This is a genomic window from Elusimicrobium sp. An273 (assembly GCF_002159705.1).
Classification (GTDB): Bacteria; Elusimicrobiota; Elusimicrobia; order Elusimicrobiales; family Elusimicrobiaceae; genus Avelusimicrobium; species Avelusimicrobium gallicola.
In genome coordinates, this window is the sequence record NZ_NFJD01000003.1 from 228,858 (window position 1) to 279,083 (window position 50,226).

The window sequence follows — 50,226 nt, forward strand, 5'->3', positions numbered from 1 at the left end:
AAAAATGGACGGATTTGTTTATTTACCCCGGCTATAAGTTTAAAGGCATAGACTGCCTGATTACAAACTTCCACTTTCCGGACTCTACGCCCTTGTGTATGACGTCTGCCTTTGCCGGGGAGGACTTCATCTACGAAGCGTACCTGCAAGCGGTGGAAAAGAAATACCGCTTCTACTCGTTTGGCGACAGTATGATGATTTTATGAGCAACAAAAAGCCCCGGTTTCCCGGGGCTTTTTAAATGCACTGGCTGTTATTGGCGAATCTCGTAAAACCGGCAGGAATCAAAAGAAGTTACGTACGTTCCATTCATCATTTTTTGGCAAAAACTGCCGGCTTCTCCCGTAAAATGAGCAATGTGCTCATAGCAATACGTTTTTCCTTCTTTTAAAACGGATACATCCTTGAGCGGAATTTTAATTCCGGAGCATTTATACGGCCCCGTCAAACGAGCCGCCGCCACAAAATAAGATTTAGCGGAAGAGCGGTTGTTGAGCGCAACCACAGTTTGCGTGTCTTGGCGGGCCGAATCGCTGGATTGATACGCCAGCGAACAGGGCGGCGCGGCGGGAGCGGTCGGAAGCGGAACGGAAATATCCAAGTTGCTCATTTCGTTACTGAATGAACCGGTTGCCATATAATAGGCTTTTTGTGCCGTTTCCACCGCACGGGCAATCGGGAACAAGGCGCTGATACGGCTTTTTTCAACCGCCTTCTGATACTGCGGTACGGCCACCGCCGCCAAGATACCGATGATTAATACCACTACTAAGAGCTCTATAAGCGTAAATCCGGCGTTTTTAGTGCCGGGGAAGGATTTTTGATAAATTGTTGCCATACGCAAAATTTATCAAAAAAAAAAAACGAGTCAAGGGGCGAGCCGCCCCCTCCCGACTCAATGCCCGTTCATCCGATTGGTTTAGGCCACACTGTTTCTGTACTGTTGCACACTAACAAAACGGCAGGCGAGCCGCCCCTCCCCACTCTATACCCGTTAATTCGATTCGTTTACGCCACACTGTTTCCGCCCTGTCGCGCTCTTGCCAAACAGCAGGTGAGCCGCACTGCTATACAAAGAAGTATTTCCCTTTTGTGTTGTTGCCGTTTATCCGCCTCTTTGTCCTGTTTCTAAAAAGCCTTTCAAACGAAACGGCCCTTTTATTGTGTGAGCGAAGCGCGTTGTAAAAGGGCCCGTTTGAAAGTGACTTTTAGAGGACGCCGGGGCGGCGGTCTTTTTGGTACTTTTTCTGCCGCAGAAAAAGTTCCCCTTCCAGGGGGTGGCATCCTAGGCCCGTTCGCACGATTCGTTTACGCCACCCTGTTTTCACACTCTTGCCCCTTTACAAAACAACAAAAGCTTGGCCAACCCGCGCTGGGGGCCGCCCGACAGATATGATAAAATATAAGTATGAATTCCCCCTTTCACATATTATCCAAAGATCCTCATTCCAAAGCCCGCACCGGCATTTTGTACACCAAGCACGGCGCGGTGCATACGCCGGTTTTTATGCCGGTCGCCACGCAGGCCTGCGTCAAAGCGCTTACGGACGAAGACTTAAAAAACGCCGGGGCCGAGTGTCTGCTTTCCAACACGTACCATTTGTATTTGCGCCCCACTACCCCCATCTTGCAGCAAATGGGCGGCATACACAAATTTATGCATTGGGACGGCAGTGTACTGACCGATTCGGGCGGGTTTCAGGTATACAGCCTGTCCAAATTTCGCAAAATTAAGGAAGAGGGCGTAACTTTTCAGTCCCACCACGACGGGAGCAAACATCTGTTTACGCCGGAAAACGTCATTCAGTTTGAAAGCGAAATCGGCTCGGATATTTGGACGATGCTGGACGTCTGCATTCACGCAAAAGATCCTTCCAAGCACGATGCCCGCCAAGCCCTAAACCTCACCAAACGCTGGGCCGAACGCGCCGCCAAGGCCTACGAACAGACCGTGCCCCAACAACACATTACCCAACGGGCGGACGGCTCTTTTGAAGTAGGCAATTCGCTTTTATTTGGCATTATCCAAGGGGCCATTTTCCCCGATTTGCGCAAAGAAGCTGCCCAGCATATGGCCTCTCTGCCCACGCACGGATACTGCATTGGCGGGCTGTCGCTGGGGGAAACGCTGGAACAGATGAACGAATCCGTTCTGGCGGTTACCGACAATCTGCCCGAAAACAAGCCCCGCTATTTTATGGGCTTGGGAACGCCGGTGGAAATTTTAAATTCCATTGAACGCGGGGTAGATATGTTTGACTGCGTATGGCCCACGCGCGTAGCGCGCAACGGCATGGCCATGACCAGCACCGGCCGCGTGAACATTAAAAACGCCGAATACCGCACCCAAGACATTCCGCTGGATCCGGAGTGCGACTGCTACACCTGCCGCCGCTACTCCCGCGCGTATTTATGCCATTTGTACCGCTCGGCCGAACTTACCAGCCACCGCCTGATGAGTATTCACAACATCCGCTTCCTGATTCACTTAATGGAACGCGCGCGGCAGGCTATTGCCAACGGCACCTTTTTGGCGTTTAAGGATGAAGTCATCCGCAAATACCAAAATTTTAAATAGCGCCGTCCGCGGACAGGACTTATTTTCTAATTCAAAAGCAAAAAAATCCCCGGGGAATTTCCCCGGGGATTTTATATATTGCCGTAAAATTTTATTTTTCCGGTTCCGACGGCTCTTTCTTTTTGGGCTCGTACTTAGGAAGCAGTGAAAATAACGCATACGCGCTTAACAGCTGCAGGGTGAACGCCGCCGAAACAAAAACATATTTATAAACGGTCATCGCTTCTACGCTGGGCACAGGGTTGGCTAAATAATAAAACTGCCCTACCCCCCGCAAAAGCGGCACAAACGTAAAATCCGCATTGGTCAGCAACGCAAGCAGCCCTTGCAAAGCGGCCAGCACGCTTACGTAGCGCTCGTGCAGTAAAATAAACACCACCTGCGACACATACAGTACCAAAAAGCCCGCATGCAGGCGCAGCAAAATGCCGTTGGCGGCAATATCCCGCCACACCAGAAAAAAATTAACAAACGCCCCAAACAGACAAAAGAAAAAGATAATCTTTACCCATATGTTCAGCGCGAAATAACGTTTTATCAATTTTCCCATAACTTTACCGCGAAAACGCCAGCGTTTCTTTTTGTTTGTGGCGCACAAGCGCCATTTCAATCAGTCGGTTTAAAATAGCCGTATAATCTTCCCCGCACGCTTCAAATAACTGCGGGAAAAGGCTCGTTTCACTCATTCCGGGCAAGGTATTGATTTCCGAAAAGTAGTACGCGCCGTTTTTATCCATCAAAAAGTCCACCCGCGCCAGCCCGCTGCCGCGCAGGGCACGGAAAATGCGTTCGCTGTCTTGGCGCATTTTTTGGGCCGTCTGCTCCGGCAGATCCGCCGGCACCTTGGTTTCGCAGCCGCCGGCCGTAATGTATTTGGCTTCGTAGTCAAAAAATTCGCCGGCCAAGTGGCGCAGTTCCCCGCAGGCAGAGGACTTAACCGTTTCGCCGTCGCCGTAAATGGCGCAAAAAATTTCCCGTGCGTGGTCTACTCCTTTTTCAATCATCACATCCGTATCAAACCGCAGGGCAAATTTCACCGCGTCGTTTAGCTGGGATACGTCTTTTACCTTGCGCACCCCCACCGAAGACCCCAGCCGTACCGGCTTTACAAATACCGGAAGCCCCGTTTGCACGGCCCAGTTTTCAAGTTCCTTTTGGTCATAAGCCTTGCCTTTGGAAACCACGCGGTACGGCAGCACCGGCGCACCGGTTTCCCGCGCGATTAACTTGGCAATTTCCTTATCCATCCCTATGGCCGAGGCCAAGACCCCGCAGCCGACATACGGCACCTGTAACGTTTCCAAAAAACCCTGCATCGTACCGTCTTCACAGTTTGTGCCGTGCAGTACCGGAAACACCACATCCGCCCGCAGGCTCCACGAACCGTCCAACGCCGCCAAGTGTACCCCCGGGCGCAGAACCGGCGTGATGGGCAGATCCGCTGGGGTTTGCGGGCCGCAGGAGGATTGCAAAAACCAATATCCCTCTTTGCTGATAAAAACCGGATAAACGGTATATTTGTCTTTTTGCTGCGCCAACAGCCGGCAGACCGTCTGCGCGCTGTGAACGGAAACTTCATGTTCGGTGGATTTACCGCCGTATAGAACCACTAAATTAAGTGCTAACATACCTTCTCTTATAAAAGGCCTGATGAAATTCATCAGGCCGAATGTTTAAAATTATTTATCTTCCCGAAAGATCGACCACTTCATCCTGCCGATAAAACTGTCCGTCTTTTCCAAGAAGTCCTCCCCGTCAAAAAGCGGCTCCGGCTGCGGCACCGGGTCGGCCACTTTTATTTCGGGCAAATCGGCTTCCGTCATCACCTTGGATTTTACCGCTTGGTTCATTTCAACGGGTTTTTCGGAAAGGGGTACTGCCGTTTGAGGCGTTTTTTCCAAAGCCGGGGCGGCAGGAGCGGCCGTTTGCACGGGCGCCTGCGGGGCTGCCGGCTGCGCATTTGCAACAGACGGTTTGGGAGCCGCCGGGCGTGCGGCGGCCGCTTTGCGAAGCGTTTCTTCCTTGGCGGCGCGTTCTTTTTCCTGCACCAGGCGGGCCGCTAACAGGGCCGCGCTTTGGTTGCGCAGCTGCTGGTTTTCTTTGGCCAGTTCTTTTTTCTCGCCTTCCAGCTCTTCCGTTCGTTTTTGCAAACGGGTGCTTTGCAGGGAAAGGGCGGATTTTTCACGCTCCAGCGCTTCTTTTTCCAAGTGAAGCGTTTCTACATTTTTGGATAAATTCTCTTTTTCCGAATCCAGCTGGCGGGTGCGGATGTCCAGCGTGTCTTTTTCCCGCGCCAAAAATTCCACGCGGGAGGCCAGCTGTTCTTTTTCGCGGGTCAAATGCTCGCTGCGCTCTGCCATTTGCGCGCTTTCCTGCTCCAGTTGCTGCGCCCGCGCAGAAAGGGATTCTTTCTCGCGCGCCAAATGTTCGGTATGGGCCGTCATTTCCGCTTTTTCGCGCGACAGCGTTTCGTTGGCGCTTTGCAGGGCGGCGTTATGTTCCGAAAGCGTTTCATTGTGGTGCGTCAGTTCTTCGTTTTGCTGGCCCAAAACCTCAATTTTGTGCTTCAGCTGTTCAATGACGGCATCGTTATTATTGATTTTTTCAACCAATTCTTTGAAATTCTTTTCCAGCAAATCTTTTTCCTGCCGTACGGCATCCAGCGAGGCCTGCGCCTGTTCCAACTCGGCGGCCAAACCGTCGCGCTGGCCTTCCAAGGCGCGCAGCCGCTCGGAAAATACCGCCAGCTGTTTTTGCGCCCGTTTGGAATTGTTGTCTGCCAGCTGGGCCATTTCGTTTTTAAGCGCCACCAATTCTTTTTCTTTCGCTTCCAGGCGGGCCAACGCCTCTTCTTTTTCGGCGGCGGCTTTATGCAGTTTCACATTTTCGGCCTTCAGCGATTCTATTTCCTCCACTTGCTTCATGCACGTGTCGGACATGGCCTGCAGTTGGTTTTCCAAGCTGGAAACTTTTTGCTGGTATTCCTGCTTAATGGAAATAATGCGCCCTTCAAAATCAAACGATTTAAAACGTTCTTCAGCAGCGGTCAGCTGGTCGCGCAGGGAAAGGATTTCCTTGGCCTGCTCCGCCGATTTTTTAAGCGCTTCCATTTTTTCCTGCTGGGCTTTTTTAATTTCCCGGTCTAAAGCGCTGTTGACGGCTTTTAACTGTGAAGCTTTTTGCCGCAGGCTGGTAATAATGCGTTCTTTTTCTTCCCGTTCGGCATGCGTGCGGCCGGTATGGGGAGCGTTGGCCTGGTAATGATAAATGGCGGTATGAGATTCGTCCCCCGCTTGAAACGCAGGCGGAACCGGGTCAAAACTGCGCTGCACGTCCGGCTCGCGGTAAGCAAAACGTTCCTGCTGGGCGCGGGAAAGGTTTTCCACGCTGGCTTTTAAGTTGGCAATGGTGCGGGAAAGATGTTCCAAAAAAGCGTCTTTGTCTTTTTGGCGCTCCATGGCTTCGCGGGTGCGGGCCAATTCAGAAAGGATCAGCTGGTTTTGCGTGGCGGAAGCTTCAAAGCGTTCTTCCAGTTCCACAATTTTCTTTTCCAGTTTTTCAAAGGAACGCTCGTACTGGGCCGGCTTGGCGGGGACGGATCCCTCGCGGGGAGAGTAGCCTTTGTCGGCCGAAGAGGCCGCCGCAAAGGTTTGTTCTTTAAATTTTTCCAAAAATTGGGCAATATCCCCGTGTCCGTCGTATTGATTGTTGTCTAACGCCATGCTGGTTCCCCGTCTAAAAAATCTCTACATTTAATTTAACCACAAACGCCCCGCTACTGTCAACCCCGTTTTCTGACGGCAAAACGCGCTTTTATCCGTGGTCGGGCACAGGCAGTTTGCCGCGCACCGCGCCCACCAAATAGAAAGACCCCGTGCAAAGTATCCGCGGGGATTTGCGGGCCAGCGCCAAGGCTTTCTTCCAATTGGGTTCAAACAGCACCTTGGCCTGCTTGGGCAAAGCCGCCAGCAAATCGGGTTCCCCCGCGCCGCGCACGCTGGGCGGCACCGTTAAAATAATCCGGCTGAAATGCGGGCACAGCAGGGAAAGCATTTTTTTGTAATCCTTGTCTTTCATAAACCCGCACAACAAAGCCGTATCGTGCGTAAAAGGCGTTTTCTGCCAAAATTCCATCAAGAGTTCCACCGCCTGCGGGTTATGCGCGCCGTCTAAAATAAACGTATTTTCGCCCAAGCGCACCATTTCAAACCGGCCGGGCAGCACGACCGTTTCCAGCCCTTTTCTGACGGCCGCTTCGGGCAGTTTAAGCCGCTTGGCCGCCTGATACACCACACAGGCGTTAATCGTTTGCCGCCTGCCCAAGGCGTGCAGCAGCCACTCCTGCCGCTCGCGCGTATGCAGCACCGTTTGGTTGTTTACAAAATCATACGCGTATTCGTAAAAAGGTTCTCCCTCGCCAACAAACACAAGCGGGGCTTTTTTTTCTTTGGCAATTTTTCGAATAACGTCGCGCGCGGCGGGATTGACCGTGCCGCTGATGACGGGCACGCCGGGTTTAATAATGCCGGCTTTTTCGTAAGCAATTTGCGAAAGGCTGGAGCCCAAATACTGCATATGATCCAATCCGATGGACGTAATCAGCGTGAGCACCGGGCGGCAGACGTTGGTAGGGTCTTTGCGGCCGCCCATGCCGGTTTCCAGCACGACGTATTCCGCCTGCTGTTTGGCAAAATAAACAAGCGCGGCCGCCGTTAAAATCTCAAAAAAATTCAGTTCTTCCTCTTCTTCCTGAAAGACCTCCAGCACCGCTTGGGAAAAGCGCTGTTTGGAAACGGGCACCCCGTTTAGCTGAATTCTCTCCGTGGCAGACACCAAATGCGGCGAAACAAAAAGCCCCGTCTTATACCCGGCACATTCCAACGTACGCGCCAACATGGTGCAGACGGATCCTTTCCCGTTTGTACCCGCCACGTGGATAATTTTGTAGCGGTTTTGCGGGTTTCCCAGGCGTTCCAACAGCCGGGCAAAACCGTCCAGTCCCGCGCCGCAGCCGATGCCGGAGCGTTTTAAAATATAGTTAAATACAATATCAAAACTCATTTTTATCGGGGTTATACCGGCGGATGTCCGCCCCCAGAGCGGTTAATTTCTGTTCCAGGTTTTCATATCCACGGTCAATATGGTACACGCGTTCCACTTCTGTTTCGCCCGGCGCGCACAAGCCGGCAATTACCAACGCCATTCCGCCGCGCAGGTCGGACGCTTGCACATGGGCGGCCGAAAGTTCCTTTACCCCCGTTACGCGCGCCACGCTTTTCTCGGTAACGATATCCGCCCCCATCCGCACCAGCTCGGGGGCGTGCATAAAGCGGTTTTCAAAAATATCTTCGTCCACTTCCGCCGTTCCGTCGCACAGGGTCATCAGCGTCATCCACGGGGCCTGCAAATCGGTTGCAAACCCGGGATACGGCGCCGTGCGCACGCGCACGGGCTTGATGGCACCTTCGTACGGAAGAACATGAATGGCGTCTTTTTGAATATCCAGCGTAAAACCGGCTTCCTGCAGGTCTTCCCATAAAATGGAATTGTGCTCCGGCACGCAGCCGCTGACGGTAACATCCCCGCGGGTGGCGCACGCCGCCAACACGTAGGAACCCGTTTCAATGCGGTCGGCCACTACCGTATGTTCCGCCCCGTGCAGGGCCGTTTTGCCGTGCACAATAAGCTGGCCTTTTTCGCCTTGGCGGATATCCGCCCCCATTTTATTTAAGAAGGCAATTACGTCGTCCACTTCCGGCTCTTTGGCCACGTTTTCCAACACCGTTTCGCCGGGGATCAGACACGCGCACATCAGCAGGTTCTGCGTGGCGCCCACACTGGGGAAACGCAGTACAATTTTGGCGGGAGTCAATTCTCGGGCCCGCAAAATCACGTTGCCCGCTTTGGTTTCGCACTCGGCGCCCAGTTTTTCAAATCCTTTCAAATGAATATCCACCGGCCGCACGCCAATGGCGCAGCCGCCGGGCAGCGGAATTTCGGCCGTTTTAAACCGGGCCAAAAGCGGCCCCGCCACCCAAAAGCTCGCGCGCATTTGCTTGACCAGTTCATACGGCAGGGTGTTTTTGAGCGTACCGTCGGCCGTGATGGTGGCGGTATTGTCCTTATACTCCACTTTTTTGCCCAAGTATTCCAAAATTTTAAGCGTGGTGCGCACGTCGCGCAAATTGGGAACGCGGTGCAAAACGCAGGGCTCGTCAGTCAATAAAGTGGCTACCAAAATGGGAAGGGCGGCGTTTTTGCTGCCGCTTATGTGAACGGTTCCGTGTAGTTTTTTTCCGCCGTGAATAATAAATCTGTCCATACGATCTCCTAAAAATAAAAAGTTATTTCCTGCGGGCAAATACAAACCGCTCTATGTTAAATATATCTTTTTTTACTTCGGCCTTCCACCCGATTTCCATCAGCCCCCGCGCCAGCGGCCACGGCTGGCCTTGGCAGAGTTCCAGCGCCAAGAGCCCCCCGGGGTTCAGGTATCCGTCCGCCGCTTCGCACAGCGGGCGCGTAACGGCGTAGCCGTCTTCCCCCCCGTCAAGCGCCAGGCGCGGCTCGTGTTTTACTTCGCGCGTCAGGCCCGCCAGCTGCGCCGTGGGAATATAGGGCGGGTTGGAAATAATCAGATCAAAGGTGCCCATGACGTTTTCCCACAAATCGCTTTGCAAAAATTGAATGCGCGTGTCCACGCGGTGCAGGCGGGCGTTTTCCTGCGCGACGCGCAGCGCCGCGGCCGAAATATCCACCGCCAAGACCGCCGCGTTTGGAAATTTATTTGCCAAAGCCACCGCAATGCAGCCGCTGCCGGTGCACATATCCAAAAACGTATACCGGCCCTGCCGCTCAAATTGTGCGGCGCAGCGCTCCACCAATTCTTCCGTTTCCGGGCGGGGCGTCAGTACGTCCGGCGTCACGCGGATGTCCAGCCCGCAAAACGGCTGCATCCCTACAATATGCGAAAGCGGCTCGCCCGCTTCTTTGCGGGCCAGCAGGCGGGAAAACAAAGCTTCTTTGTCGGCGGGGAAAGGCTCCCCCCCGTTTGCCAGCACCCACGTGCGGCTTACGCCCAGCACATGGGCCAAAAGCCACTGGGCATTGGCCTGGGGCTCATCGGAGCCTGCGGCCTCCAGCCGTTGGACGGCGCCTTGCAAAACGTGTGAAATAGTCGGCATAACGTTTCCTTGTAAAAAAGCCGGACGGCGAGATCCCGTCCGGCCTGTGGCAATAAACGGCGTTAAATTTGCAGATTTTTTAATTTTTGTTCCACGCGGTAGGCGCGCAAATCTTCCAAAATCGGCCCGATGTTGCCTTCCATAATTTCCATTAAGTTGTGGTAAGACTTGTCGGTGCGGTGGTCGGTTACGCGGCTTTGCGGGAAGTTATACGTGCGGATTTTTTCCGAACGGTCGCCCGTGCCCACCTGCGCTTTGCGTTCGTCGTAAATTTCTTTGTTGCGCTTTTCTTCTTCAATCTGGTACAGTTTGGCACGCAGCATAGCCATGGCTTTTTCGCGGTTTTTGCCCTGGTGGCGTTCTTCGCGGCAGGAAACTACGATTCCCGTCGGTTTATGGATGATGCGCACCGCCGTTTCCACCTTGTTTACGTTCTGGCCGCCCGCCCCGCCGGAACGGCAGGTTTCCATTTCCAAATCTTCCGGGCGGATTTCAATGTCAATTTCTTCGGCTTCCGGCATAATGGCTACGGTAACGGTAGAAGTATGCACGCGGCCGGCCGTTTCGGTGTCGGGCACGCGCTGCACGCGGTGGGTGCCGGCCTCGTTGCGAAGCCACGAGTACGCGCCTTCCCCTTTAATAAACATACTGACGTATTTGCACCCCTTCAGGCCGGTGGGCGTATATTCCAAAATTTCGGTCGTCCAGCCCTTGGTTTGCGCAAAATGTTGATACACGCGCAGCAGTTCCGCCGCAAACAGGGCGGCTTCGTCACCGCCGGCGCCGGGGCGAATTTCCAGATAGATGTTTTTGGAATCGTTGGGATCGGGCGGAATGACCAAAATACGCAGTTCCTTTTGCAGCTGGGGCAGCTTGGCTTCCAGTTCCGCCAGCTCATCCGCCGCCATTTTGACAAGCTCTTTATCCTCGCCGGCTTCAATCATGGCGCGGTCGTCGGCGATGGCTTTTTCGGCGGCGTTGATTTCCTGTTCTTTTTCAATAATCGGTTTTAAAAACGCATGGCGTTTGGCTTTCTCCGCCAATTCTTGGCTGGAGAGCTGACCGGAAGCAAGTTCTTCTTCCAACTGTTTAAATTCGGTTACGTATTTGGTGGTATCCATACAATTCCTTTCCGCAGACGCTCGGCCCGGGACTGCAAAGAAAAAGAGCAGACCCCCTTTCGGACAGTCTGCTCTTTTGTAAAACGGCTGCTATTTGGCTTCGGCTTCGGCCTTTTTGGCAGCGGCTTTTTTGGCCGGTTTCTTGGCGGCCGCCTTTTTGGCGACAACCGGTTTCTTGACGAGTTTGGCCTTGGCCTTTACTTCGGTTTTCGGTTTGCGAACCATCGTTTTGCCTTCGGTTTTCGCAAAGCGTTTGTTGAATTTTTCCACCATACCTTCGGTGTCCAGTAATTTTTGTTTGCCGGTGAAGAACGGGTGGCAGGCAGAGCAAATGTCAAGCTTTAAAGTTTTGGCCGTGGAGCGGGTCATAAATCTGTTTCCGCACGCGCAGACGGCTTCTACGAATTCGTAAGTAGGATGTATTTTCTCTTTCATTTTAGTCTTCCTTTAAAAATCTTATAGTTTATTTTACCATATATTGCGGGTTTTGGGAAAGCAAATTCTTTTCCCCCGCGCTAGAAAGCGTTCACTTCCATTTGTTTGAAAAAGTCTTTATTGGACTTGGTGGCGGACAGTTTTTCCAGCAACAGCGTCATCGCATCCACCGAGCTTAACGGCGCCAGCACCTTGCGCATAATCCAGACTTTGTTGAGTTCATCTTCCGAGAGGAGCAGGTTTTCCTTGCGGGTAGAGCTGCGGTTGATGTCCACCGCCGGGAAAATGCGCCGTTCGGAGAGTTTGCGATCCAAGCACAGTTCGCTGTTGCCCGTACCTTTGAACTCTTCAAAAATCACTTCGTCCATCCGGCTGCCGGTTTCAATCATCGCGGTGGCGATAATCGTCAGCGAGCCGCCTTCTTCTATATTGCGCGCGGCGCCCAAAAAGCGTTTGGGCTTTTGCAGCGAAGTCGCTTCCAAACCGCCCGTCAGCACCCGCCCGGAGGACGGCGCCACCGTGTTGTACGCACGGGCCAGACGCGTAATGGAGTCCAGCAAAATCACCACGTCTTTGCCCTGTTCGGCCAGGCGTTTGGCTTTTTCCAGCACCATTTCGGCCACTTGTACGTGGCGGTCGGCCGGTTCGTCAAACGTAGAAGCCACGACTTCGCCTTTTACGCTGCGGCTCATGTCGGTTACTTCTTCGGGGCGTTCGTCAATAAGCAAGACCATCAATACGGCGTCTTTGTAATTTTCCGCAATGGAGCGGGCAATGGCCTGCAAAATCATCGTTTTACCGCTTTTGGGCGGCGCCACAATCAGCGCGCGCTGTCCTTTGCCGATAGGGGCAATCAAATCAATCACGCGCTGGGTAAGCGAGTTTTTATCCAGTTCCAAGGTAAACCGTTCGTTGGGGTGAAGCGGCGTTAAGTTTTCAAACAGCGGGCGGTTGTACACTTTGTCCGAGTCAACGCCGTTTACTTTTTGCACCTGCAGCATGGCAAAGAAACGTTCGTTGTCTTTCGGCGGGCGGATGAGGCCTTCAATCGTATCGCCTTTGCGCAGGCCGAAGCGTTTAATCTGGGAAGGAGAAACATAAATATCTTCCGCGCCCGCCAAATAGTTGTTTTCTTCCGAGCGCAAAAAGCCAAAGCCGTCCGGCAGAATTTCCAGCACACCCCCGCCGTATACCGAGCCGTTTTGCTTGGCCTGTACGGCCACAATCCGCCCGATCAGCTCCTGCTTGCGCAGGCCGGAGATGTCTTCCAAATTATAATTGACGGCCAGCTTCGTCAGTTCCGGCATGCTTAATTTATTCAGCGCGCGGGCATCCATCGGTTTGGCGCCGTTGGGCTGGCGCGGCGCGGCGGCCGCCGTGTTTTTTTGCATCGGCCGGGCCGGGCGGGCCGGGCGTTGGGTTTTGGTTTCTTCGGCGACGGCCGGTTTGGCCGGCTTGGTTTCTTTGGCAGGTTTTGCGGTTTTTTCCTGCGGGATGATTTCTTCCATGTTTGCTCCTTACTTCAATGCGTAAATAGTGTTTAACGCCTGACACAGACGTTTGATTTTTAACCCCAAATCGGTTTTGCTGCCCCGGTTGGCCAATACGATATCGGCCCGGCGCACTTTTTCGCTTTCCGGCAGCTGCCCGGCCACCCGCCGTTTGTATTCGGCCAAGGTAAGGCCCCGGGCTTTTAAGCGGGCGGGGAGCGTACGCTCGTCGCCCAGCAGGGTAATGGTTAAATCGGTTTTCCGGTTCCAGCCCGCTTCAAACAAAAGCGGTACTTCAAACACGATGATGGGCTGCGGGGCCTGCTTGATTTGTTTGGCCGCCAGCGCCCACACCTTTGGGTGCAAATACTTTTCCAGTTTCCGGCGGGCGGATTCGTCGGCAAATACGCAGCGCGCCACTTCGGCGGGCTTGCACGAGCCAAACCAGCGGACAATTTGCTTTTGAACGGCCGGCGCTTGGTACAATTGACGCACCAGCTCGTCGGCAGAGATGACCCCGGCCCCGTTCCGGGCAAAGTACGACAGGGCCGTACTCTTGCCGCTTAAAATACTGCCGGTAAGTCCCACCACCAGCTTATCTTTAGCGCGTAAATTCATAAAGGCAGTTTTTCCAGCTCGTACCAATTTTTGCCGGCTTTTGCACTGGCCAAAAGCGGCACCCGCAAGTGCACGGCGTTTTGCATCAGCTCTTTAATGTGGGCCGCCGCTTCGGTTAACTGCTGCTGCGGCAATTCAAAAATCAGCTCGTCATGCACCTGCATGGTCATTTGGACGGGCGTCCCCCGGTAAGCGGTAAAAACGTCAATCATCGCTTTTTTGATGATATCGGCCGACCCGCCCTGCACAATCGTGTTGATGGCGGCCCGCTGGGCAAAAGAAGCCATTGCCCCTACACCCATATTAAACTCCGGCAGATACCGCACATGGCCCAGCATGGTTTTTACATATCCGTTTTGGCGGGCGGCAGCGATGTTTTTGTCAATCCATTCCCGCACCACGCGGAAATTTTTAAAATAATTGTCTATGTATTCTTTTGCTTCTCGCATGGAGATGCCGAGCGATTGGGAAAGGCCCATGGGGCCCTGTCCATAAATAATACCAAAATTAATTGCCTTTGCACTAGAGCGCATCTGGTCGGTTACCATCAGCGGCATCACGCCAAAAATCTGCGCGGCCGTTTGGGTGTGGATGTCTCCCCCGTCCCAAAACGCCTGCATCAGCACCGGATCCTGGCTTTCGTGCGCCAGTACGCGAAGGTCAATCTGCGAATAGTCTACGCTTAACAGCACATTCCCCGGCGCCGCACAAAACGCTTTGCGAAGCAGGCGGCCTTTTTCCGTACGGACGGGGATATTTTGCAAGTTGGGGCTGGAACTGGACAAACGCCCCGTTACCGTGCCCGTTTGATCCAAATACGAATGCACTTTATCGTTTTCGTCCGCCATTAAAAGCAGATTGTCCACATACGTGCTTTTGAGTTTATTATTGGCGCGGTACTCCAAAATGGCCCGGGCAATGGGATGGGTTTGGGCGATTTGCTCCAAGACCGCTTCATCCGTGGAATAGCCCGTTTTGGTTTTTTTGACGGGCGGAATTTTCATTTCTTCAAACAAAAGCGTGCCCAGCTGTTTGGTGGAGTTAATGTTGACGGGATAACCGGCGTAGCCGTCAATTTCTTTTTGCAGGCGGGCGATTTCCTGCTCCAATAGCGCCTTAAAACTTTCCAGCCAGCCTGGATCAATGCGAAACCCGGCAAACTCCATATCCGACAGCACCATCATCAGCGGCAGTTCCAGCGTGCGGTACAATTCGTACTGGCCGCTTTGCTGCAGTTTTTGGGTAAGTTGTTCCTTAAGCGGCCAAATAAAACGGTTGTATTCCCACAGCAGCGCACGGGGGTCTTCCTCGCTGACGGTAGCCGAAAAATACTCCAAACACGCACCGGAAAAACTTAAATCGCCCGACGGATCCAACAGATATTTGGCCAGGCGTCCGTCAAAACAAGAAATAAACTGCCCGTGCACGTTGATATCCAGCTCGCGCAGGGTCAGTTTTAAATCGTAACCGATTTTTTCAACGGCGTCGTTTTCTATGATTTTTTTAAGGGCGTCCAACTCCCACGGCTCCACTTCGCTAAGCGGCACCACCGCGGCCTCGCGGGCGTTTAATCCCACCGCCAAAAAATCATCCTGCGTGTGCACAAACACCGCCCCGCTTTGCCCGGCCCGGTTTAAGACGTCCTGCAGGGACATCTCCACCCGCGTTTCTTGCGCAACGACAGCGGCCGCCGGACGGGGCGCTTGGAAAAAATCCAGCAAATTTTTAAATTCGTAATGCGCAAACAACGCGGAAAGTTTTTCGGCATCCGGGGTGCGCACGCGGTAATCTTCCAGCGAAAAGGGCATTTGCAAATTAGGATCCAACACCACCAGCTGTTTGGAGAGCAAAGCCTCCCCCTCATGGGCCAGAATTTTTTTGGCCAAGGCCGGTTTTAAATCGGGGTTATCGTTTTGGGCGGCGCGGATGATGTCTTCCAAGTGGCCGAATTTGTGAATCAACTCCACCGCGCTTTTGGGGCCGACCCCCATGACGCCCGGGATATTGTCCGCCGCGTCCCCCACGATAGAAAAATAATCCGGCAGGAAAGGTACGTCTACGCCAAATTTTTCTTGCGCGGCTTCCGGCCCTTTAAAGCCGTCTTTGCCGCCGGAAGGCCAAATGTGAATCCAATCATTTAAAAATTGATATACGTCTTTGTCCGACGTTACCAGCACACTGGGCACCTGTTGCTTGGCGGCGCTTAACGCCAAAAACGCCATTAAATCATCGGCTTCAATGCCGTCTTGTGCCACCACTTTCAGCCCCAGCGTATCCACCAGTTCCCGCGCCAAATTCAGCTGGCTGACCAACGCGTCATCGGGTTTTTTGCGGTTTGCTTTGTACGAAGGCAAAAGCGCTTTGCGCCGCGCGCAGCCGCCCGGGGAATCAAAACACACCGCCACATAGGCCGGGTTTTGCTCGCGCAGCATTTTAATCAGCCACCGCACAAACCCGTACAGCGCCCCCACTTCCTGCCCCGACGAAGTGGATAACTTCGGCAAAGCATGATAGTTGCGGTGCAGAAAACCGTGTGCGTCAATTAAAAAAAACTGGGGAGAAAAATTGTTCATAAGGGAAAAAAGGCGGGGAACGAAAACGGCCCGCCCTCCTTAAAAGAGGGCGGGCGAAAAGAACTATTTCAAGGAATCTACTTGCGTGCTGATTTCTTTCGTCAACGCAGCTTCCATTTTATCCGAATAGCCGGACTTGAAATACATCACGGCATCGTTATAGGCCACTACAAACGTAGGCAGATACAAGATGCCCCATTTGTCTTTTAAAAACGTACCGTCAGCCGCGGCAACGTCCTCTTCCACGTCCAATACGTAGAAATGCACGTTCTTCTCCGAGGCGTATTTTTTCATCAGCGCCGGAAAAAGCGTCTGCTGCGCCAAGTGGCATCCCCCGCAGTAAGGAGCGGAAAACAACACCACGTACACCTCGTCTTTTTTCATAGACGCATAGGCTTTGCTGGTCAGTTTCGGCAAAGCGCCCGCCTGCTGGGCAAAGCCAAGCTGCGCGCAAGCCAATACCGCCACCGCAACAAATACAGAGAGAATAACTTTTTTCATATCGCCATCCTTATAACAAGGCGTTCAGTTTTTCCTGCAAAGCCGCCTTGGATTGCAATCCCACCGTTTGGCCGACCACTTCGCCGTCTTTAAAGAAAATAATGGTAGGAATGGAGGTAATGCGGTATTTGGAACTGGTGTCCGTGCCTTCGTCCACATTCAATTTGCAGACTTTTACTTTCCCGGCATATTCATTGGCAATTTCTTCCACCACCGGGCCCAACATACGGCACGGGCCGCACCACGTCGCCCAAAAATCCACCATCACCGGCCCTTTATGTTTAAGTACTTCCGTTTCAAAATTGGAATCGTTCAAAATAACTTCGCTCATTTTCTGACACCTCGTGCTAAAATGTAAATTATATTTTAGCAAATCTGCTATATTTTTAGACTACCAGACAAAAACCCCCTTGTCAAGGGCCAAAAGACCCAGAAAAACAAAGGACTCTTGCCTGTAAAGCCGCAAAAAAGCCCCGTTTGTTAAAACGGGGCTTTCAAGTTATAATCCGGAACCGGTAACAGAAGTACAATTCAACGTATCAAGCAATAAGCTGCTGGAAGAATTACAGGTCTGTTCTATAACCGTACAACGCTGGAAATTGGAATTTGCATCCATATTGGTAAATTCCCGCGTCTTGGAAGAGCATCCCGAGGCCCCTCCACCAGAGCTTCCGCCTGTATTTTTACAAGGCAAAATTTCCCACGAACACTGGTCATTGCAATAACGGCCCGAATAAGAGGCAAGGACGGGTTGCGTGGTGGTGGTTCCTCCGCTGCTTAAAGACGGATCTTTTAGATTGCTGGAAGACCCGCTTCCTACTACTTCCATGCCGCCGGTAACAGGGCGCGAAACCACAAGTCCGGAGCCTGGTTGCGCAAATCCCCCGCTGGAACAACGGCTGCCGCCCTCCGTAGTAAACGTTCCGGGAGTACACACACCCGTTTCATTCACACAGCTTTCCACCCAATCCCCTTTTACGCATTGGCGCTGGATCACACCGCATTTTCCACAGGCGGTATTCGTATTTTGAATGGTGCCTTCCGCGCAGACCAAATTAAAACAGTCGGAGGCCACCTTATCACACGCACTCCAGGCACCAACCGACCACTCTCCCGTGGCAGAATCACAGCTTACACTGCGCGTTTGAGTACCGCAAAAGTTACACCGCTGCGTAGTGGCAGGTTTTTCGGCCGTGCAAGAGCAGATTAAGGGAGCGCTGCACGTGCTCCAAGAACTCCACCTTCCGGTAGTCGTATCGCAGGTGCGGGTTTGCGTGCCCTTGTTTTGGCATCCGCAACTTTGCGTGGAAGAGCCTACACACGCAATGCTCAGCGATTAACCGGCGCACTCTTCCCCGCTTTGATAATCCGCCCGGGCAATCAATTCTGAACACAACGGATAGTCCTTGTTTAGTTTCAGACATTCTTCTTCATTTTCACAGCACAGCCGGCCGTCTCTATAGGACGGCATTTTTAATGTATAGCCATATTTTCCCTTGCTCTGGGCTTCGATGCCGGTAGTGCTGGCATTATAAACAAAGTTTTTCGTCTCTTTGGAAGGCACAATATCGGACAGTTTGGACAAATCCGATATATAATCCTTATCCAAGGCACAACGTTTTTCCTGCTCAATACGAACAGCCGCCATCAGTTCTTCCGCTTCCGTCGTTTTGCGCGTTTCTATCACTTTGCTAAATTTAGGAAGCACCACGGCCGCCAATACGCCAATTACTATTACAACTACCAGTAATTCGGTCAGCGTAAATGCTTTCTTTTTATGTGTAAACGCAGGAGTTCCTCTCTAGTTGATTATAATCACTGCTAGCACATAAAAAGAAAATTTTAATATAAAATTCTCTTTAAAAGCATTCTAACAAAAATTTAGAAAAAGAAAAGACTTTCCCTAAAAAGAGATTCCCAACACGCAACAGGAAAAGTATTGTAAAATGAGTGCAAGCGACAGGAGAACTGGAATGAAAGAAAAAATTATTTGTGTTTCCACCCCTTCGGGCCGGACGTATTACCGGGCGATTCCGCTGGCAAAAGAATTTTTGGATAAAGAACAAAACATCGTCAACACAACGGGCGAACTTCCTGACGGAGAAATTACAGAATTCAACGTTTCCTCCGCCACCATTAAAAACCTGCTGGGCGGAAAGCTCAACGGCAAATTTGAAGTCATTAACCTGACCAACAACACCGTTACCTACAGCGAACAATACGAAAACGGAAAGTTAGTAAGCATTACAGAACGCAATTTAAACACGCCGACGGATGTACAAACCAAGAAAGAAAAAGCCGTCCGCAATTACCCGGGAACCGTATTAAAAAGCAGTAAAAACACCAACTCCTTTTATTGCAACGGACAGGAAGTGGCGGAAGAAACCCTTGCTTCCAACGGCGCCACCCTGGAAATTTTGGGACAAATTCCCGACGGAGAAGTAAAAGAATTTAACGATAACGGCCTGGTCAAAACGGAAGCGCATTACAAAGGCAATAAATTAAACGGCACCGTTAAGCGCTACTCCGACAGCGGGGTTCTTCTGTCGCAGGAAGAATATGTAAACGGTATTTTGCAGGGGACGGCGGAGTATTTTAATCCCACTAAAAATGATATGCTCCACGCCCAGTGCACCTATAAAAATTCGTTTTTGGAAGGACGCCGCACCGTTACGCAAAAGGACGGCACCCTGCGCCAAGAAGAAACGTATAAACACGGCCGTTTAAACGGCAAACGCATTTCGTACTATCCAAACGGCTGCAAAGAAATCGAAGAAAATTATGAAGACGGAAAACGCCAGGGAGAACGGCTGCTGTATTTTCCTACCGGATCTTTATGGTACCGGGAGAATTACAACAACGGCCGTTTGGACGGCGAACGCTTTGGCTATTTTGCAAGCGGCAAAACCCGCTTGGAAGAATTCTATACCGAAGGCCTCTTGGAAGGGCGCCGCTGCATTTATGCAGAAAACGGCGAACTTCTCTCTGCGGAAGAATACCATTGGGGCTCTTTGGTGCATAATACGGACAGGACAACCAAATGAAGACCACACGCTTTTGCCCTGCTAAGGTAAATTTATTTTTAGAAGTCACCGGCAAACGCCCGGACGGATACCACGAATTGGCCACGCTGTTTGCCAAAATAAATTTTGGCGATACGCTGGTGCTGGAAGCGGAACCGGCCGAGCAAACCGAAATTTCGTTACAATTAACCGGCCCCGTCGGCCCGATGCTCCGGGCGGATGAAAGCAATCTGGCCTGCCGGGCGGCGAAGGCTTTTTTGGATTATTTCCACCTTCGGGCAAAAATCAACATGCAGCTTGAAAAACATACCCCCACCGGCGCCGGCTTGGGCGGAGGATCCTCGGATGCGGCGGGCGTGTTGCTGGCGCTGTGCGAGTTATTTAAAAAAGATAAAAATCTGTTGCTCAACACCGCTGCCAAACTGGGGGCGGATGTGCCGGTATTTATGTATGAAGAAACTTTCCTAAAAGGGGAAGGCATCGGCGAAAAATTAACGCCGGTTCCCGCCCCGGGGCCGCTTCCGTGGCTGGTACTGGTATATCCCAACACGGTCGTCCCCACCAAGGGAGTATTTGCCCGGTTAAAACTTCCTTCTCAAGAAGAAATCTTGACAAACCGCTCTAATTTAGATAAATTAATTACAGATATAAGATGTGCTTATCCGCTGGCCGGATGGAAACATTTGTTGTTCAACCGGCTGGAGGATTGCGTTGTTCCTTTTACAAACTCTGTACGAAATGTGCTGCGCGATTTGAGAAAAACAAATACAGATGCAGTTTTAATGTCCGGTTCCGGCTCCACGGTTTTTGCTTTAGTTGAAACTGAAAAGGATGCAAAAGATTTGGTAAATAAATTACAAAACGAGGAACGGATAGTTTTCTCTACGACATTTCATAGGAGCTTAAAGGATGAAAATAACGGAAATAAGGATACATCTTATGGGGGAGGATCGCCTAAAAGCGTTCGCCAGTGTAACGTTTGACGATTCCTTCGTAGTTCGCAATATGAAAGTTGTGGAAGGGACGAAAGGCGTGTTTCTCTGTATGCCTTCCCGAAAATTGCCCGACGGTACCCATAAAGATATGGTTCACCCAATTAATCAGGAATTTCGGGAATACTTGGAGCAAAATGTTTTGAAAGCCTACGAGGAAGAATTAAAAAAGAATCCTGAAGGCATCCAGAAAACAAGCGGCGATTCCAACTATAACTTAAACGCCGCAGAAAGCGGCCAAGACGCACAATAAGGGTTCAGCACAGATTTTCCGTTATTCATCTTGCTTTAGCTGTGATGAAACAATTTACTTCCGGATGGTGAAATGGTATCACTACTGGTTTTGGTCCAGTCATTCTAGGTTCGAGTCCTAGTCCGGAAACCATATAGAGGGCCTGCAAAGGCCCTCTTTTTTATGTCTAAAAATATAAAAAAGGCGTTTTCTCGTCAGAAAAGAATTATCGCGGTAAACGCGACAAGCGCGATAATAGACAGTAGCCGTGTCAGCAAAATGTCAGCATAACTAACACTCCCAGCTAAACTTTTCCCGCATTTTAAATTCTTCTTTTTTGCCTTTGTTCCAGCTCTGCACCGGGCGCAGATAGCCAACCACACGGCTGTACACCTCGCAGGGGGTGCCGTGGCACGCAGTTTGTTCGGATTTTAACTTATTGATTTTCGCTTTGATTTCTTCTTTGGTCATAAATTCCCCCAGCCTACCTAATTTTGGAAGCTAATTCGTTAGCTTCCATTTTTGGGCCGATTTTTGGAAGCTAATTATCAATTTTTAGAAAATTGATAATTGTAGAAATAATCGCCACTTAATTTCTATTTTAAGGTGCAAAATAAAAATATCCTACATGTCAGTTACCGATATTTTCTCGGCAGCTTCTGCACGCCACGCGACACGGAAGGCCATATTTTTTACAGATAGCCTCGCTCAAATAGCGGTCAAATTCTGCCTGCGGGCACCTCAAAAGTACACCCCCACCAACACACCCAGCCGCCCGCGGCCGCCATATAGGCCGACCGTGGTATTTTTAAGAAAGCCCGTCAAATCGTCCAGCCGGCGGTCCACAAACAAATATCCTTCCAAATCCGTATCCAGCCCCACGCCGGCGCCGTATCTGTCAAAGTACACCAAACGCGCGCCCAGGCCGGCTTTTAACTCCTTGCCCAACAACCCCTGCACAGCCGGCCGAAAAGTAAAACCGGCGCGCTTTACGCTGATTTCCGTAGGCCCGTCCGTGGGTTGCACCACTTCCGCGTGGCCTTCCGGTGGCAGATACCTCACTTCTGTTTTAACACTCCCGTCCGGCTGCCTTACCGTGGCTGTCAGCTTATTATCCTTAACCACAACCCGAGCGGCCTGGCTGTCCGAAAGCGTGCCGGACTGGGCCGCCAGTTTGTCTATCTGCCGCCCGCGCCACCAGTTTGAAAACAAAAGCCCCGCTATTACGAGCAGGGCTGTAATTCTAATTAACTTTTTCACTGTCTACGCCCAACGCTTTTTCGGCGCGTTTAATAATCGCCGTTTTCAAGCCATCGTAGCCAATTTGCGAAAGAGCCAACACACCCAGCCCGAAAAGCACAGCCATTTGCGGCGTGTGCGCCGTCGCGTCCGCCCCATATACGGCCAAAAATCCGCATCCAATGGAAGCCACCAGCACAACCACAGACCACACCCAGCCGGGAACGGTCAAAAACTTTTCTACCAAGTTCTTAACCCATTCAATAAGCCCCACAACGGCTACCGCCGCGAGGCAGAGTAAGACATATATGTTCATTTTTTCGCTCCTTTTTATTTATTATTTACATCCTTGCAAATAGTGACTATTTTTGCCAAAATATCTTAACAAGGAGTTGATATGACCCCAAAATCCACCACGAGAGAACTAACCGTTCAAAACATTACTTTCCGCAATATATCCGGAGAAAAAGGTTCGGAATATATTTGTATTTCGGATATTGCTAAAAAATTTACTACAAATTCTCAAGGAATTGATGTCCTTATTCATTCTTGGCTCCGAAATAAAAACACCATAGAATTTCTCGGAGTATGGGAAAGTATTAACAACATTAATTTTAATCCCCACGAATTCGAGGGGATTAAAAATGAGTCGGGAGTAAACCGGTTTAATATTAGCGTTAAACAGTGGGTTGAACGAACTAATGCCATTGGAATTTACGCCAAAACCGGACGCTACGGAAGTGGCACTTTTGCCCACTATGACATTGCTCTAGAATTTGCCAGTTGGCTCAGCCCCGAATTAAAACTTTATATCATCAAGGAATTTCAACGATTAAAATACATTGAAGCAGAAAGAGCAAAAGTAGAATGGCAAACAGGTCGTTTCCTTGCTAAAGTAAACTATCGCCTTCAAACGGATGCAATTAAAAACCATATTCTTCCATTAATTAATGTTCCCAAATGGAAAGAAGGATTCGAATATGCAAAAGAAGCCGATGTTGTAAATATGGCAATGTTTGGTAAAACTGCTGCAGACTGGAGACGAGAAAATAAAAATCGCAAAAAAACAGAAAACATTCGCGATTATGCTTCTGCTATCGAGTTAGCTATTATCAGCAATTTAGAACATAAAAACGCTGAGCTAATAAAACAGGGGCTTTCCCAGTTTGAACGCTTACGATTATTAACCGAACAAGCCAATGAAGAAAAGAGGATTCTTAACAAGAACCTTCCCGAACAAGGAATGTTTGAATTACCTGATCAAACGAAAATCAGCTAATTATTTCTGTTTCTTCTCTTCTTAATTTTCAAAGAACAATTCCCCGGCCATGTGCCGGGGTTTTTATTTACCACTCGCCGGTTTCCATAATTTTGGAAAGTTCCACCGCGCGGCCCTTTACTTGAAACGCCCACTTGCTGTCCAGCATTTCCTTGGCCGCACGCTTATAATCGCCCGCTTCCACGGCCGCTAACATCTTTTTAAAACCTACCAGCCCCAAAAGGCCCAGGTTATAGCACATCTCAATAAGCACGCCCAGGCGCGCATCATCCATTTTGGGCCACCAAATGAAAGCATTTTTAACCTGCTTTTCCGCAATTTCCAAATCTTGCTTGAGAAGTAGTTCGGCCACCTCTTTGGAAATCCCCCTGGCGTCCAAATTATGCCCATATCCAATCGTCAGCGCGCCGGCCGAACACCGGTAAGGTCTGTGGGAAAGTCCCTCATTTTTGCGAATCCTTGCCGCCAATTTTTCGTAATCCATATTAGTCCCTCCGGTTGTAATGCAGTTCGCTGATGCGCTTATGTGCGTTGGCACAACTGTCTTCTAGGCGCGCGACACGCTCCTGGAGCGTGTTATATTTGTCCTGTTTGGCTTCCAGGCGGGCGATGTCCTTGCGGATGGCCCGCAGCTCGCTCCACATTCCGCCAGCGGCAAACACAAGGGCAGCGATTTTCCACGCGGCATTAAAAAAGTCCGGCGTCATTGGTCGGCCTCCCGAAGCGGCGCGGCTAAAGCCTCTATTTCCTTTGCTTTGGCCTTTACATACTCGCTAGCCCCAGAGCCTTCCGCAAGCACCAGTTCCCTCACCGCACGAGTAAGGCCCGTTTGCGCTTCTTTGGTTCGCACCTGTTCTTCGGCCGTAGGAACTGCTGGTTCAGGATTAGCCATAATTACATAATCTTCGCCCTGCTTTTCAATGTGCGCTCCGTTTTTATTGCACCAAATAGCGGCTTGCGTATAATTTTCTTTATCTACAATTTGTCCGATTTCAAATTCCATATTTAAGCTCCTTGCCCACAGGCGTACCATTTAAAACCTGTTACAAAATTTGCATAGTTGTACAATGTAACACTTGTTGTTGTCGGATTGGATATATTCATTAAGTATATTGGAGAAGTTGTTACATTGTTCGTTATATAAATATGTTTAAAGAAATAATTCGTGCTGGCAAATGGTTTAATGAATGTGTGTACATAGGTTTGATAATCTTGTGCAACGGCAGAAACATATCCCCCCTGTTCAACCCAGCCGCTTTTGTATACGCGGTACCAGTTACCTGAGTCGTCAGAATAACTATCAATGATATAGTCTTTTACTAAAGTTTGTCCAGAAATCAAATTCCGCACCCAGTTTGCAGTCGCTACTTCATTTCCGTTTGCATCGGGGGAAGGCACTGATGCGGAAACAGAAGCATCTGTTATAGTTAAAGACTTTAACCAAGTTCCAGCAGAATTTTTTGTTCCAATAACAAGACTTTCGTTGCTTCTTCTGATGAACCCCAAATAATCAGGATAATCAGGGTGTATAAAACGAAGTTCATTTCCTACTGCATTAATTTGAAGTATCCCAGCAATAGTGTCTCCAGCTTTTTTGACGTACGTATCTGGATTAATAGCCGTGGCGCTTTGCGCGGCATCTTGAGCATATTTTTTGGCAGAATATTCCCCACTTGCAACTGGCCCATCTGTTTTAATAGCCCAATCTTTTGCTAATTGAGCCGCGTCTGCACCGGCCTGCTCAACTAGAGATACGGTTCTTTCTCCTGCCGCCTGTACCTCGAATATTTGCGTCATACCAGTGTTTTCCACCAACGTTTTTTGAGCTTCTCCTGCAGCATTGACTGCTTGTACTTGAGTGGCTCCAGTAGAATTTATAGAACTCGTTTGTTCCTGTCCAGCTGCTTCAATTTTGGCCACTTCTTCCGCGCCGCTTTGCTGGGTAAGCGTTTTTAGGGCTTCCGGCAATTGAATCACGTCTTTCGTCGGCGTTAAACCGGCAAGGGTGATACACTCCTGTATTTCGTTCTTAATCTGGTTGTAGTCCGTCGCTTTAATGCGGCTAGGGCTATCGGGTATATATACTGCGTCCACTTTATCATCAATTTTCATAGGCTACTCCTTATAGTCCAACGGCGTCGGGAATTTGGTTTGGTATTCGTAAAAATTGCGCACCGGGGCATTGTTGTTGTTACTCACGTCGCGCAAAGTATATTTGATTTGCCGCTTTTGGAAATCGTAGTTTAATCCCGTAATTTTGCACGCGCGGTAAAATGTGTTCAGACCTTCATACTTCGTGTAATCGCTCGCTTCGGGGTTAATCGTCAGCGGCATTTCCCGCTTCAAATTGACGATGTCGCCCAATTCCAAGGCCAAGTTTAATTTACCTGTGCAGGTTATAATGTTCGGGAGCTCCGAATAGATAGCCAATAACTGCGGCCCTATGGCCTGCGCCAGCTCGGGGTTATCGTAGTTGATTAACTGCGGCTTATCTATCTCTTTTTCAATGACGCCGTATTTGTCCACGGGCGTAGGGCGCGTGCCCGTATTGGCGTAAAATTCAAGCGGCGCGGCGGCAAAGGTAAGCGTCAATTTTGTAGCCAGTTCGTTAAAATTGCGCGTTACCGTGTCAATTTTTACCAGTTCCAGTTCGTCTAAAACCGCGACGGGCTGCGTGCTCGTTTGGCGCGGGCGGAAGAAAAATACATTGTTTCGGTCTATGCCAAACTCGTATCCTGTTATAAGGGCCAGGTCTTGGATAACTTCCAACACGGTTTGTCCTTCAAGGTTGATGAAGTCAATGACCATACCCGTTGCATATTTGAACACTATTAAATTTGAAATATTAAAACTTGCTGGCGGAGGCGAGCTGATTTTTAACGCGAAATATAAATAATTTTCAGAGCGACCTATGTCGCTTCCGATATCAAAATTTCCCGCCGAAGTAAAATTTTGTCCGTCGGAAGATATAAAAACTTCATTTTGATATTGCCCGCCTTCGCCCTCTAGTGTCGCAGATACCGCCCCCCAGTATCCGCCCTCATCTCCCAATTCCAAAACATTGGAAATTATTGACGGCGTGCTTAAATCGGGGCTGACGGCGTTTCCGTTACTGTCCAACATTCGCCAAACCTGGCCTAAATTGCTTATTCTTTGGTTTCGCGAGCCATACATAACTTCGCGGTCAACGTTAAAATTTGCATTGTTAAACTGAGCTACCTGTTTCCCGCCGAAAAACACTGTAATTTGATTGTTAATTTTGCGAATTTTGACGGCTATTTCTAAATAAGAAACTGGCGAATAAACGTCCGTCCTATAACTGTAACTTAAATTCGCATTCACGGCCCTTCCAACTCCTATATAAAGCCCTCTAGGAGCCTGGTTATCCACGCGCACGGCGGCGATAACAATACCGTTATTTATCCCGTGAAGCCAATTAGACGTGCCGGAGCCGACGGCGTAGGAACCGTTAAAACCAGATGTGGCACCGCTCAAGTCATCAATCCGTAAAGTGAATTCTGTTTCCCAATTTGCAGAAAAAACGCTCCGGCGTGTGTAGGTATTTTCATCCCGAGCCGTAGTATTGGCCCAGGCGTTATCGCGGACATTCAGCCAGTTTGAGATATACTCTCCTTCGTCATTTTGATAGTATCCCAAGCCAAAGCGAACATCAGCCGATAAAGGCTGACGCACCAAAGAGTTCCAAATAACGTGTTGAATATCTCTTTTATCGTCGGGCCATTTTGAAACGTCTAAAAGTCCGCCCATAATTTCTTCAACGGTCAAATTCCGTCGCCAACAATAATAATCCGCTGTAATAGTTGCAGAATAAAATTCCTCATTGATTATTTCCACAAGGGCGGGTTTTAAATATTCGCCCAGCTGTGAAACCTCATAGTCCACACCTTCCACAAGTACGGAGCCGTTAGCATAAACAGCGTTAAAGCCGCCCACGCCCGTGTTGGCCGTGCGGTAAACGGGCCCCGCGTCGTCGTCTCTGTGGTCTAACGTCAATTTTTCGCCCGTGTACGGCGTGGAAAAATCCTTCGCTTCCACGTCGTCCAACAGTTCCAACGCCGAAACGACGGATATATCCTGCTGGTACTCTTCCGGCTTATGGTTAGGCAAAGAGCGGATAACACCGTAAAACAGCGGTGTCATATTGTTGGTATCGGTGCCCGCGTATAGCTCAATGCGCGAGCCATAAATTTGATATCCCTCGGGGAAATAACTTTTAGGCGTACCCTCTACAAAATGATTTTGCGGGTCGGATATCGTTAATGTTACATTGCTAGCCGTGTATTCGTTAATTTCGCCCACGTCCAATTTGGTGGAAAGCGTGCCGCATTTAATAACCTGCTCCGTAATGTCTATCGGCGTAGTTTCAGGCGCAAAAGTATTGGCCTGCGCGTCCCACTTATTGCGGTACAGCCAAACAATGGGATTTATCCCGCGCAAATCATTGCTTTTTAATTTTGCGGCCAACGCCGCCGGAAGTGTAATCATAATTCTTCAAGCTCCAAATCCAGCGCATACAGGCCCGTTTTTCTGTCCAGTGAGAAAGAATATTCAGGGTCGGCGTAGCACTCGTATATACCGCCGATTTCATCATCGTAAAACGGGAGCATGGTCAGCTGGTTGCTCTCGTCCACGGCGGCGGTAATATCCTTAAATTGCGCCTCCGGCAAATTCTCCGTCTTTAACTTCGTCCTCAATTTGTCATAGTCGCCATAATACACGATATCGCCCGACACCAGCCGGTAGCTGCCCTGGTTGGTATCCTTTTTAAACGTCGCGTCCGTCAGCGCGAACAGGTCGCATATGTATCCAAACAGCATAAGCCGCCCAACGGTTACGGTGCCTGGGTTACCGTCCGCCGTTATGCTTATCTTCAAAGATGAAGTAGTAACCGCCTGCTGGGCCTTGAGCATAAAGGTATTATCGGTATTGCCGGACACGGTAAAAAGCGTATTGTAATTGCCCGTGCTGTCGGCGGCGGATATGGTAGCGTTGACCAGCGTAGTATCCTGCAATATCAGCGTATCTACTTTGCGGTTGGTAATATTGCCCCAGCGGTCTGTAAAGAAGAAAGTCAGTTCGTAAGGGAAACTTTGGATATTGATATTGGATAACTGCCCCGACAGGTCCGTCCCGCTCCCGTTTGAAATCATTTTGCCGTAGTCTTGTGTTAAAAAAATGAAAGGCCGCTTAATCATACCGTAAGACCCCCTTGCGCGTTACCCGCCTTAACGGCCACGTTGGCGTAGCGTAACGCTTCCGTTACGCCGTTTTGCGTAGCCTCGGTCAGCTGCTCCAAAAACGGCTGTAATCCACCGGAAGCATTGATATTGACATTTACCACCACAGAGCCGCCCAGGCCGTCGCTTTCTTCTGCAATGGCCCCTCCGATACGACGCATAGCCTGCGTGTTGTCCAAAGGCAGTACTGCTTCGTCGCTGCCGCCTTCGCCAATAACCGCGTTTACGCCGCCCGTAACGGCGCGCACAAGGCCGCCATTGGCTAATTTAACCGCTTCAATTTGTTGCACCAGAGCCGCGCCCTGCGCCAATACGGTAGCCACTGCGGCCAGGTTGGCGGGGAATGGAAGTTCTAACGCTTTTGCCGCGCCCGTAAACATGGACATTGTGGCCTGCGCAATGCTGGCTACTTTGCCGATAGTCGCTACTTTTTTATTTTCGGAAGAGGCAAGGCCGGAGAGGGCCGACCACATCGTACCGTAGACCTGTTGCCGCGCTTTGGCCTGCTTTTTGTCGTTCTCAAGTTTTTGCTGGTTATACTGCGCTTCCAAATTGCGCAGAGCTTCCTGTTTTAATGTTTCGTCAGAAATTTCCTGCTCAATGTAAGATAATTTGAGTTCGCGCAGCTCTTCCAGCCGTTCCGCTTCCGCGTCATATTGTGCGACGGCATCCGCCGCGCCGCCCAGGTCGCTGTCTCCGCCTGCGAATATTTCTGCGCCCGTTGGGCCAGGCTCGCTGTTATCGGCGTTTCTGTTCCATCCCTTTAAATCCTTTGAAGAAGAAAGCCCTAAATTGTCTAAAATTTTTTGCTGACGTTCCAATTCATTAGTAACTTCGCCCTGCGCCGACGCTTCGCCCTGCGCCTGATGTTTCTTTTGGCGCGCGGCGTTTATTTGTTGGGCCTGGATTTCCAACTGTTTATTTTGTTCTTCAGTAATTTTCTGCTCTGCGGGCCAAATTTCGGTAATTCCCCGCCGCATTCTGTTTAGCGTTGCCGTTTGCTGTTCCGCGTTGTCCGCAGCCTGCGAAATCCATTCTTCCGCGCTCTTCACGGCCTCTGCTACACCGTCGGGGATAAGGTGCAATTTGTTACCGATTTCCACGATTTTGCCAAACGCTTTTAAGGCCACATCGGCAAAATTTAATATAACGGCCCGCGCTCCGGCGGTACCTGCTTGAATAATTCCCAAAAACCAGTCGTAAGAATTGCCGCCGGCCACAAACGCCTTTTGCAGCCACAACATAGCCTCCGTCAGCCATTCCACGGCAGGGGCAAGGCCTTCGTTTAAGCCCTGACCGATTACTTCTTTAAAGCCGCCCCAGGCTTCGCGCAACGCGCCCATTTTGGCCGTAGTATCTCCTATAGCGGCCTGTGCCGACGGGCCAAATTGCTCATTAATTTGTTTTACCGCCGCTTCAAATTCCTGCCCTTCTTTTACATTCTCGCCCAATACAACGCCGTATCGCGTTAATGTAGCCGTACTTCCGGCGGCGGCGCGGGTAAGCAATTGCAAAGCGCTTTCAAACGCTATTCCTTGGTTGGCCGATAACGCAAACGCGGCGCGTATAGCCTCTTGCGCCTGCGCGCCCACCACTCCGTAGTTAGCCAATGCGCGCTGTCCCTTTATAAACAGTTCTCCGTCCAGGCCCGTAGAGCGTTCCATTTCGTCGGCAAACGCCAACGCCTGCTGCATAGCCCCGCTGGCTGTATAGCCCACATTTTGAAAGGCCGCCGCCAACATATTAACGTTGCGCGCATGCTCTTGGTATTCGCTTACGCTGGAAGAAAAGAACTCAATAATTCCTTTAGCCGCCATAAATGCAGCCGCAACCCGAGCAATGCTTGACTGTAAAAGGTTGAACGCGTTGCTCCCTTCTTTGCCGGCACTTACGCTAGCCTTGCCTACTTTTTCGGCTTTTTTAGCAACGCCTTCCATTCCTTTTTGAGCTGCTATATCGCCTTTATTGTCATAAATGGAAAAAATACTAATTATTGTTTTTTGTTCTTCTGACATTGAAAAAATCCTTACTATCAATTACAATATAGATATGACACTAAACGACATATTTAAAGCTAATTATGGTAAAGACTGGGGACAATCCTCTTTTATGGAAAAAATAGAGGCGCTTGTTTTTGGAGGTCTTTTAATCCATTTTTTAGCTGGGATTCTCTCTTTTAAGTCTTAGTTTCTACTCATATCTGTTCCCTTGTTTACCTTTAACTTAATGCCCATTTGCTTAAACGCATTTAACGGCGTTTGCGGCGTTAAATGTTTTGTCTTTATTCCCGCGTGTTTAATCGCTTCCGCTTCGGCTTTCTGCGCTTTTACGTACTCCAAAACATAAGCGTTTATTTGCGTAAGTGTTAAATCATCTATTCTTTTCCCAAAAAATTCGTTTATGATTTTGGCGATGAAGCCAAAACCTGCGTTGCTTTTGGTATTGACTGCACCGCCGTCGTAAAATTTGAAACTATTCGCTCCATATCATTGACGGCCCAAACGGCCAAAATCAAATCTGCAAATTCCGTCAGCGTGATATCATCGGCGTTTATATCTTTTGCGTTTGGCACGCAAAAGGCCAACACTTGCGGCAAATTGGCAAGCAAAAGACGGTTAAACGCGGGCAAATCGGCGGTGGCCAGCTTAATCAAATCCGGCATTTTGCCGAAAATGTTTATCAGTTCCAACGCTTTAGATAATTTGAAGGCTTCTATCACTACCGGCTGGCCGCCGATAGTGATAGTCGCTTTCTTTCGATTTATCGCGTCTGTAATATCCAATTCCTTTTTGCTTTTTTTGAATGTGAACATTAGGCCGCCTCGGGGTAAGTGTCCGTAATCTGCAAAAAGTTTGCATTTCCGTCCTCGGTCGGGCAGTTGATAATAACGCCCTCAAGGTTTGCCGTCTGCGCATCGGTGCGGGAGAAGGCCAGTTCCGTAGTGCCGCCCAGCGCAATTTTGGGGAAGTAGATTTCCCGCACGGCCTTTTCGCCTTCGTCGTTTACCGGCCCGTCGGTTTCCAGCCATACCTGGTAGTAGCGTTCCTGCGCCAGCGTAGCCTGTCCATTTTCGCCAAACTCAACGCCCAGCCCAATAGCCAGATTTTCCAAAGACATGCTGGCCAGCGGAGCCGCAAAGTTATAATTTACGGCGGTGGCAATGCGGCGGACGGGGATTAGCGACTGGTCTACCATTACGTCCGCGTATTCAAACGCGGCGGTAAGGGTGACATTCCCGTTAGTAAAGCCAACGTCCCGCGCGGCGGTTTTCTCTGCGCCCAATGGCGCAATGAGCATTTTTTTAATGCCCGAAAGAACAATGTTCTGACATTCTTTGCTAGGTGTTCCTGCCATTTTTTCGCTCCTTTTTGCGCTTTTTTAGGCGCATTTTGTGAAATAAAAATCAAACGAAACTACTTTTTCCTGCGCCTGCTCGGTGTCAAGCGGGAAATGATTAGACACACTGCCCATTACCGCGTGCGCCTCGTGTATAATAATCCCGCTTTTTGCCAAATCGGCGCAAAAGAATGTATCGTACTGCTGGAGTATATCGTATATGCGATTTCGCACGTCCTGCGCGCTCTTTATCGTTTTTGCGTATATGTTAAAAGTCAAATTTTGCGTATACGCCCACGGCTCATTAATCGGGCTGGTCGGCTCGTCCGCGCTCATAACGACGGCGGGCAGGGTTTTAACCTGCGCCATATCGGGGTATATGCGCGTGCTTACCAACGCCGCCAGTGCGCTGTCCGCTTTTAACACTTTAAGCACGATATTCTCAATCATTTGCCGCTACCGCCCGATAAAGGTTTAAAATATTCCCAAAATTTTTTATTTATTTTTTCGGGGTTATAATCGTTTTTTACCGCCCATAAAAACGGGCGTATCCCGTCGTTGTTGCGGCCTTCTAAATACTTCGCATACTCCACCGACGAGGCACCGGCTCCGCTTCCCACTTCGCTAAAAACGCGCCGGCCTTGAGCCAAAATCTTATAGCCGATACTGTCGCGCAAGCGCAATGTATGCGCATAGGGCAAAGAGCCGGCGGGGCTGTTTTGATAGTTCTTATCCTTCGGGCTCCGGCCCGCGCGGAAAGAAAGCCCGCGTTTTAATTTGGAGGCAGCATCTGCGGCTACCTTGCTATGCGCTTTCGTCATAGCTAAAACCGCGTTACGCTCTTCCTCTTGCAACTTGCGGACCAGTTCGTTAAGTCCTTTAACAGTCAATTTAATCATCCAACGCTACCCGCTCCAAGTCTAAACGTAAATATCTTTTGCGCCCGCCCATATCTTTCACTTCGCTGATGCGAAACTTCGCTCCGCGTACTTCCACGATATGCACCGTTTTTAAAATTTCAAAATCCGGCGGGAATAAATAGAGCCTGTCCGTATTGCTTCCCGTTACCAGCCGCCCGCTTCTGTCTAATGCGCCGGAGCCATTTTGAAAGGCACAGGGCACGTTTTCCGCCGCAAGTTCCTGCGTAAAAATCTGCTCGCCCGTTTCTTCGTCCACGCTTTCCACGCGGGCGTATATGTTGCAGGTATCGTTAAGCAAAGAGCCAAAACTCATAAACGCACCTTATCCAATATAGACGCAATGCCTTCGGGCAAGCCGCGCACCAGAGCCGCCTTTGTGTACGAATAATCGGATAAGTGCTCCGAAGAATATCCGCCCATAGCGTAAGGGTCTGCGTAAAGCCAGCCCAAAAGCCCTTGTGCCGCGCTTTTTAACAGCGCGGGGGCTTGCGTATAGTCATCGTATAAACCCGCGTTATAACTGATTTTAAGCGCGGCAATTTGCCCCGCAGGGCGCGGCATAACACCAGGCACAAACAAACTGCCCGCCAATATCTGCACGGTTTCTTTGCCGATTGAATACTTTATATCCGCCGCCGCCTGATAACTGCCGTCGCTTTGCAAAACTTTAATTTCTTTGACAGAATTTATCGGCGCGTATTGCGGGGAAATAATACTGATTTTTTTGTACGGCAACGTTACCGCTTCGTCGGCGATGTCGCGCTTAATGAAGGTAACGTTTAAATACGCTTCCATCAGTTCCTGCACGGCCCCTATCTGCGCCGCGGCCTGCGCGTCGTCCTTCGCTTTGGTAATTTCTTTTACCGTTTCCAAATCAAGTATGTATTCCCCCGCCATAAAAGCCCCTTATTTTTTATCAGCCTTGCGGATAGTTTTTTCTTTTACATCGTCTACAGGGACGATATACTTTTCAAACGCTTTCGCGTCAACGTCTTTAAACACGACGATGGCTCCGGCCTTGTAAGGGCCTACCGCCTCTTTGAATTTGTATTTTTTCAGTTCAAAATTTTTAGTCATAATTTTTTTCCTTTTAGGTGGGCGGAGCGGTTAAACTCCGCCCTTGCCTATGAAACACGATTAGGCGCCCACAGCGGCAGGCACGGTGGCTTTCGCCCAGACGGAGCCGACGACAGAGATATCGGCACGCATTTCAAAGCGGAAAGCCTGTTTGTTCTCCTGGAACAGGTGATGCGTGGTCTGGGACGGGCTTTCACCTTCCACAACGGTAGCCACGTCGCTGTAGCGGATAGCAAACTCGTTTTTCGGCGAGAAGATGACGTTTTTCAAATCGCCGAACACGGCACCGCGCGCACCGATAAGGTCGCTGTCCAGGGCCACGACTTCACTGCCGTCCACGCGCATTTTGCCTTCTTCGTAATAGAGCCAGGCAGGCGCATTAATGCGGGCCATGGAGGCCAGTTCGTTGTAAAGCGCATTGTCAAGGTAGAACTTGCCGCTGCGCTGCACGAACACGGGCACGGCCTGCTTCAGCAGGAGCAAGTCGGTAATGCCGGTCACGCTCGGGGACTGCACACCAGACGCGCCTAAAATACCGTCGCGGTCGTCGCCGTCGCCGTTAAAGAGCCAGTCATTAAGCGTATCAATAAGGCCGGCGCGGGCCTGTTCGGCAAACAGCGCGGGCAGGTCAATGGTCGTGTCGTCCATTAGTTCATCGGTAACGACGACGATGCAGGACAGCTTGGCCAGCTTCTGCGTGATTTCGCCAAACGTCGGATTGCTCACGGGTTTAGCCGCGCCTTCGCCAACAAAGGCCCAGGTAGAGCGGGCTACCAGGTTGGGGATAGTGCGGCTGTCGCCTTCAATACCCCAGGGCAAGCGGCGCGCCTGCGCAATCAGGTCGTCATTGGTGCCCAGTAAATCCAACACTTCGGGCAAAAAGCCCGTCGGCACCAAATAAGAGCCGGTAACGGCTCCGGCCTGCAACGCGGCTTTGACATTGCCAAAGCGCGCGGCTTTCACGTCGGTCAGAAAGTCGCGGAAACCTTTTCTTTTTTCTTCAAAGGTTTTTACCTGCGCTTTCGGTGTGAAATTAACCGCGTGCGCGTTTTTGGCGGCGGTCAGTTCATCGGACAGTTTAGCGGATTTCGCTTCCGCTTCCTGCGCTCTCTTCTCCGCCTCTTTGGCGCGCGCATCGGCTTCTGCGGCCTTCGCGCTGGCTTCTTCAGCGGCTTGCAGGACGGTGTCCAATTTTTCGGTCAAAGATTTCAGCCCGTTCTCTTCGGGCGAAACCTGTGCGGTTTTTTCTTTATCCATTCTTCGCTCCTTGCCCAAAATCGGGCTGTTTTGATTTTGCTTCAAATTTGCTTATTTTCTGTTTCATTTCAAATACGGCCAATTTTCCAAACGCCGAGCGCAAGTCCATACGCGCCGCGCTTTTCGCAGGCTCTGCGGGCGTTTTAGGCGCAAATACGGCATAGGTATCCGCCGGAACAGCCACCAGAGAGATTTCAAAGATTTTAGCCAGCGTCAAATGCGACGGATTTTGCAAATCTTCATAGAGCCAAACACCGCCGATAGATACGGTCTTTAAATGGCCTTCTTTGATTAATTGACGCGCGTGTTTAATTATCGGTAGGTCGCTGTTGGAGATTTCGGCTTCAAAGTAAAGCCCTTTTTCATCTTCAAAAATATTGGTAACCGAGCCGACCATGTGCGAAACATCATGATCGTGGTCCATAAGCAATACGGGATTGCGGCGGTATTCTTCCAGTTCGTAGACGTAGGAGCGGTTATACTCCGTCGGTATATCGCCGTATCTGTCGGCGATGTGTTTGTTGTTGGCGTAGCCGCTTATGCGTAATACGCCGTCGGTTTCCAGCTCCTTAAAGTCGGTTAATACAAACTCTTTCTTCCCTTCGTATTTTTTTATGTCCATTTTTTAATCCTCTACCACCGGCGCAATGTCGCACAGGCAATTAATATCCTGGTCTGCCGTACCAAACTGCCCAGGGGCTTCTGTTTCCTGCCCCGTTGCCGGATTTTTAAATTTTTCATTGATACCTACTATTTGCCCGTCCATTTCCAAATGCCCCTCGTGGTGGTCAATAACGCCCATTGTGGTAATCCACTCTTTGCCGGTTACAAACGGCGTGGTGCGGTATGCCTCCAGCTGCGCTTCCGAAATCGTAGCGCGCGTTTCGGTTTGGGTAATTATCCCCACGCGGTCATATATGCTGACGTGCCGCACGCTGTCGCCCGCAGGCTCTGCTATCAAATCGGCGGGCTCATATCCTTCTTCGGCGAAGAATTGCAAAATAACATTGTTAATATCGCGGTTGCTTTTGCCATTGGCAATACCCGTTTTGACGATTTTATCCAGCCGCTCCCACGTCGTACGCTCTATGCTGTCGGCCCACTTGAAAGCGTACTGTTGGGCCCATTGGGCCACGCGGTCGTAGGTATCTTTTTTGCTTAAAAACCGATAGTCTTTTTCGGGGTCCAGCAACTGCAAATAGTCCTGTTCAAACAATATTCCGGCTTTGTAAATTTCGCTTAACGCGGGCACCTTCAAAGCTAACAGTGCATTGCGCTGGGCGGTCATACCTCCCAGAGCCTCATCGTAATTAAATGTTTTATCTTCATTGGCCTTAATCCAGGCGCGCACCTGTTCGGCCTGCGTATTGAAATGGTCGGTAATGCTCTTGCGCATTACCTCGCTTTGTTCTTCAATCAGCCGCAAGCGGGCTTTTTTATGAAACCTTCTTTGCGCAGAATTGGGCCGCAGAGCGCGTTTTGCCGCGCGGGATACACCTTTATACCCCTGCGGTAATTTGCCCGCGCTAAAGCCGCCAAAAGCGTTTAATATCGGGTCTGGGGCTTCGTCCCCGCCTGGCAAGTCGCTAAAAGGCAAATCCAAGGCGCGCTTGACTTCGTTAATAGGCCATATCGTGGTTAGCTGTGCGGCGGCGGCGGCCAATACAGACCAGTCTTTCTCAAGGGCTTTTACTTTGGAAAAATCGTAGTCTAAATAAACATCTTCGTTTTTGTAAAAATCGCCGACCAAATTTTCGTTAAACGCGTCGGAGAACAGGCGCGCCATCGGCATGACGGTAGTTTCGTAAAATATTTTTTGCTGTTCTTTTGTGTTAAACTGCGGTGCGTATTCAAATAAACCCACCAGCGCGGGCGGCACGCCCATGGCGGAATAAATTTGCTGCATGGAAAACTTTTGCCCTTCGGCGTACTCCATATCCTTGTGGCTGGTCTTGTGGCTTTCGTATTTGCCGCCGCGACCTAAAATAGCCGTGCGGTGCGCTTTATCCGCTCCCTGGTGCCGGTCATTAAAAAACGCCAAAATTTCCGCCTGCTGCTGGGCCGACAGATTGACATTATCGGGGAAGGTAACTACCCCGCCCACGCTGGCTCCGTTTTTAAAAAACGCCAAATTAAACGTCTTGGCGGCCTGTATGGTTTTTGCGTCCAAGGTGCACAGCGCGGCTCGGCTTCTGCCTTCAAACAACGTATCCGCTACCCCTTCATAGACGTGCATCATATCTTCTGCGGGCACGTTATAGGAGCCGCTGGTGGTGGACACCTGATAGCGGGCCGGATAACCTGTATGGCTATCGTAAATAATTTCCACCGACGGGGCGGGGATAGGGATTAAGCGCGTGGGTTGACCGCTGTTGTTGCGCGCGTCTTTCAAAATATACACGTCGCCGTAAACTAAAAACTGCGCGCTTACGATTTGTTTAAACAAATTTTCGGTAAGGAACGGCGCGGGCTGATACAATAAATCCAAAAGCGGATTTACACCCTTGCGCTCGTAGGGGATTTCCTCCCCGTCGGCAGAGTGCAGGCGGATTTCCCCGTTGCAAAACGCCGTAGATATGGCGCGGATATTGGCTTCCAAAAAGCTATTGCGCAAACGCTCATCGTCGTATGCCGTGCCGGATACAGTAACCCAGCCGGAGGGGGAAACATCGCCGTTAATGCCTAATAATTTTCTTCCAAAGCGTTGCAGTTTTTCTTTTATCTTCATCATAATTTTAATACACCAGCGTCATAGCATTCGCCGTAGTGTCGTAAAATTGAACGCCATAGCGCACAGCAGCAATACCATCATCACGTTGCTTATTGGGCTCTATATTGTCCAAATACTGCCCGTCTAAATTCTTCTTCCACTCATAATTTTCAAACTCGTACTGCAAATTTTTACTGTCTCTGTGAATAAAAATTTTGTACTTTTTTACGGTATCTATACTGTTTAGCACGGTAGTCTTTTTAATTCCGGAGCAAATATACCCGGCATTGGCTATATCGCGGATTCTGTCCGGTTCTGCGCTATCGGCTATAATATTTAAGTCTTTGCGCACCCCTAGGGCGTCCATAAGCGCGATCAACTCTGTATTGGTTATATGCGTTTTGTAAATGAGTTCTCGCAAATAGACCTCGTTTTCTTTAAAGCTGCACTGTACCAATGCCGTGGCGTGATTAAACCCAAAATCCAATCCCAATACCGTGCCATCAAATTCTTTAGGCGCGCTTTCATCATCGTATAACTGCCACTTTTCAAATATCCGCCCTTCCGTCTGTCCCCACTCGCCCAAAACAAGCATTTTGTAAAGTCTGGGATTGGTCTCTTTCATTGCTAACAAACTGACTATATAGTCTTCACTTAAAAAGGGATTGTCTTTATAAGTGCTATTAATCAAACACACGCCCTTTTGAGGCAAGAGCTTTGTTTTTATCCACCCCCGCGCGTCGCCTGGATTTAAGCTTAAAATCGTTTGGTTCTGTTCCCATCCTATTGGCTTTGGGGCACTTAAACGGGTTAGCAAAAAGCTGTATTCATCAAAGCTAAAATCAGTGGCTTCTTCCAACCAAATAACGTTAAATTCCGTGGATTTAATCTTATCCACGTCGTCCAACCCAAAAAACAAAATATCGCTTTGTGCCGAATTTCCATCCTTAAAATCAAACACATAATAACGTTCTGTTTTATTGAAGTTTTCCCTGTCATAAACGTTAAAATCGACTAAAGCGGCAACAAATGGTTTGATTACGCTGTGTTGTAAGGTACTAGCAACTTTGCGACAAACACCAATACGCAATCCCGCATATTGCAATGCATACGCAATGAGGCATTGCCGTATAGAATAACTTTTGCTAGAGCGCACGCTTCCCACATTTACAATGGTGGGCGCCGGATTTTTGTAGTTTTTTTCAAAGACCGTCGTGCAAGTTAATTTTTTTACTTGCATAGCACTATCACTTTTTTGCTTGGACTATTTCAAAAACAAAATTGCGCGGTTCCATATCAAGCGCAACTTCTTTGCGTTCAATGTAAAAGCCCATAACGCGCCCTTTGCTTATCTCGCACTTTACGGCTGAGGAAAACTCTCCCGCGGCCAAAGCAAGGGCCTTGAGGTGGTCCAGTTCTTCCACATGCTGTTCTAGCGTGTAGTTAAATTTGGCAGCATTTCTAGCGCCCTCTTTTGAAAGAGCGTCTTGAATCTCAGGTTTTTTCAGGTTTTCTGCACCAATAGAATAGGCAGATTTAGCGGAATATCCTGCCCGACGAGCCGATTCTGTGGCATTGCCAGTATGCAAGTATTCTTTGCAAAATTTGACCTGTTTTTTTGTAAGTCTTGCAGCTTTTGTCTTCTTTGCCGCCATATATTAACCTCGGCGGGGCAACAAAAAGCCCCGCGGTCGCGGGGCTTCGTCAGATGTGTACCAAAAAAATGGGTTGGACACCACGGACTTTCGTCCGTTATCCAACCCACAGTAAGAGTATAGCCTATTATTTAGCGTTTTTCAAGTAGGGGTATATAATAAAAATCCCCGCCGCAGCGGGGAAAAGTACAGTGAAATTTATTTCATTTTTGTAGGAGTCGCCACATTCAATTGAGGTGTTAATGAATTTTCTCCTTTTAAAGAGGCCGTTGCATGAGTTTCAGTTGAGGATTTTTCCCTTTCCCCCGTCCAACAAAATCCTCCCATAATAACAGCTATCAAGAATACAAAAAAACAAATACCACACAGCTTTTTAAAACCCCGTTGAGGGTCGCTGGCTTGAATAAAATCATGAAAAACATGCAAAAAGGCAAACAAACATAAGCAAAACACGCTAATAAAAAGGGACGCATGATAGACACCCTTTATTTGCAAGGCTACTGAAGCTGAAACGGAAATAAAAGTAAATAAGGTAACAAAAATCCCCAAGAGTTCAATATTATTTTTAGTTTGTCGTGATAAATTCCGTTCTATTTGCTTGATTCTATTGGACAGGTACACTTGTTTTATGTTAGCTTCCTCTGCTAATTTTTGTCTTTCATCCGAGATTGCAGCCAGTTGTTCTACTTGCTCTTTGAAATGCTGATAGTCATCTGAAATTTCTTGTATCCTGTTTTTCCAAAAGAGGAACTCTTCTGGCAATGAAGGAGAAGGAATGACCGGGGGCATAGAAGATGTAGATGACTCAATCTGTCCATCCTTATTTTCCATTGGAGCCATAAATAACCTCTTCTATCTGAGATATAGATAATAAACTTCTTGCCGTCTGAAAGAAAAACAGCATGGTGTTCTCTGTAAAGTTGTTCTCCTGTTTCCCGGTATTTAAATCACGGGTGATTGAAAAGCTGTCTATATTCTTTCCATCTTTATTTATAGTCTTCCTTACAAATTGGAAATTATCAAAAAAGGAAAGACAATCTTTTTCTCGTTTGGCATAAAATCCAAGAGAATTTAATTTTTCCTGTTTATCTTGCAGATGTGGAACAAAAAATTTTTTAGATAATTCTTCATAACCATTTTCAGAAATATCCTGATACCGTCCTACTGCTCCTATACGATTAATAGGAAAAAGAGAAGATAAAGCGGTGAATAAAGGAACCAACGAATCAAAAAAAGAATCTGGAAGGTCTTTCCCAGTTAAATTAAACTGTTGCAATATACAATCCACTCTATTTGCAGTGATAGTCACTTTCCATCCAGCTGATAAAGAAGCCGTAATAAAGGGGAAAGGTGCTGGCATTCCGTCAGGGAGAGAAACCATATTATTAACTTGCAGTTTGGCTGGAGCCACTTGCTGTTTAATTTTTGTTGCCAAATCAAAGACTCTAGCCTCTGTTATAAAATTCGCTGGGAAAAAAACGATTGTAAAGTCTTGCGGAAGAATTGTTCTCATATTTTTCCTATTTTACACAATTTTCAATATTTTTATTTTTATAAAAACTATGTATGGATTCAATAGACACCTCATTGGTGGACGCCTCCAAAGGACTTAATCCCCTGCGGGCATCTTTCCACGGGGCTTCCTGGTGACTGCGTAAAATTAACCACGTATCTTCTTTATTGCCATAATTATCTAGCACCTTTTGAATCGACTCTTTCTGTGCAGCTGTCAGTCTGTCTGCATTTCCTTCGGGCAAAGAATATATCTTAGTTTGCCTCCTATGCAAGTTATACAAATTTCTTACTACCGGTCCATTAATCCAAGCTTCGATGCGATCGTCAAACAAAGGTCTCCCTTCATTCCAGGCCAAATGCCAAGCTTGACAATAATAAACCAACTTTTGCAACTTAATTCCAGAAATAGGGTTTATTCTTTGCAATATATATTGTGCTACATCAAAGACGCTTGCCATATTAACCTCCTAAATATGACGACAACAAAACCCGTTTACTTTTATCTTAAAGCAAGCGGGAGGAAACATTCTTGTAAGTAATTCTTTTCAAATCGGTACAGCGAAACACGCGAAAAACGAATTTTGCGTGACATTTACTATATATATTGTATTGGTTATAAGGGCTAAAATCAAGCCTTTTGAGGTATTAAACAAGGACTTGGAAGGGTATTTGAGGTATTAAAAAGGAAATTGGAAGGACCCAATGCACAACCGTAGAAAACTACAATTTTAATGAAAGACAATTCCTTTTATTTTTTATTATAACATTTTATTGTTAGTTTTGTCAATAAAGTTAGTTTACTCAAACGTTATTTCAAAAAAGCGGGATTCATTGGGGCGTCCAAAAAACTGATACACCTCATTGGGCAAATTCCACCCGTCCACCAAGCGGATGTTTACGATTCTCCGCGTAATGGTGCGGGAAGAATAACCCCTATGGAAAACGACCAAATCGCTCTTTTTCAAGCGAGATAAGCGTTTGCTCCACCCTTCAGTAAACCGGCGATATTCGCACGTTTTCCGCCCGGATTCTATTTCATCAAACCAATGGTAAGTGAGGGGCAAGTGGAGTTTATTCATTTATGCTAACCTCTAACAAAGCGTCCAAAGCGGCTTCGGCCATTTTTTCATATTTTTCCCAAATCGGGCAACCTTCACAGATTGGGCCTTCATTAGGGCAATCATCGCTATTACATCTTACTTCATACTTGTCATAAAGAGCCTTTGCCATGCGCTCAATGGCTTCGGTGCGAGGTAATCCCTTATTGCATTTAATCCCTTCTAGCTGGTCGCAACCACAATCCAAAATACAATGTCCACTGTTTTTCATCAAAGGACAATTTCTTAAATGTGAGCCAATTTGTAAACAAATAATTCTTTCCTCTTTTGGTGTGTTTTCATTTTCCATTTTCGCCTCCACAAATCTCGTTCCGAATGCCTTGCGGATCAACCAATCTCTAAATTTTAGTTTCATATTCGCTCCCCCCAGGAGCAGCAAGGCTATTTGCTACTCCGTTTTTGGCTATTTTGCGCTGCAAACCGCTTTTCCCGTTCGGCCAGCCACAGGGTAAACTCGCGGCATGTATCGCATCCCTCGGCATTATTGCACTTCGCAAACTCGTTGCAAAACGGGGCGGATCCCGGCGCGGGTTCATCCACTCCGTCCCCTGCTTCCATTGTGGGCGCCACGGCTTGCTCCTTGCTTTTCGGCTGCTGCAACGGCACAAACATTTTGCAGGCCGTGTTTTCGGCCGCCACCACACAACTATGACCCGCGCCAAACCGGCACGGTGCCAAACTGTCTGTTCCCGCAAACAATGCACACGCATTGCATTTCCGTTTTTTCTTTGCCATAATTCCTCCGTATTGCCCCGTTCACGCGCCGACCGCACACACACCCTTGTCAGCGCAAAAATCACAAATAAAGCCGTTTTTAAGTTCTTTTCCGTCCGCTCTAAAAAACACCTCACCGCAATGGCTGCAGCGCCTAAAAGCGGGGTCTAATTTTTCCCGCGGGGGTTTTGCTCCCGCGCCTATTTTTTTACGCACCTCAAAGCCTCCTCAAATTCGTATTCCGTGTAAAACTCCATTAAAAAAGCCCTCCCGTTTCCGCAGCAGCCCCCGTGTTTTGGTGGCATTTCTCAAACTTAAATCCTCCGTGCAATGCACACTGGCGGCACTTATCCGAATAGGCGCTAAACGCCGCACAATGGGTGCGCCCCTCCTCGCACAACCGTTCTTCCGGCGAAAGTTTACGCGTCATCTCCCCTCCCACACCACCTGCATGCCGGCCATCTTGGCCACCTGCAGTTCCATTTCCACGCCGCGGGATTGCGTCGTATCGCCAAACACATACACCACATCGGCATCCAACATCATTCGCAAAGCCCTCTTAAAGTAAAACTCATAGGCCTTGTCCGTCCCGTGCGTGACGCTTATGTCCGCCGGATTCTTTACGCTGTACCCGGCCGCGCGGAACGCTTCTGCCCGCAGGTTGAATGCGGCGCGGTTGTAGTCGGGCAAGCCGGTCATCGGGCCGGATAAATACACCGTCTGAGTCAGGGCGATATTTTTGGTGTTTACTTTGAACATATTTCCTCCTAAAACATTCGGTTCGTCAGTTCCCCCCAGCTAAACCAGCGCCGGGTAGGGTTTTTGATAAGTGCTTTCTGAACGGTGTCCAACGTTATGCCAGGGGGCAATTTCGCGCCCCGGTTGGAAAAGTCCGGGTTAGATACCGGCCCCGTAAACAGGGCCACCAGTCGCCCACGCTTGCCGTTTTCTTTGCAGCCCAAGCACACCAGGCTGTTGCACACGTGGATCATCGGTTTGTTGTCGCCCATATCCACAAATACGGCAAAAGAAGCCCGCCCATATTCGCCGCACACCGGGCAAAGCATATTGCTGGGCGTCTTAAAGCTGCTCTGCAGGGCGCTGTCCGGGCCGTAAAAATTTGCCATTTTTCAGTTCCTCGCTTTCAACTTCCTGGCGAATGCTGTTTATCTGGCAGGCCAGGTAGTACAGGGAATACAAGCCTTTCGCCCGCCGCACATAGCGCGCCACACAGGCTTTGGCTTGTTCCAAATCCCGGCAGTTGGCCAGGATCGTTTCAAAATGCGGGATGTCCATACGCACCGCCGCATTCAAAATTTCGTTTTTGTTCGGTTTTTTTAGCCCCGGATGGTTGGTTCCCTGCAGATAATACAGGGCCAATTTTTCCAGGTCTGTTTTGGGATTTTGAAAATCAATTTGGGTACTCCAACTTTTGCATAAAAAATATTCTTTATTCTTTAAACTATACATGGATACGGGAACCTTATTATTGTCGCCGCTACATTTTTCGTAGCAAACTGCTACATTTTTTGTAGCGGAGCCCGCTACGCTTTCCGTAGCAGGTGCTACGCTTTTCGTAGCAGTTTTCCACAGTTTTTCCGCAGTTTCGCCCGGCTCTTTTTTGTCCGCCGCTTGGTATTTTTTCCAGTTCACTATTTTGATGATCAGGCAGGGTTTGCGTTGCGTTTTTATGGCTCCGGCCCGTTCTAGGCAGTCCAACACCTGCTTTATGCTGTTTTGATTGCTTACTGTCAGACAACCTGCCAAATCGCGGTAAGTGGTGCGTATTTCGCCGCTTTTGTAATCGGCCATCAGCAAAAAATCAATAAACGTGCACACCGCCGAAGGCTTCAGCCGGCGTACAGCGCTGTTCAAAAATCTTCTATGCAGTTTCACGTATCCCTTATTTTCCATATCCAAAATCCCGCACGTTTTTCAGTTGCGACAGTTCCAGTTTTAACCCGTCAAAATCGGCCCAAATTTTCTTTATTTCCGTATGCACGATGTTCGCGTCGTCCTTTATCCACCCCGCCCGTTTTAAAGCGTCAAAAACGGGTTTTTCCAGGTTGTCCAAGTCGGGCTTTGTTGTCTTGTAAATTTCGTACATACGGCAGGCGGGCCTGCGGTAGCAGTAGGTCAGTTTTGCCCCCACCGCTCCTTCCAGCGGGCGCGGGGGCCGCTTTTTTACGGCCTCCGCCACCACGCAGGCTTTAAACTCCGGCTCCGGCTGATAGGCCCTGCGCGCTTTAAAGTTAAAGCGATGTCTTTGCTGGGCCTGCGGTCTAAACGGCACCCACAGCCGATAAATGCCGTCATTAATAGGGAAGGTCATCTTCTCCCTCTTGCGGCTCTGCAGCCCCCAGGTTTGGATCAAACTCTTGGGCTTGCGCCTCTTGGGCTTGCGCCTCTTGGCTTTGCGTCTGCTCCGTCTCTTCCTGCACTGGCGCGCCCTCTCCTTGCTGCGGGAAAAGCTCACGCTGTTTTTCTTTGGCCGTCAGCGGGCGCTGATCCAGCACGTCGCCCGTTTCGGGGTGCTTTACGGTATAGGTGTTTTGCGTGTAGTTGATAATTACCGGGCACTCCAAAGTGCGTTCTTCTCCGCCTTCTTTTATTAGGCCAATGGTGTGCCTGATTTCCGCTTCCGACCCTTTGGCAATGTCGCCCATCAGTTTTGCTTTCTCGGCAAAAGCGTTTTTCTTTTCCGTCAGGTCGGTCACTTTTTCATTTAGTCCCGCCAGTTCTTCCTCGGTGAAGTGGTGGAACAGGTTTCTGCTTTCCAGTGCGGTTTCAATCTCGTCCTGTTGCGGCTGGTTTTGCGTTTCGGCCTTTTCGGTTGCTTTTTTTCTCGGCATCGGTCTATTCTCCTTTTACATCTTCAATTTGCCCGGTCATCAGTTTGTAGGCCAGGTAGGTGGTCATCGTGTCCATATAGCAATACGGGATCACCAGTTTATCCTGTCCCTCTGCGGCCAGTTTTGGGGCGTCCGCCCCGCTGATTACTTCTTTGTACTCCGGCAGTCCCAAGCGGTTCTGCACGGTTTTAAGCTTCACAAAAAGCTGTCCGTTAAACTCGGTCGTGTAATTGCGCAGGTACTCGCGCATCACGTCATAGTGCGGGTTCACTCCCGGCACAAACAGCGCCGGCAACTGGAGTTTGTGGCGGATGTACGCGTTTCTCATTTTGGGCAAGTCAAACCCGCGGCTATTAAAGCCCACAATCTCCGTCAGCTCGCTGGTGCGTTCCGCCAGCCAGTCGCGCAAGTCCAACAGCATTTCTTTTTCTGTTTTGAAGTTGCGTATTTCAGCCGCCAGCCCGGGCATAGTCTTTACCGGGCATTTGGAAGGAATGCAGCTCCACACCACATTCCCGGCATCCGTGGCCGCGCAAAGCACCATAATGGGCGCCCTATCCAGCAAGGCGGCTTTTTCTACTGCTTTTTGATAGGCCTCTATCTTGGCGGCCTGCTGCTCCTGTGCCGTTTTGGCTTTGGCAGGCATTTTGGCTTCCTGCGCTTTGGTGTTGATGTCGGCGGATGCGGCGTTTCCGGTTTCAATGTCAAAGCAAAAATGCTTCAGTCCCGTGTTTACGGCCTGCGCCTCAGCCAACAGGTTTACGGGTTGTTTGCACATTACCATTTCCTCCCATATCCACCGCCGCGGTTGTATCCGCCGCCATAGCCGCCGCGGCCATAGCTTCCACCGTTACCGCCATATCCGCCGCCATTACGCTGGAAACCACGCACTTGGTAGCCCATATTCAACATCGCGGCAATAATCTGTTGGAATTGCGGGAAGGTCTGCGCCGGGAATTGGACATACACCGTCACCGTCATTCCGTTTATCTCCGTTTCCACCGGCACACTCCACCCGGTAGGGTTGGGCACACCGCCCATTTGCACGGGTTGGGCCGGCATTGCAGGCAGCATCGTGTTTCCGGCCTGCACTGCGGGGGCAGCTTGTCCCCCCATCATCCCGTTTACTTGTCCCATTGCTTGCATCAAAGCCTGGGCCACCTGTTCGGGGCTTACATTGTTTTGTTCTGCCATAGCGTTCTCCTGTACGTAAAATAAAATGTCCCGGTCGGTGTAAAACCGTTTTCCCTCTAATGCGCTGCCGGGCCGGCGCAAACGCGGTTTGTGTTTCAATTCCGCGCGGGCTAGTCGCGTTCACTCTGCCGGAGGTGCCACTGTGTCCCTGCCGTCAAACGCCTTCGCCTTACTGAGATGTAAAGAACAAACGGAATTTTTTGCCCTTCCGTTAGACACTCCGATACTCACTCGGAGCAGATGGCCTTATATTATGGAGGCGGTCCTGTACCCCCTCAAATCTATCGGGCGCATTAAATAGGAGACTGGGATGAAAGGCCCGCGCGCCCGCCGGCATCCGCCGGAAATCAAATCTGCCAAATGAACATGAGTAGCACAAAAAGGTAAATTCCCCCCATTAACACCGCCGCGCAGGGCGTGCTGAGTTCTTCGGGGTGGCGCAGCAACTGCCAAAAACGTTTCATAATTCTTCCTCCCTCATTCCCAGCTTTTGGGCCACGCTTTTGCGTTTAATTAAAATCCGCCCGAAAGGTTTCATCGCATCCAGCCGCCCGGCCTGTGCCAGTTCCTGCACGCGGCGCGGGCTAAGCCGCAAAATTTTGGCCGTTTCGGCCACCGTCAAAAATTGATTTTTCATAAAATTTCCTAATTAATTTTTTAAAGCGCGAAAAGTGAATATCCCCGCGGAAAATTGGTAAAATAAAACCGATAGTGCATACCGCTCTGCAAAAGCGTGGGGATTACCCTGTATGCCCTATCGGTTTGTGTGGTTGGATATCTGACGGGGGTGCCCCGCCAAAATTGTTTGCCGTATAAATCTGCCGTACTCTCCAACCACCCGCCGCGTTCCTTTGCAGCCGCGGCTATCATTTTTACAAGGATTTGCGCCTTGTCTTAAATATCTTAATAAGATTTTTAAGATATGTCAAGGGGTATTTTTGCATTCCCTATTTTACGACGAGGAATTATAAAATGACAGAACTGGAAAAACTACTACAAAAATGGAATGATGGCGTTTTAAGAGGCGCAAAAATAAGATTAGCAAGAGAGCTGCAAGTAGACGATAGCACGGTGTCTGCGTGGGTCGCAGGTCGCGCAAACCCGCCAGCAGACAAGATAGAAAAGATTTCCAAACTGTTTAAAACTTCTGAGCGCGAAGTCAAAGCCGCCTTTGGCATTGAAGATAAAGAATTTTCCCGCTCTTTGCGCGTTACGCCACTGACGGACAAAAACACCATTTCCCTGCCCATTTTGGCCGATGTTCCCGCCGGCCTGCCGGATTTTTCAGATAAAGACGTGGAAACATTCTGGGACATTCCCCGCTGGGTATTTCCCGGAGCAGATTTTGTAGTTAAATGCAATGGAGACTCTTTGGAGCCAAAACTCCACCTGGGCGACTATTGCGTCATCAGAAAAACGACCGAACCCATACACGGCCGCGCGATGGTAGTAAAGACGGAAAACGGCGTGTGTATGAAGGTCATCAAGAAGTTAAAGGACGGCACAATCCAGCTTTGTTCCACCAACCCGAAATACAAGCCGTTTATACCCGAGGAATTAACCATCGTCGGGCTGATCATCGGCTCGTGGAGCCGCCAAGACAAGGAAAACTGGCTTGGTTTAATGTAAGAGGGAAATATATGTATGAATATAAAGTAATTAGTGGCCAAATTTCGGTTGATTATAAAAAGCACGAAACATTTGAATCCGTTTTAGAAAACATGTTGCAGGCTATGCAAAATGAAGGCTGGGAGTTTTACACCCCTTGTACAATAACGGAACGTGTTTCCCCTGGGTGCCTAGGCTCTCTTTTGGGGCAAAAAGAGGACGTTGTTTCCCATCAAACCTTTATTTTTAGAAGAAAAAAATCACAGCCAGCCAAATAAACTATGGGGGAATGTATGAAAAAAATATTCTTATTATTTCCTGGGCTTATTGTACTTTCTGGCTGCGCCGCCGGTATTAACCACAATGTGGCGCAAATAAACGGGCAAAATTATCTGATAGAAACCAAAACAAACAATTTTTTCGGTCTCTCCCAGTGGAGCAGCCCCAGCACCCTCATTCCCTTGGAAGAGGAAAAAGAAGTTGTTATGCCAGAGAATTATAATCCCAGCACTGCCCGGGCCGAACTGGCCAAAATTGCCGATGAATGCAGTATCCACTCCATTAAGGCTCAATCCCGGCCCAATTACAAAAAGATGTATAAGTGCATCGTAGACAAACTGGCCGAGCTGGAACAAAATGCAAATTGATTTTTCTTAGGATATATTCCAACAATGCACATCTATACGGACAAACGCACCGGCATCAAGTATATTTCCTATACGGACCCTTCCGGCAAACGGGTACGCCGCTCTCTAAGAACTCGGAATAAAAGCGTAGCGACAATTAAAGCAGCAGACACTATCGACAATAAAAAATCAGCCGATTATAGTCCTCTCTCTGTTGACGCCTTTTTGTTCAAATACCGCGAATTCTTAAAAGCCACAAAAAGTAAACAAACCAGCGAGATTTTTGAAACCGCTTGGAGAAAGCTAACCAAGCTTAGAGAAATACGCGCTTTGTCAGAAATAACTCCAGCCCTGTTGGACGATCTGCAAATCGCCCAAAAAAACGCTGGCGTCGGTCATGCTGGCATAAATAGGACGACCCGCGCACTTCGTACGGCAATGATGCAGGCTGAATATTGGAGGCTTGTCACTCCACAAGACTGGAAGAGGATAGTAAAATTCCGCGAAAACAAAAACCGCGTAGAATTTCACACTATCGACGAAATAAAACAGATTTTGGCAATTTGTCCGTCTGCTGATTGGGAATTGGTAGTCCTGCTAGGTTGTCGTGCAGGCCTTCGCCGAGGCGAAATGGACCACCTTAAATGGGAAGATGTGGATTTTGTTCGTGGGCAATTACATATTGCCGCTAACAAAACAGAGAATTTTCGGTTTGTGCCAATAGATCCCGTGCTAAAATCCGCCCTGTTATCTGCTCAAAAAAAAGCGAAGAACGAGTTTGTTGTAAATGTTGGTTTATCTAGTAGCCGGGGAAGCAAGGATTATATAACCACATACTACGCGCATTTTACGCGCAAGCTACCGTTCCACTGCCACTTGCACAAATTGCGCCATACTTTTGCTAGCCACCTGGTCCAAGCTGGAGCGGATTTATATCATGTTTCAAAATTACTTGGGCATTCTTCAATCAAAATGACGGAAATCTACGCACACCTTGCTCCACGAGCGCTGGTTGATGTAGTTGCTTTGCTCCCCAAGTTTAATAATTAGTCAGCAAAAATGTCAGCATATAGAAGAATAAAAAACTCATAGTCCGGAAACCATATAGAGGGCCTGCAAAG

At 49.2% G+C, this 50,226-nt stretch carries 64 protein-coding genes and 1 pseudogene (1 of these 65 cut by a window edge); 11 read left to right on the forward strand and 54 right to left on the reverse strand.

Annotation, left to right across the window (positions count from 1 at the left end; all coding sequences use genetic code 11):
- Nucleotides 1–206: the end of a tRNA preQ1(34) S-adenosylmethionine ribosyltransferase-isomerase QueA gene (gene queA, locus B5F75_RS05345; protein ID WP_087288713.1), read on the forward strand. 832 nt of this gene lie to the left of the window's left edge; only the last 206 of its 1,038 coding nucleotides appear in the window; the start codon falls outside the window, past its left edge; its stop codon occupies nt 204–206.
- Nucleotides 207–253: 47 nt separating this feature from the next.
- On the opposite strand, the gene B5F75_RS07740 is transcribed toward queA, so the two are convergent.
- Nucleotides 254–838, reverse strand: coding sequence for a type IV pilin protein (locus B5F75_RS07740; protein ID WP_275531909.1), 585 nt, complete (start codon nt 836–838; stop codon nt 254–256).
- A 570-nt stretch (nt 839–1,408) separates the two neighbouring features.
- Here B5F75_RS07740 and tgt point away from each other — a divergent pair.
- Nucleotides 1,409–2,578, forward strand: a complete 1,170-nt coding sequence (gene tgt / locus B5F75_RS05355; protein ID WP_087288715.1) for a tRNA guanosine(34) transglycosylase Tgt — start codon at nt 1,409–1,411, stop codon at nt 2,576–2,578.
- A 91-nt stretch (nt 2,579–2,669) separates the two neighbouring features.
- Here tgt and B5F75_RS05360 read toward each other — a convergent pair whose 3' ends face one another.
- The 16 genes and pseudogenes from B5F75_RS05360 to B5F75_RS07785 all read right to left on the reverse strand — a co-directional run.
- Entirely contained in the window at nt 2,670–3,128 is a 459-nt protein-coding gene (locus tag B5F75_RS05360) for a hypothetical protein (protein ID WP_087288717.1), read from the reverse strand.
- A 4-nt stretch (nt 3,129–3,132) separates the two neighbouring features.
- A complete protein-coding gene (locus B5F75_RS05365) occupies nt 3,133–4,206 on the reverse strand; it encodes a D-alanine--D-alanine ligase family protein (protein WP_158093785.1) in 1,074 nt (357 codons plus the stop codon).
- A 51-nt stretch (nt 4,207–4,257) separates the two neighbouring features.
- Nucleotides 4,258–6,300: a coiled-coil domain-containing protein gene (locus B5F75_RS05370; protein ID WP_087288720.1), complete on the reverse strand. Its 2,043-nt coding sequence runs from the start codon at nt 6,298–6,300 to the stop codon at nt 4,258–4,260.
- A gap of 91 nt (nt 6,301–6,391) precedes the next feature.
- Nucleotides 6,392–7,639: a bifunctional folylpolyglutamate synthase/dihydrofolate synthase gene (locus B5F75_RS05375; protein ID WP_087288722.1), complete on the reverse strand. Its 1,248-nt coding sequence runs from the start codon at nt 7,637–7,639 to the stop codon at nt 6,392–6,394.
- The gene (gene murA, locus B5F75_RS05380; RefSeq protein ID WP_087288724.1) at nt 7,629–8,900 is read right to left on the reverse strand and encodes a UDP-N-acetylglucosamine 1-carboxyvinyltransferase; all 1,272 of its coding nucleotides are present in this window, start codon (nt 8,898–8,900) and stop codon (nt 7,629–7,631) included. The genes B5F75_RS05375 and murA overlap by 11 nt, the downstream gene beginning before the upstream one ends.
- Nucleotides 8,901–8,922: 22 nt before the next feature.
- Nucleotides 8,923–9,762 carry a peptide chain release factor N(5)-glutamine methyltransferase gene (gene prmC, locus B5F75_RS05385; protein WP_087288726.1) on the reverse strand — a complete coding sequence of 280 codons (840 nt, stop codon included), beginning with the start codon at nt 9,760–9,762 and terminating at the stop codon, nt 8,923–8,925.
- A 62-nt stretch (nt 9,763–9,824) separates the two neighbouring features.
- A complete protein-coding gene (gene prfA / locus B5F75_RS05390) occupies nt 9,825–10,883 on the reverse strand; it encodes a peptide chain release factor 1 (protein WP_087288728.1) in 1,059 nt (352 codons plus the stop codon).
- Between the two features lie 90 nt (nt 10,884–10,973).
- Nucleotides 10,974–11,318 (reverse strand): 50S ribosomal protein L31, encoded by a 345-nt coding sequence (gene rpmE, locus B5F75_RS07770; RefSeq protein ID WP_087288729.1) that lies wholly within the window; start codon nt 11,316–11,318, stop codon nt 10,974–10,976.
- Nucleotides 11,319–11,398: 80 nt separating this feature from the next.
- On the reverse strand, nt 11,399–12,655 hold the full coding sequence (gene rho / locus B5F75_RS05400) for a transcription termination factor Rho (RefSeq protein ID WP_087288851.1): 1,257 nt from the start codon (nt 12,653–12,655) through the stop codon (nt 11,399–11,401).
- A 180-nt stretch (nt 12,656–12,835) separates the two neighbouring features.
- Nucleotides 12,836–13,426, reverse strand: coding sequence for a dephospho-CoA kinase (gene coaE, locus B5F75_RS05405; protein WP_087288730.1), 591 nt, complete (start codon nt 13,424–13,426; stop codon nt 12,836–12,838).
- Nucleotides 13,423–15,999, reverse strand: a complete 2,577-nt coding sequence (polA, locus tag B5F75_RS05410) for a DNA polymerase I (RefSeq protein WP_087288733.1) — start codon at nt 15,997–15,999, stop codon at nt 13,423–13,425. Before polA ends, coaE begins: the two co-directional genes overlap by 4 nt.
- 63 nt (nt 16,000–16,062) lie before the next feature.
- Nucleotides 16,063–16,500 carry a thioredoxin family protein gene (locus B5F75_RS05415; protein ID WP_087288735.1) on the reverse strand — a complete coding sequence of 146 codons (438 nt, stop codon included), beginning with the start codon at nt 16,498–16,500 and terminating at the stop codon, nt 16,063–16,065.
- A gap of 10 nt (nt 16,501–16,510) precedes the next feature.
- Complete coding sequence (gene trxA, locus B5F75_RS05420; protein WP_087288737.1) at nt 16,511–16,831, reverse strand: thioredoxin; 321 nt, start codon at nt 16,829–16,831, stop codon at nt 16,511–16,513.
- 168 nt (nt 16,832–16,999) lie between these two features.
- Complete coding sequence (locus B5F75_RS05425) at nt 17,000–17,575, reverse strand: hypothetical protein (protein WP_087288740.1); 576 nt, start codon at nt 17,573–17,575, stop codon at nt 17,000–17,002.
- A gap of 261 nt (nt 17,576–17,836) precedes the next feature.
- Nucleotides 17,837–18,208: a hypothetical protein gene (locus tag B5F75_RS05430; RefSeq protein WP_239406350.1), complete on the reverse strand. Its 372-nt coding sequence runs from the start codon at nt 18,206–18,208 to the stop codon at nt 17,837–17,839.
- Nucleotides 18,209–18,268, reverse strand: a pseudogene (locus B5F75_RS07785) (prepilin-type N-terminal cleavage/methylation domain-containing protein); the annotation flags it as partial.
- Between the two features lie 205 nt (nt 18,269–18,473).
- Between B5F75_RS07785 and B5F75_RS05435 the strand changes: the two are divergent.
- The 3 genes from B5F75_RS05435 to B5F75_RS05445 are packed head-to-tail and all read left to right on the forward strand — an operon-like array spanning nt 18,474 to nt 20,768.
- On the forward strand, nt 18,474–19,544 hold the full coding sequence (locus B5F75_RS05435) for a toxin-antitoxin system YwqK family antitoxin (protein ID WP_087288746.1): 1,071 nt from the start codon (nt 18,474–18,476) through the stop codon (nt 19,542–19,544).
- Nucleotides 19,541–20,506, forward strand: coding sequence for a 4-(cytidine 5'-diphospho)-2-C-methyl-D-erythritol kinase (ispE, locus tag B5F75_RS05440; RefSeq protein ID WP_087288748.1), 966 nt, complete (start codon nt 19,541–19,543; stop codon nt 20,504–20,506). The genes B5F75_RS05435 and ispE overlap by 4 nt, the downstream gene beginning before the upstream one ends.
- Nucleotides 20,463–20,768 carry a SpoVG family protein gene (locus B5F75_RS05445; RefSeq protein ID WP_239406351.1) on the forward strand — a complete coding sequence of 102 codons (306 nt, stop codon included), beginning with the start codon at nt 20,463–20,465 and terminating at the stop codon, nt 20,766–20,768. Before ispE ends, B5F75_RS05445 begins: the two co-directional genes overlap by 44 nt.
- A 270-nt stretch (nt 20,769–21,038) precedes the next feature.
- Here the strand turns inward: B5F75_RS05445 and nrdD are convergent, their stop codons facing one another.
- The 3 genes from nrdD to B5F75_RS05465 all read right to left on the reverse strand — a co-directional run bounded on the left by nrdD (nt 21,039) and on the right by B5F75_RS05465 (nt 22,302).
- On the reverse strand, nt 21,039–21,218 hold the full coding sequence (gene nrdD, locus B5F75_RS05455) for an anaerobic ribonucleoside-triphosphate reductase (RefSeq protein WP_087288752.1): 180 nt from the start codon (nt 21,216–21,218) through the stop codon (nt 21,039–21,041).
- Between the two features lie 270 nt (nt 21,219–21,488).
- Complete coding sequence (locus tag B5F75_RS05460) at nt 21,489–22,007, reverse strand: hypothetical protein (protein WP_087288754.1); 519 nt, start codon at nt 22,005–22,007, stop codon at nt 21,489–21,491.
- Nucleotides 21,991–22,302: a hypothetical protein gene (locus B5F75_RS05465; protein ID WP_087288756.1), complete on the reverse strand. Its 312-nt coding sequence runs from the start codon at nt 22,300–22,302 to the stop codon at nt 21,991–21,993. The genes B5F75_RS05460 and B5F75_RS05465 overlap by 17 nt, the downstream gene beginning before the upstream one ends.
- An 81-nt stretch (nt 22,303–22,383) precedes the next feature.
- Between B5F75_RS05465 and B5F75_RS05470 the strand changes: the two genes are divergently transcribed.
- A complete protein-coding gene (locus tag B5F75_RS05470; protein ID WP_087288759.1) occupies nt 22,384–23,265 on the forward strand; it encodes a KilA-N domain-containing protein in 882 nt (293 codons plus the stop codon).
- Between the two features lie 67 nt (nt 23,266–23,332).
- Here the strand turns inward: B5F75_RS05470 and B5F75_RS05475 are convergent, their stop codons facing one another.
- From B5F75_RS05475 to B5F75_RS05505, 7 genes are read right to left on the reverse strand one after another with little or no spacing between them, the layout of a single operon-like run.
- Complete coding sequence (locus B5F75_RS05475; RefSeq protein ID WP_087288762.1) at nt 23,333–23,749, reverse strand: glycoside hydrolase family protein; 417 nt, start codon at nt 23,747–23,749, stop codon at nt 23,333–23,335.
- A gap of 1 nt (nt 23,750) precedes the next feature.
- The gene (locus B5F75_RS05480; protein WP_087288764.1) at nt 23,751–23,972 is read right to left on the reverse strand and encodes a hypothetical protein; all 222 of its coding nucleotides are present in this window, start codon (nt 23,970–23,972) and stop codon (nt 23,751–23,753) included.
- Entirely contained in the window at nt 23,969–24,268 is a 300-nt protein-coding gene (locus tag B5F75_RS05485; RefSeq protein ID WP_087288766.1) for a hypothetical protein, read from the reverse strand. The genes B5F75_RS05480 and B5F75_RS05485 overlap by 4 nt, the downstream gene beginning before the upstream one ends.
- A 2-nt stretch (nt 24,269–24,270) precedes the next feature.
- Entirely contained in the window at nt 24,271–25,377 is a 1,107-nt protein-coding gene (locus tag B5F75_RS05490; protein WP_087288768.1) for a hypothetical protein, read from the reverse strand.
- Nucleotides 25,378–25,380: 3 nt separating this feature from the next.
- Nucleotides 25,381–27,771, reverse strand: coding sequence for a hypothetical protein (locus tag B5F75_RS05495; protein WP_087288770.1), 2,391 nt, complete (start codon nt 27,769–27,771; stop codon nt 25,381–25,383).
- Nucleotides 27,768–28,481 (reverse strand): hypothetical protein, encoded by a 714-nt coding sequence (locus tag B5F75_RS05500; protein WP_087288772.1) that lies wholly within the window; start codon nt 28,479–28,481, stop codon nt 27,768–27,770. Before B5F75_RS05500 ends, B5F75_RS05495 begins: the two co-directional genes overlap by 4 nt.
- On the reverse strand, nt 28,478–30,340 hold the full coding sequence (locus B5F75_RS05505; RefSeq protein WP_143351262.1) for a hypothetical protein: 1,863 nt from the start codon (nt 30,338–30,340) through the stop codon (nt 28,478–28,480). The genes B5F75_RS05500 and B5F75_RS05505 overlap by 4 nt, the downstream gene beginning before the upstream one ends.
- A 232-nt stretch (nt 30,341–30,572) precedes the next feature.
- Here B5F75_RS05505 and B5F75_RS07375 point away from each other — a divergent pair, with 232 nt between their 5' ends.
- A complete protein-coding gene (locus B5F75_RS07375) occupies nt 30,573–30,710 on the forward strand; it encodes a hypothetical protein (RefSeq protein ID WP_158093786.1) in 138 nt (45 codons plus the stop codon).
- A gap of 211 nt (nt 30,711–30,921) precedes the next feature.
- Here B5F75_RS07375 and B5F75_RS05510 read toward each other — a convergent pair whose 3' ends face one another.
- From B5F75_RS05510 to B5F75_RS05630, 27 genes are all read right to left on the reverse strand, one after another.
- Nucleotides 30,922–31,335, reverse strand: coding sequence for a hypothetical protein (locus B5F75_RS05510; RefSeq protein ID WP_087288776.1), 414 nt, complete (start codon nt 31,333–31,335; stop codon nt 30,922–30,924).
- Nucleotides 31,335–31,877 (reverse strand): hypothetical protein, encoded by a 543-nt coding sequence (locus B5F75_RS05515; RefSeq protein WP_087288777.1) that lies wholly within the window; start codon nt 31,875–31,877, stop codon nt 31,335–31,337. The genes B5F75_RS05510 and B5F75_RS05515 overlap by 1 nt, the downstream gene beginning before the upstream one ends.
- A gap of 24 nt (nt 31,878–31,901) precedes the next feature.
- Nucleotides 31,902–32,309 carry a gp17 family tail completion protein gene (locus B5F75_RS05520; RefSeq protein ID WP_087288779.1) on the reverse strand — a complete coding sequence of 136 codons (408 nt, stop codon included), beginning with the start codon at nt 32,307–32,309 and terminating at the stop codon, nt 31,902–31,904.
- Nucleotides 32,306–32,680 (reverse strand): hypothetical protein, encoded by a 375-nt coding sequence (locus B5F75_RS05525; protein WP_143351263.1) that lies wholly within the window; start codon nt 32,678–32,680, stop codon nt 32,306–32,308. The genes B5F75_RS05520 and B5F75_RS05525 overlap by 4 nt, the downstream gene beginning before the upstream one ends.
- A gap of 70 nt (nt 32,681–32,750) precedes the next feature.
- Nucleotides 32,751–33,092 (reverse strand): hypothetical protein, encoded by a 342-nt coding sequence (locus B5F75_RS05530; RefSeq protein WP_087288783.1) that lies wholly within the window; start codon nt 33,090–33,092, stop codon nt 32,751–32,753.
- Nucleotides 33,089–33,676 carry a hypothetical protein gene (locus B5F75_RS05535; RefSeq protein WP_087288785.1) on the reverse strand — a complete coding sequence of 196 codons (588 nt, stop codon included), beginning with the start codon at nt 33,674–33,676 and terminating at the stop codon, nt 33,089–33,091. The genes B5F75_RS05530 and B5F75_RS05535 overlap by 4 nt, the downstream gene beginning before the upstream one ends.
- A 9-nt stretch (nt 33,677–33,685) precedes the next feature.
- A complete protein-coding gene (locus B5F75_RS07380) occupies nt 33,686–33,856 on the reverse strand; it encodes a hypothetical protein (RefSeq protein ID WP_158093787.1) in 171 nt (56 codons plus the stop codon).
- 60 nt (nt 33,857–33,916) lie between these two features.
- On the reverse strand, nt 33,917–35,113 hold the full coding sequence (locus B5F75_RS05540) for a phage major capsid protein (RefSeq protein ID WP_087288787.1): 1,197 nt from the start codon (nt 35,111–35,113) through the stop codon (nt 33,917–33,919).
- Nucleotides 35,106–35,735 (reverse strand): HK97 family phage prohead protease, encoded by a 630-nt coding sequence (locus B5F75_RS05545; RefSeq protein ID WP_087288789.1) that lies wholly within the window; start codon nt 35,733–35,735, stop codon nt 35,106–35,108. The genes B5F75_RS05540 and B5F75_RS05545 overlap by 8 nt, the downstream gene beginning before the upstream one ends.
- A gap of 3 nt (nt 35,736–35,738) precedes the next feature.
- Entirely contained in the window at nt 35,739–37,844 is a 2,106-nt protein-coding gene (locus tag B5F75_RS05550) for a phage portal protein (protein ID WP_087288791.1), read from the reverse strand.
- Nucleotides 37,845–37,848: 4 nt separating this feature from the next.
- On the reverse strand, nt 37,849–39,063 hold the full coding sequence (locus tag B5F75_RS05555) for a PBSX family phage terminase large subunit (protein WP_087288793.1): 1,215 nt from the start codon (nt 39,061–39,063) through the stop codon (nt 37,849–37,851).
- 7 nt (nt 39,064–39,070) lie between these two features.
- The gene (locus B5F75_RS05560; protein WP_087288795.1) at nt 39,071–39,478 is read right to left on the reverse strand and encodes a terminase small subunit; all 408 of its coding nucleotides are present in this window, start codon (nt 39,476–39,478) and stop codon (nt 39,071–39,073) included.
- 198 nt (nt 39,479–39,676) lie between these two features.
- Entirely contained in the window at nt 39,677–40,318 is a 642-nt protein-coding gene (locus B5F75_RS05565; RefSeq protein WP_087288797.1) for a hypothetical protein, read from the reverse strand.
- Nucleotides 40,299–40,991, reverse strand: coding sequence for a hypothetical protein (locus B5F75_RS05570; RefSeq protein ID WP_087288799.1), 693 nt, complete (start codon nt 40,989–40,991; stop codon nt 40,299–40,301). Before B5F75_RS05570 ends, B5F75_RS05565 begins: the two co-directional genes overlap by 20 nt.
- A gap of 7 nt (nt 40,992–40,998) precedes the next feature.
- Nucleotides 40,999–41,451 carry a Panacea domain-containing protein gene (locus B5F75_RS05575; RefSeq protein ID WP_087288801.1) on the reverse strand — a complete coding sequence of 151 codons (453 nt, stop codon included), beginning with the start codon at nt 41,449–41,451 and terminating at the stop codon, nt 40,999–41,001.
- Nucleotides 41,452–41,790: 339 nt separating this feature from the next.
- Nucleotides 41,791–42,072 (reverse strand): ASCH domain-containing protein, encoded by a 282-nt coding sequence (locus B5F75_RS05580; RefSeq protein WP_087288804.1) that lies wholly within the window; start codon nt 42,070–42,072, stop codon nt 41,791–41,793.
- Nucleotides 42,065–42,466: a hypothetical protein gene (locus tag B5F75_RS05585; RefSeq protein WP_143351264.1), complete on the reverse strand. Its 402-nt coding sequence runs from the start codon at nt 42,464–42,466 to the stop codon at nt 42,065–42,067. The genes B5F75_RS05580 and B5F75_RS05585 overlap by 8 nt, the downstream gene beginning before the upstream one ends.
- A 26-nt stretch (nt 42,467–42,492) precedes the next feature.
- Entirely contained in the window at nt 42,493–42,846 is a 354-nt protein-coding gene (locus B5F75_RS05590) for a hypothetical protein (RefSeq protein WP_087288808.1), read from the reverse strand.
- Nucleotides 42,847–43,081: 235 nt separating this feature from the next.
- A complete protein-coding gene (locus B5F75_RS07385; protein ID WP_158093788.1) occupies nt 43,082–43,255 on the reverse strand; it encodes a hypothetical protein in 174 nt (57 codons plus the stop codon).
- Nucleotides 43,252–43,584, reverse strand: a complete 333-nt coding sequence (locus B5F75_RS05595) for a DUF4406 domain-containing protein (protein WP_087288810.1) — start codon at nt 43,582–43,584, stop codon at nt 43,252–43,254. The genes B5F75_RS07385 and B5F75_RS05595 overlap by 4 nt, the downstream gene beginning before the upstream one ends.
- An 8-nt stretch (nt 43,585–43,592) precedes the next feature.
- On the reverse strand, nt 43,593–43,952 hold the full coding sequence (locus B5F75_RS05600) for a hypothetical protein (protein WP_087288813.1): 360 nt from the start codon (nt 43,950–43,952) through the stop codon (nt 43,593–43,595).
- Nucleotides 43,906–44,739: a hypothetical protein gene (locus tag B5F75_RS05605; RefSeq protein ID WP_087288815.1), complete on the reverse strand. Its 834-nt coding sequence runs from the start codon at nt 44,737–44,739 to the stop codon at nt 43,906–43,908. Before B5F75_RS05605 ends, B5F75_RS05600 begins: the two co-directional genes overlap by 47 nt.
- Nucleotides 44,729–45,157 (reverse strand): RusA family crossover junction endodeoxyribonuclease, encoded by a 429-nt coding sequence (locus B5F75_RS05610; protein ID WP_087288817.1) that lies wholly within the window; start codon nt 45,155–45,157, stop codon nt 44,729–44,731. The genes B5F75_RS05605 and B5F75_RS05610 overlap by 11 nt, the downstream gene beginning before the upstream one ends.
- A complete protein-coding gene (locus B5F75_RS05615; protein WP_087288819.1) occupies nt 45,141–45,677 on the reverse strand; it encodes a hypothetical protein in 537 nt (178 codons plus the stop codon). Before B5F75_RS05615 ends, B5F75_RS05610 begins: the two co-directional genes overlap by 17 nt.
- A gap of 4 nt (nt 45,678–45,681) precedes the next feature.
- The gene (locus B5F75_RS05620; protein WP_158093789.1) at nt 45,682–46,455 is read right to left on the reverse strand and encodes a ribonuclease H-like domain-containing protein; all 774 of its coding nucleotides are present in this window, start codon (nt 46,453–46,455) and stop codon (nt 45,682–45,684) included.
- Nucleotides 46,455–46,871 carry a hypothetical protein gene (locus B5F75_RS07475; RefSeq protein WP_087288823.1) on the reverse strand — a complete coding sequence of 139 codons (417 nt, stop codon included), beginning with the start codon at nt 46,869–46,871 and terminating at the stop codon, nt 46,455–46,457. Before B5F75_RS07475 ends, B5F75_RS05620 begins: the two co-directional genes overlap by 1 nt.
- Nucleotides 46,872–47,331: 460 nt before the next feature.
- Nucleotides 47,332–47,508, reverse strand: coding sequence for a helix-turn-helix domain-containing protein (locus B5F75_RS05630; protein WP_087288825.1), 177 nt, complete (start codon nt 47,506–47,508; stop codon nt 47,332–47,334).
- A 335-nt stretch (nt 47,509–47,843) separates the two neighbouring features.
- On the opposite strand from B5F75_RS05630, the gene B5F75_RS05635 reads away from it, so the two are divergent.
- The 4 genes from B5F75_RS05635 to B5F75_RS05650 are packed head-to-tail and all read left to right on the forward strand — an operon-like array spanning nt 47,844 to nt 50,155.
- Nucleotides 47,844–48,500 (forward strand): LexA family transcriptional regulator, encoded by a 657-nt coding sequence (locus tag B5F75_RS05635; protein ID WP_087288827.1) that lies wholly within the window; start codon nt 47,844–47,846, stop codon nt 48,498–48,500.
- 11 nt (nt 48,501–48,511) lie between these two features.
- Nucleotides 48,512–48,757: a hypothetical protein gene (locus tag B5F75_RS05640; protein ID WP_087288829.1), complete on the forward strand. Its 246-nt coding sequence runs from the start codon at nt 48,512–48,514 to the stop codon at nt 48,755–48,757.
- A gap of 15 nt (nt 48,758–48,772) precedes the next feature.
- A complete protein-coding gene (locus B5F75_RS05645; RefSeq protein ID WP_087288831.1) occupies nt 48,773–49,126 on the forward strand; it encodes a hypothetical protein in 354 nt (117 codons plus the stop codon).
- 24 nt (nt 49,127–49,150) lie between these two features.
- Nucleotides 49,151–50,155 carry a tyrosine-type recombinase/integrase gene (locus B5F75_RS05650; RefSeq protein ID WP_087288833.1) on the forward strand — a complete coding sequence of 335 codons (1,005 nt, stop codon included), beginning with the start codon at nt 49,151–49,153 and terminating at the stop codon, nt 50,153–50,155.
- Nucleotides 50,156–50,226 lie beyond the last annotated feature (71 nt).

Excerpts from the sequence above, each read along its gene's own strand:
- B5F75_RS05640 (WP_087288829.1), top strand. The coding sequence starts at position 48,512 with ATGTATGAATATAAAGTAATTAGTGGCCAAATTTCGGTTGATTATAAA.
- B5F75_RS05590 (WP_087288808.1), bottom strand. The coding sequence starts at position 42,846 with ATGGCAAAGAAAAAACGGAAATGCAATGCGTGTGCATTGTTTGCGGGA.
- B5F75_RS05650 (WP_087288833.1), top strand. The coding sequence starts at position 49,151 with ATGCACATCTATACGGACAAACGCACCGGCATCAAGTATATTTCCTAT.
- B5F75_RS05485 (WP_087288766.1), bottom strand. The coding sequence starts at position 24,268 with ATGGAATTTGAAATCGGACAAATTGTAGATAAAGAAAATTATACGCAA.
- B5F75_RS05510 (WP_087288776.1), bottom strand. The coding sequence starts at position 31,335 with ATGTTCACATTCAAAAAAAGCAAAAAGGAATTGGATATTACAGACGCG.
- B5F75_RS05620 (WP_158093789.1), bottom strand. The coding sequence starts at position 46,455 with ATGTGCAAACAACCCGTAAACCTGTTGGCTGAGGCGCAGGCCGTAAAC.
- B5F75_RS05530 (WP_087288783.1), bottom strand. The coding sequence starts at position 33,092 with ATGAGTTTTGGCTCTTTGCTTAACGATACCTGCAACATATACGCCCGC.
- B5F75_RS05605 (WP_087288815.1), bottom strand. The coding sequence starts at position 44,739 with ATGGAAAATAAGGGATACGTGAAACTGCATAGAAGATTTTTGAACAGC.
- ispE (WP_087288748.1), top strand. The coding sequence starts at position 19,541 with ATGAAGACCACACGCTTTTGCCCTGCTAAGGTAAATTTATTTTTAGAA.
- coaE (WP_087288730.1), bottom strand. The coding sequence starts at position 13,426 with ATGAATTTACGCGCTAAAGATAAGCTGGTGGTGGGACTTACCGGCAGT.
- B5F75_RS05505 (WP_143351262.1), bottom strand. The coding sequence starts at position 30,340 with ATGGCGGCTAAAGGAATTATTGAGTTCTTTTCTTCCAGCGTAAGCGAA.
- B5F75_RS05495 (WP_087288770.1), bottom strand. The coding sequence starts at position 27,771 with ATGATTACACTTCCGGCGGCGTTGGCCGCAAAATTAAAAAGCAATGAT.
- B5F75_RS05555 (WP_087288793.1), bottom strand. The coding sequence starts at position 39,063 with ATGCAAGTAAAAAAATTAACTTGCACGACGGTCTTTGAAAAAAACTAC.
- B5F75_RS05580 (WP_087288804.1), bottom strand. The coding sequence starts at position 42,072 with ATGAATAAACTCCACTTGCCCCTCACTTACCATTGGTTTGATGAAATA.
- B5F75_RS05470 (WP_087288759.1), top strand. The coding sequence starts at position 22,384 with ATGACCCCAAAATCCACCACGAGAGAACTAACCGTTCAAAACATTACT.
- B5F75_RS05635 (WP_087288827.1), top strand. The coding sequence starts at position 47,844 with ATGACAGAACTGGAAAAACTACTACAAAAATGGAATGATGGCGTTTTA.
- B5F75_RS05615 (WP_087288819.1), bottom strand. The coding sequence starts at position 45,677 with ATGCCGAGAAAAAAAGCAACCGAAAAGGCCGAAACGCAAAACCAGCCG.
- B5F75_RS05540 (WP_087288787.1), bottom strand. The coding sequence starts at position 35,113 with ATGGATAAAGAAAAAACCGCACAGGTTTCGCCCGAAGAGAACGGGCTG.
- B5F75_RS05545 (WP_087288789.1), bottom strand. The coding sequence starts at position 35,735 with ATGGACATAAAAAAATACGAAGGGAAGAAAGAGTTTGTATTAACCGAC.
- B5F75_RS05475 (WP_087288762.1), bottom strand. The coding sequence starts at position 23,749 with ATGGATTACGAAAAATTGGCGGCAAGGATTCGCAAAAATGAGGGACTT.
- B5F75_RS05445 (WP_239406351.1), top strand. The coding sequence starts at position 20,463 with ATGGGGGAGGATCGCCTAAAAGCGTTCGCCAGTGTAACGTTTGACGAT.
- B5F75_RS05575 (WP_087288801.1), bottom strand. The coding sequence starts at position 41,451 with ATGGCAAGCGTCTTTGATGTAGCACAATATATATTGCAAAGAATAAAC.
- B5F75_RS05560 (WP_087288795.1), bottom strand. The coding sequence starts at position 39,478 with ATGGCGGCAAAGAAGACAAAAGCTGCAAGACTTACAAAAAAACAGGTC.
- B5F75_RS05490 (WP_087288768.1), bottom strand. The coding sequence starts at position 25,377 with ATGAAAATTGATGATAAAGTGGACGCAGTATATATACCCGATAGCCCT.
- B5F75_RS05515 (WP_087288777.1), bottom strand. The coding sequence starts at position 31,877 with ATGGCAGGAACACCTAGCAAAGAATGTCAGAACATTGTTCTTTCGGGC.
- B5F75_RS05570 (WP_087288799.1), bottom strand. The coding sequence starts at position 40,991 with ATGAGAACAATTCTTCCGCAAGACTTTACAATCGTTTTTTTCCCAGCG.
- B5F75_RS05520 (WP_087288779.1), bottom strand. The coding sequence starts at position 32,309 with ATGATTGAGAATATCGTGCTTAAAGTGTTAAAAGCGGACAGCGCACTG.
- B5F75_RS05550 (WP_087288791.1), bottom strand. The coding sequence starts at position 37,844 with ATGATGAAGATAAAAGAAAAACTGCAACGCTTTGGAAGAAAATTATTA.
- murA (WP_087288724.1), bottom strand. The coding sequence starts at position 8,900 with ATGGACAGATTTATTATTCACGGCGGAAAAAAACTACACGGAACCGTT.
- B5F75_RS05585 (WP_143351264.1), bottom strand. The coding sequence starts at position 42,466 with ATGAAACTAAAATTTAGAGATTGGTTGATCCGCAAGGCATTCGGAACG.
- B5F75_RS05610 (WP_087288817.1), bottom strand. The coding sequence starts at position 45,157 with ATGACCTTCCCTATTAATGACGGCATTTATCGGCTGTGGGTGCCGTTT.
- B5F75_RS05375 (WP_087288722.1), bottom strand. The coding sequence starts at position 7,639 with ATGAGTTTTGATATTGTATTTAACTATATTTTAAAACGCTCCGGCATC.
- B5F75_RS05565 (WP_087288797.1), bottom strand. The coding sequence starts at position 40,318 with ATGGCTCCAATGGAAAATAAGGATGGACAGATTGAGTCATCTACATCT.
- B5F75_RS05480 (WP_087288764.1), bottom strand. The coding sequence starts at position 23,972 with ATGACGCCGGACTTTTTTAATGCCGCGTGGAAAATCGCTGCCCTTGTG.
- B5F75_RS05600 (WP_087288813.1), bottom strand. The coding sequence starts at position 43,952 with ATGGCAAATTTTTACGGCCCGGACAGCGCCCTGCAGAGCAGCTTTAAG.
- B5F75_RS05465 (WP_087288756.1), bottom strand. The coding sequence starts at position 22,302 with ATGAACATATATGTCTTACTCTGCCTCGCGGCGGTAGCCGTTGTGGGG.
- B5F75_RS05535 (WP_087288785.1), bottom strand. The coding sequence starts at position 33,676 with ATGGCGGGGGAATACATACTTGATTTGGAAACGGTAAAAGAAATTACC.
- prfA (WP_087288728.1), bottom strand. The coding sequence starts at position 10,883 with ATGGATACCACCAAATACGTAACCGAATTTAAACAGTTGGAAGAAGAA.
- polA (WP_087288733.1), bottom strand. The coding sequence starts at position 15,999 with ATGAACAATTTTTCTCCCCAGTTTTTTTTAATTGACGCACACGGTTTT.
- B5F75_RS05435 (WP_087288746.1), top strand. The coding sequence starts at position 18,474 with ATGAAAGAAAAAATTATTTGTGTTTCCACCCCTTCGGGCCGGACGTAT.
- B5F75_RS05370 (WP_087288720.1), bottom strand. The coding sequence starts at position 6,300 with ATGGCGTTAGACAACAATCAATACGACGGACACGGGGATATTGCCCAA.
- prmC (WP_087288726.1), bottom strand. The coding sequence starts at position 9,762 with ATGCCGACTATTTCACACGTTTTGCAAGGCGCCGTCCAACGGCTGGAG.
- B5F75_RS05360 (WP_087288717.1), bottom strand. The coding sequence starts at position 3,128 with ATGGGAAAATTGATAAAACGTTATTTCGCGCTGAACATATGGGTAAAG.
- B5F75_RS05525 (WP_143351263.1), bottom strand. The coding sequence starts at position 32,680 with ATGACGAAAGCGCATAGCAAGGTAGCCGCAGATGCTGCCTCCAAATTA.
- B5F75_RS07475 (WP_087288823.1), bottom strand. The coding sequence starts at position 46,871 with ATGGCAGAACAAAACAATGTAAGCCCCGAACAGGTGGCCCAGGCTTTG.
- B5F75_RS05595 (WP_087288810.1), bottom strand. The coding sequence starts at position 43,584 with ATGTTCAAAGTAAACACCAAAAATATCGCCCTGACTCAGACGGTGTAT.
- B5F75_RS05365 (WP_158093785.1), bottom strand. The coding sequence starts at position 4,206 with ATGTTAGCACTTAATTTAGTGGTTCTATACGGCGGTAAATCCACCGAA.
- B5F75_RS07380 (WP_158093787.1), bottom strand. The coding sequence starts at position 33,856 with ATGACTAAAAATTTTGAACTGAAAAAATACAAATTCAAAGAGGCGGTA.
- trxA (WP_087288737.1), bottom strand. The coding sequence starts at position 16,831 with ATGAGCGAAGTTATTTTGAACGATTCCAATTTTGAAACGGAAGTACTT.
- nrdD (WP_087288752.1), bottom strand. The coding sequence starts at position 21,218 with ATGACCAAAGAAGAAATCAAAGCGAAAATCAATAAGTTAAAATCCGAA.
- rpmE (WP_087288729.1), bottom strand. The coding sequence starts at position 11,318 with ATGAAAGAGAAAATACATCCTACTTACGAATTCGTAGAAGCCGTCTGC.
- B5F75_RS07385 (WP_158093788.1), bottom strand. The coding sequence starts at position 43,255 with ATGACGCGTAAACTTTCGCCGGAAGAACGGTTGTGCGAGGAGGGGCGC.
- B5F75_RS05415 (WP_087288735.1), bottom strand. The coding sequence starts at position 16,500 with ATGAAAAAAGTTATTCTCTCTGTATTTGTTGCGGTGGCGGTATTGGCT.
- B5F75_RS05645 (WP_087288831.1), top strand. The coding sequence starts at position 48,773 with ATGAAAAAAATATTCTTATTATTTCCTGGGCTTATTGTACTTTCTGGC.
- rho (WP_087288851.1), bottom strand. The coding sequence starts at position 12,655 with ATGGATGCCCGCGCGCTGAATAAATTAAGCATGCCGGAACTGACGAAG.
- B5F75_RS05630 (WP_087288825.1), bottom strand. The coding sequence starts at position 47,508 with ATGAAAAATCAATTTTTGACGGTGGCCGAAACGGCCAAAATTTTGCGG.
- tgt (WP_087288715.1), top strand. The coding sequence starts at position 1,409 with ATGAATTCCCCCTTTCACATATTATCCAAAGATCCTCATTCCAAAGCC.
- B5F75_RS07375 (WP_158093786.1), top strand. The coding sequence starts at position 30,573 with ATGACACTAAACGACATATTTAAAGCTAATTATGGTAAAGACTGGGGA.
- B5F75_RS05500 (WP_087288772.1), bottom strand. The coding sequence starts at position 28,481 with ATGATTAAGCGGCCTTTCATTTTTTTAACACAAGACTACGGCAAAATG.
- B5F75_RS07740 (WP_275531909.1), bottom strand. The coding sequence starts at position 838 with ATGGCAACAATTTATCAAAAATCCTTCCCCGGCACTAAAAACGCCGGA.